The organism is Nitrospirota bacterium, from assembly GCA_040757595.1.
Taxonomy (GTDB): domain Bacteria; phylum Nitrospirota; class Nitrospiria; order Nitrospirales; family Nitrospiraceae; genus JBFLWP01.
Genome location: JBFLWP010000017.1, coordinates 1 through 55677, shown reverse-complemented (window position 1 = coordinate 55677; position 55677 = coordinate 1). Strand labels below are relative to the sequence as shown.

The following is a 55677-nucleotide window of genomic DNA, read 5'->3' as shown; positions in this document are numbered from 1 at the left end:
GGAACCTGCTGGGCTGGGCCTATGCGGAAGCCATGCGGTTCGAAGAGGCCGAGCGGGAGGCCAGAGGGACGATCCGGCTGGCGGAGCAGCGGGGGTTGGATACGGCCCTCCTCTACGCCCAGCTCTCGATCATCCAGTCCAAGGCGGGGAGCTACCAGGAGGGGCTGGCGTCGGCCGAGCAGGCGCTCTCGCTCACCGCCGAGCGGTGGAAGGGGCGGGCCGGCACGTCAGACCGGGACGCGATCCTCGACTATGCGGTCGCGCACCACGGCTGGCCGCCGGACGTGGACATGCTCAAGACCGTCACGATGGCCGAGTCCTCCTCGGCGGTGCTGCAGTTTTTGCTGGGGAACGACCGGCAGGCCGTGCAGGTGGGCGAGCGGGCGCTGAAGCACTTCGAGGCCATGTCGCTCCTGATCAACCTGGCGTCGTCGGGGGAGCGGCGGGAGTTCTTCCGAGGGCGGGGCGTCGCCGCGGGCGCCGTGAGCCGGGCCTATCGCAACCTGGGCAATCAGGAGCAGGAGCAGGAATGGCTCATGGTGGCCAAGGATTCGTTCCGTAAAATCGGGATAGAGGTACAGGGAGACGAGATTTTGGCGGCCTACGCCGCCTCCGGCAAGTATGCAACCGCCGCCCGTATGACGGCCGGCGGCTTCAAACCGGACCCCCGCTACTCGGAAGCGTTCAACGAGGCGGACCGGCTGTATTTCGACGGGGACTATGGAAAGGCCGTTCCGGCGTTCCGGTCGGTGATCGAGCGGGCCAAGGGGGAGGGCAAGCCGGATGAGGCCAGCCGGGCCCTGAGCCAACTGGGCTGGCTGCTGGCCGAGCTGGGCCGCTACGCGGAGGCGATCCGCCTGCTCCGGGAGTCGGTCGCCCTGTCGCCGCAGGAGGACTTCACCTCGGTCACCTACGCCCGGCTCAGCGCGGTGGAGGCCAGGCTGGGTAGCTACGACCAGGGGCTCGAGGATGCGGAGCGGGCCTTGACCGCCCTGTACGAGCGCCGCAAGCACCTCTTCCAGGGCAAGGACCGGGAGGCGGCTATTGACGTGGCGATGAAGAATCCCGGCCTCCCGCCGGACGTAATCCTGATCAAAGGGATCACCTCGGCTGAGGGCGGCAGGACGACCATCCACTACTTCCGCGGGGACTATCGGAACGTGATCGGCCAGGGCGAGAAGGCGAGGCGGCACTATGCCGACGTCGCGCAGGCGGTGCTGCTCGCACCCGAGCGGGAGCAGATCAGCTACTTCGAAGGCTACGCCTGGGTCACGCTGATGGTCGGGGACGCTTACATCAATGTGGGCGAGATCCAGAAGGGCCGGGCCCTCGTCGAGGAATCCCGCGACTATTTCAAGCGCGCCAGGCTGAGCTTCGGCGACGTGGTCGCGGAGGGGCTCACTGCCTACTCCCACGTGCTGGAGGGGAACCACCGAAAGGGGGCGGAGCTGCTGAAAACGACGCTGGCGCGGGTCGAGGCGGACGGGCTGGAGGAGCTGAAGTGGCACCTCCGTTCGAAGTTTGCGGAGCAGCTCATCACGGAGGCGAGGCTCCTCGAATCGCGGCTCCCCTCCCTCGCCGCGATCACGGATCCGGCGGAGGGGGAACGGGTCAAGCGTGAGCTGTTTTCGCTCTATGCGGCCAAGACCGACTCCCTGTTTGTGCTGCTGGATCAGCCCACCGCCGCGCGATTCACCGGGATTCTGAAAGGACTGGAAGAGGCCAAGGACGCGCCGGCCGCGGCGACGCAGGTCAAGGCCCTCGCGCACCTGCTGAAGGAGGAAGCCTACCGCAATGACCTCGGCGCCGCGGACAACCTCGACTCGATCCGCTCCGCCCTGGAGACCGATCTGAACAAGCGCCTGTTCCAGGCGAACAAGCAGCGCATCTACGGAGAGTTGATCGTGCTCGCGACCGAGCTCTACGGGGCCGGGAAGGGATTCGAGGCGCTGGAGCGGGCCAAGGCCAGGGGGCTCGTGGATCTGCTGGCGACGAAGGAGGTCCGGTTCCGCAACGGCGCGCTCTTGCAGGAAGAGCGGGACGTCCGGGCGGCCGCTGGGGACTTGTTGCTGAAGGAGAGCCGGCAGGCGCGCGGCCTGCCGGTTGCCGCAGGAGCCGAGGCGGGGACGGACGGCGCCCCGGCCTCGGGCGCCGTCGCGCAGCTCGTGGACCGCTACCGAGGGATCGTCCTGAAGATCAAACGGGCGGAGCCGGAGTTGGCGTCGCTCGTCAGCCCGGCTCCGTTGACCTACGAGAGCTTCCGTCCCTCCCTGTCCCCGGACGTGACCCTGCTCGAATACTTTCCGGGCGAGGACCGGCTTTACGTCTGGGTCGTGGAGGCGCAGGCCTTGAGCGTGCGGACCGTGCCGATCGGCAGGCGCGAACTGACGGACAAGATCAGGCAATTCCGGCAGGCGATCGCGAACCGGGACCGGGCGGAGCAGGAGGGTCTGGCCCGCGGCCTCTATGACCTGCTCATCCGGCCGGTGAAGCCGTTGATCCACGGGAAACGGCTGGGCATCGTGCCCTACGACAGCCTCCACTATCTGCCCTTCCAGGCGCTCCACTCGAGCGAGCGGTATCTGATCCAGGACTCTCCACTCTTCTTCGCGCCGAGCGCCGCGGTGCTCCAGCACGCGCTCGCCAAAGATCGTCCCAGGGGCTCCCGGTTGCTGGCGTTCGGCAATCCCGACCTGGGCAATCCCGAGCTGGACCTGCCTTATGCCCAGGCGGAGGTCGAGGCGCTGGCGGCCCTGTACCCCTCGGCGGCCGTCCGCGTGAGGGGCGAGGCCTCGGAGGCGGCGGCCAAGGAAGAGAGCGGGCGCTACGACGTGCTCCACTTCGCCAGCCACGCGGAGTTCAGCGAGTTAGACCCGCTCTACACGGGGCTCCGGCTGGCAATGGACCGGGAGCGTCGCGAGGACGGCCGGCTGGCCGCCAGCGAGGTCTTCGCGCTGGATCTCAAGCCGTACCTCGTGACGTTGAGCGCCTGCCAGACCGGGCTCGGCGTGGCCACGTCCGGCGACGAAGTGATCGGCATGAACCGGGCGTTCATCTACGCCGGCGCGCCGTCCATCGTGGCCAGCCTGTGGAGCGTGAGCGATCTCTCGACCGCGAAGCTGATGGAGGCCTTTTACCGGAACCTCCGGACGATGCCGAAGGACGAGGCCTTGCAAAAGGCCCAGGTGGCGCTGCTCGGAACCGAGCGGTTCGGCGATCCCTTCTACTGGGCGCCGTTCTACTTGACGGGAGATTGGAAATAACAACGGTTGGGAGTGTTCATTGCATGTGTCGTCGGGAAAGGACAAGGCGGTGTGAAAGGGAAGCCAATGGATGGCAAATTGTCAAAGTGCGCCGGATACCTGGCTCAAAGGGTGAGTCGGATCAGTCTGTGGCATTTCGTTTGGATCTCCATCGGGCTCACGGAGTTTTTGGCGGCTGGCATGAGCCTCTTCTTCCACGGACGGGTGACGACCGATTATTTGGTGACAGGCGGGATCGTCTCGCTCCTGGTCGCCGGCACGATCCTCGCGCTGATCCGGCAGGCCCATGTCTCCCTGCAAGACGGCGAGGCGCGCTTCAGAGCCTTCATGGACCATGGCCCCGCGGTCGCCTTTCTCAAGGACGAGGCCGGCCGCTACGTGTATGTCAATCAGCCGTTGGTGCGCCGATTCAATTGTACGCCTGCTGAGTGGCAGGGCAAGACAGATGTGGAACTTCTCCCGGCGGAGGTCGCGCAGCGGCTTCGTGACCATGACGCGGAAGTGCTGGCCTCCAACCGTTGCTCGGAGTTTATCGAGACCGTGCCCACTCCCGGCGAAGGGCCGCGGGAGTGGCTGGTGTTCAAGTTTCCGGTCAACACCTCCGGAGGCAGAAAGTTCGTGGGAGGCATGGCCATCGATATCACCGACCGGAAGCGGGAAGAAGAGAAACTGGCCCTCTACAGAGAGATCATCGCGCATTCCAACGACGCGATCGCGATCATCGGCACGCAAGGAAATTACCTGGAACAGAACGCAGCCCATCGCTCGCTCGTCGGGTACTCCGACGGCGAGTTGCTGGGTCAGACGCCGGCGATCCATCTGGGCAAGGAGACGTTCTCGCTCATCGCCGGAGATCTGGCGAGGAACGGCGCCTATCGCGGCGAAGTGACTTCCAGAGCGAAGGACGGGCGCACGGTCGACATCGAGCTGTCGGCGTTCGCCGTGCGGGATGCGCAGAATGCGCCCGTCTGCTACGTTGGAATCAAGCGCGACATCACCGAGCGCAAGCGGGCGGACGAGACCAGGGAAAAGCTCATTCGCGAGCTCCAAGAGGCGTTAGGCCAGATCCGGATCCTGGAAGGGATCCTGCCCATCTGCATGCACTGCAAGAAGATCCGGAACGAACGTGACCAGTGGCAGGCGATGGAGGTGTATGTGGCCACGCATTCGAAAGCCGAGTTCAGTCATGGCATCTGTCCGGAATGCTTGAAGACGCATTATCCAAGACCCAGCTAAGCGCGGGGGCGTGACTCATCTGTTCGTTGAATCGTTCAAGAATGCAACGGGGGGAAGCGTATGAGAATCTTACTGGCCGTTGACGGTTCCGATCAGTCGTACGAGGCGGCGCGGGCGCTCGCGCACCTGGCGCGGGCCGAGCAAGTCGTCGTGCTGCACGCGCTGGACGTGCCCAAGCCGGCCTATCCGATGATGGTGCCGGAAGTCGCCCAGGAGCTCTACACGACGGTCGAGCGCGGGATGAAGGAGGACGGCGAGCGGCTGCTCGACCGCGTCGTCTCGATCCTGCCGGGCGACACCGGCCCGGCCGTCAAGCGCCTGGAGGTCGGCGCGCCGGCTGACGCGATCCTGGCGGCTGCGGAGCAGGAGCGGGCGGGCCTGATCGTCGTGGGTGCGCGAGGGCTCGGCCCGGTGCAGGAGATCCTCCTGGGCAGCGTGTCCCACCGCGTCGTCACGGGCGCGCCCTGCCCGACGCTCGTGGTCAACAAGCCCATGCGGGCGCTCAAGCGGGTCCTGCTGGCGGTGGAGGGCGAGCAGGACGCCGGGGCGGCCCACAAGTTTCTGGCCACGAAGCCCTTCAAGGACCCGGCGGAGGTGACGGTCCTGACCATCCTGCCCTTCGCTGCGCCGCTCTGGCCCGTGGGAATTTCGGAATCCGAGGCGCTGAAGGAGAAGGCGATCGCGAGCGCGCGGGACTTCGTGGACGATGTGGCGAAGAGGCTTTCCGCGCTCGGCCACCGGGCGTCCGGCTCGGTCACGCTGGGGGACCCGGGCCACGCCATCCTCGGCTGGGCGGGGGAGACCAAGCCCGATCTGATCCTCATGGGGTCCCGTGGCCGTCGCGGAGCGACGCGGTTGCTGCTGGGCAGCGCCTCGCACACCGTGTTGCACCGGGCGCCTTGTCCGGTGCTGGTAGTGAGATAGAAGAGGCGCGGACATGCCGGATCGAATGGCCACGGTGGCCTCCCTGCAGCCCTTCTTCAAGCCCAAGTCGGTCGCGGTCGTCGGCGCGTCGCGCGATCCGGCGAGCATCGGCCACAGGATTCTCCAGGCCCTGCTGACCGGGCAATTCCGGGGCTCCGTCTATCCCGTCAATCCCAGGGCCGGGGAGATCGCCGGCTGCCGCGCCTACCCCTCCGTGCGGGACCTGCCGGAGCCGGCGGATCTCGCCGTGATCGTCGTTCCGCGCGACCGCGTGCCGGAGGTCGTGGACGACTGCGCGGCGCGCGGCGTGCGGGCCCTCGTCGTCATCACCGCCGGATTCGCCGAAGTCGGCGAGGAGGGCCGGGCCCTGCAAAACCGGGTCCTGGAAAGGGTCCGGCAGGCCGGCATGCGGATGGTGGGCCCCAACTGCTTCGGGCTGCTGAACACCGACCCGGCGGTGCGGCTCAACGCGACGTTCTCGCCGGTGGAGCCGCCGGCCGGGCGGGTGGCGATGTCCTCCCAGAGCGGCGCCCTGGGGTTGGCGATCCTCGCCGCGGCTCGGCGCCTGCACCTGGGCATCTCCACCTTCGTCAGCGTCGGCAACAAGGCGGACGTCTCCGGCAACGACCTCCTCCAATACTGGGAGGAGGATGCGGCGACCGACGTGATCCTGCTCTATTTGGAATCCTTCGGCAATCCGCGCCGCTTCTCCCGCATCGCCCGGCGGGTGAGCCGCCGGAAGCCGATCGTGGCGGTCAAGGCCGGGCGGACGCAGGCCGGGCGCCGGGCGGCCGGCTCGCACACGGCGGCCCTGGCGTCGAGCGAGGTGGCCGTGGAGGCGCTGTTCCGTCAGACCGGCGTGATCCGCGCCGAGACCCTGGAGGAGATGTTCGCGCTGGCGGAGGCGCTGACGAACCAGCCGCTGCCCGCCGGCCGCCGCGTGGGGATCGTGACCAACGCCGGCGGTCCGGCCATCCTCTGCGCGGACGCCTGCGAAGCGGGCGGGCTCACGGTGCCGGAGCTGTCCGCCGGAACCCAGGCCGGGCTCACGGCCTTCCTGCCGGCCGCCGCCAGCCTGAAGAACCCCGTGGACCTCATCGCCACGGCCACGCCGGAGCACTATCGCCTCGTCGTGGAGACGATGCTGGAATCGGACGAGGTGGACGCGCTGATTGCGCTGTACGTGTCCGTGGGCCTGGCGGACGCGGCGGTCGCGGACGGCATCCTGGCCGGCGTCACGGCCGCGCGCGCCAAGCGCGGAGCCGCCAAACCGGTGCTGGTCTGCTGGATGGCGGAACAGGAGACGAACGGGCCGCAGAGGTTGCAGCGGGCGAAGATCCCCTTCTATCCGTTCCCGGAGACCGCCGCCGTGGTGTTGAGCAAGACCGCGGCCTACGCCGACTGGCGGGCCAGGCCCCCGGATGCGATTCCGGAGTTCCCGGACAGCGATGTCCGACGGGCTCGCGAGATCTGCCGGCGGGCGGTCGAAGCGCGGGGGGCCGGCTGGCTCGCTGCCGAGGAGACGAAAGCGGTCCTGACCGCCGTGGGCCTGCCGCTCCCTCCGGGCGGTCTCGCGAGGACGGCGGAGGAAGCAGCCGAGCTGGCCCGGCGGATCGGTTTCCCCGTCGCCGTGAAGCTCGCCTCGCACCGGATCGTCCACAAGACCGAGATCGGGGGGGTCTGCTTGGGTTTGACCAGCGAGGCCGCCGTCCGTCAGGCCTTCGCGGGCATCCGGGACCGGGTGGCCCGGGATCACGATCTGGAGGCGATGGACGGGGTGCTGGTCCAGCCGATGCTCGCGGGCGGCGTCGAGGTGATGGTGGGCGTCACGCAGGACTCGCTCTTCGGGCCCTTGATCGCGTTCGGGCTCGGCGGCGTTCACGTCGAGATCCTGGGCGACGTCCGGTTCCGCATCACGCCGCTCGCCGGCCGCGACGCGGCGGAGATGGTCCGGGAAATCAAGGGGTACCGGCTGCTCGAAGGGTACCGGGGCCACGCGCCCGCGGACGTCAAAGCCGTCGAAGACGTGCTGCTCCGCGTCTCGCACCTGGTCGAGGCGGTGCCGGAGATCACCGAAATGGATCTCAACCCGATCTTTGCGTTCCCGCCCGGCCGGGGCTGCCGCATCGCCGACGCGCGGATTTGGGTGCGTTCCGCCTGACCATTGATCACGTCGTTCTCATGAGCCCTGAGTCGGACATTCTCTCCGCCGTTGTGCTGGTAAGACTTCTTGCTTATCTCGGCCGACTTCGGATAGACTGTGTCCCCCGTTTTGCCGTTCCTATCTTTCGGAGGCAGCCCGGTGAACTCTGCGCCCCGCATCCTTCTCATTGACGATTCCCCCCAGCTGCGGGAGCTCGCAATCGAGCTGCTCGAGAAGGAGTTTCCCGACTTCCAGATCGACGCGATCGCGGGGCCCGACGAATTGGCCCAGGCCCTTGAGGCCGGCGGCTTCTGTCTGGTGGTCACCGATTACTACCTGGGCTGGACCGACGGCCTGGCGGTGTTGCGCGACGTCAAGGCCGGCCATCCCGACTGTCCGGTGATCATGTTCACGGGGACGGGCAGCGAAGAGATCGCCGTAGAGGCGATGAAGGCGGGACTGGACGACTACGTGCTGAAGTCCCCCAAGCACGTGGGCCGGCTTGCGGCCTCGGTGCGCCACGCGCTGGAGCAGGTGGAGCAGCGGCGGCAGCTCCGGGAAGTGGAGGCCCGGAACCGGTCGCTGGTCCAGGATGTCCTCGATACCTCCCCGATCGGCATCATCATTCTGGACGCCCAGTTGACCGTCGTCTGGCTCAACGCGGCTCTGGAGCGGTTTTTCGGGCTGCGCCGCGACGAGGCGATCGGAACGGACAAGCGGCAGCTCATCCGGCAACGGATCAAGCAGGTGATGGAGCATCCGGATCAGTTTGCTCAGACCGTCCTCGAAACCTACGAACGCGGCAACCATGTTGCGAGTTTTGAATGCCACGTCCTTGCGGGGGAGGGCCGGGACGAGCGGTGGCTGGAGCACCGGAGCTTGCCGATCCGCACGGGACCCTATGCCGGCGGCCGGATCGAGCACTACTACGACATCACCGAACGCAAGCAGATGGAGGTGCAAGCGAGCCGGTTCGAACGGATGGCCGCCCTCGGCCAGCTCCTCGGCGGGATCGCGCACGAATTGAAGAACCCGCTCTTCGTCCTGACGGGGTACGTCCAACTGGTCCAGGAGAAGCTGGCGAACCGGGAGTATGAAGCGGTTTCGTCCGATCTGCTGAAAGTGGCGGAGGCCGCCGGGCGCTTGGGCCGGATCACGGACCGTTTTCAGGAGCTGGCGAGGCCTTACCAGCCCAAGCAGGAGTGGTGCAACATGGGCCTCCTGCTCGACCGGGCGCTGGAGCATCTGGCCAACGAGCTGATGAAAAACAACGTCCGTGTGATGCGCCAGCCCCTGCCGGACTTGCCGGCGGTCTGGGGTGATCCGCGGTTGTTGCAGGAGGTGTTTCTGAACCTGATGCTGAACGCGATGCAGGCCATGAACGCGGCGCACGGGAAGGGGACGCTGACGGTGTCGGCGACGCTCGTCGCCGACGCGGAGACGCGGAGACGCGGGGACGCGGCGCCACCCCCACCCTCCCCTCCCCCCTCGGAGGGGGAGGGCAAGGAAGGGGGGGACTGGATCGAAGTGAGAATCCAGGACGACGGGCCGGGCATTCCGCCCGAGCACCGCGCCAAGCTCTTCGAGCCTTTCTTCTCCACCAAGCCGGTCGAGCAGGGGACCGGATTGGGCCTGTGGACCGTCCGGTCCATCGTCATGGCCATGAAAGGCACCGTCACCTTCGAGACCGAGATCGGTCGCGGCACGACCTTCATCGTCCGGCTGCCCGTTGCCGGAGAACCGACGCGGGGACACGGCGACACGGCGATGCGGTGAGGTTCTTCTTCGCTTCTTCGCCCCTTCGCCGCATCGCTTTTCATCGCCCCGTCCCCTTTTCATCCACTCTCCGCGTCCCCGCGTTACCTCCTCTCCCCATCCACGGATCGTCCCTGAGACAGAGGGGAGTGAAGGGACAGTCACCCTCCCCAGGCTGTAGCCAAAGGCAACAGGGGCGGCGAGGTCTCTCCGCTCGACGCAGCGTCGTCGGCCGCTAATCTCACGCATCTCGTCGAAAATCCTGGCGTTTTTGCCATGCTCTCGGTCGTGCCTCTAAGGGCACTTCTCTTGCTCCGCCCTTTGTGTGCTCAGCGGGAAGGGACGGATCAGGGCTCCGCCCAGTCGGGCTGCTCGTGTTTTGGAGGTGAGGAGGAAAGCCGTGGCCGGGTGGCTCATCTTGTTGGTCGGGCTTGTGATCGTGGGCATAATCGCTCGCGCGATCTGGAACCGCGTGCATCCGCCGATCGGGCCCATGGCGGCCCCCAGCGCCGAACCGTTTCGCCTGCGCTACGCCCGGCAGGCCGCCAGGGAGCAACGGCTTGTGTGGATCAGATACCGGCTGCCGGGCGGGCCTGCTGCCGAAGGACTCATCGAGATCTACCACACCACCTGGACCGGGCAGATCATCGGCTGGTGCCGTCTCCGGCGTCGCCGGTGCGCCATCTCGAAGAATCAGATTCTCGCCTGGAAGCTCCTGGACGAGCGATTCGAGCCGGTTCACAACATGGAGGCGTGGGCGGTGCGGGAAAGATGGTCGGTGCAACTGCGGCACCTGTGGGAGGCGCTCCAACGACGATGACAGTGACCTTCCCTTTGCGACGTCAGGGAGGAGTCCATGACGGATAGGATCCACGCCCTGCTCCACGTCCTGGAGGAGCATCTGGACAGGAGCTATTGCGGTCCGTGTCTCGCCAAGGCGGCCGGCGTCGTGACCATCACCGGGTTCGAAGAGGTGGAGCAGTTCATGCAGGAGGCGCGGGCCGGCCTGTGGGGCGGGCTCAAGGTCGAAAAGGCCGGGCGCTGCTCGGTGTGCCGACAGGCCCAGCCGACCATCGCCAAGCCGCGCGCCAGCGTCGCGAGCGCCCAATGAACGACCGGCCAGATCCGACCGCCGCAAGCCCCGACGTGATGCCCACGCTCGCCAATCTGAAGCCGGGCGCGCACCTCTGCTCGCTCTATGAGACGGAGGAGGAGCACCGAACCCTGCTCACCCCGTTCCTCCGCCAGGGGCTCGAACGGGGCGAGAAGGTCCTCTACATCGTGGACGCCCGAACCGCCGATGCGATCCTGGCCTATCTGCGGAACGACGGGCTGGAGGTGGAGCCGTTCCTTTCACGGGGCCAACTGCAGATTCTGACAGTGCAGGAGGCCTACCTGCGCGAGGGCGCCTTTGACCCGGACCGGATGATCGCGCTGTTGCGCGCAGCGACCGAGCAAGCGGTCATCAAGGAGGGCTACCCGGCGCTCCGCGTGACCGGCGAGATGACCTGGGCCCTGCGGGGCCTCCCCGGCTCCGAACGCCTGATCGAGTACGAGGCCAAGCTGAACCGGTTCTTTCCCGGCAGCCGCTGCCTCGCCCTCTGCCAGTACGACCGCCGGCGATTCACCCCCGAGGTCCAGCTCGACATCCTGGCGACCCATCCGATCGTGGCGGTGGGCACCGAGTTGCACGACAACCCCTACTACCTGCCGCCCGACGTCTTTCTCGCCAAGGACCGGTCCGCGGCCAGACTGGACCAGTGGCTGAACACCCTGACCGAGCGGAAGCGGGCCGAGGAGCAGATTCGACTCGTGACCCGCGCGCTGGAATCGGCCGCCAACGGGGTCGTGATCACGGATGCGGACGGGACGATCCTCTGGGTCAATCCGGCCTTTTCGAAGACGACCGGCTACGCGGCCGCCGAGGCGATCGGCCGGAACCCGCGCCTGCTCAAGTCGGGCAAGCAGGATCAGCACTTTTATCAACGGCTCTGGGCGACGATCAAGGCGGGGTCTATCTGGCGCGGGGAGTTGGTCAATCGGAGGAAAGACGGGTCGTTTTACACGGAGGACATGACGATCACGCCCGTGCGCAGCCACAACAGCGAAATCACCAACTTCATCGCGATCAAGCAGGACATCACCGAACGCAAGCAGATGGAGCGGCACGCCCAGCGGATCGAGCAACTGGCCGCGATGGGCCAACTGCTGGGCGGAGTCGTGCACGAGCTCAAGAACCCGCTGTTCGTCGTGACCGGCCGCGTCCAGCTCCTGAAGGAGAAGGTAGCCAACCGGGAATATGACCAGCTCGAGCCCGATCTGCACAAGATCGTGGAGGCGGCCCAGCGCATGGGCGGCATCGCCCAGCGGTTTCTGACCATGGCCCGGCCGATTCAACCGTCGCTGCAGGTGTGCTCGATCGTGATGGTCCTGAACGGGGTGCTGGACTTCCTGTCCAACGAATTGATGAAGCATCGCATCGTCGTGAAGACGGAGTTCGCGGCGGACCTGCCCGCGTGCGTCTCCGATCCGGCCCAACTCCACCAGGCCTTTCTGAACCTGGTCTTGAACGCCATGCAGGCCATGAGCGCGGCGCACGGGCGGGGAAGGCTGACGGTGGCGGCGACGTTGGTCGCCGACGCAGTGAGCACCGCGTCTCCCCGTCCCCGCGTCGCCGCGTCGGATCAAGAAGGACACGGCGAAGGGGGGACACGGGGAAGGGGTGACGGGGCGAATTGGATCGAAGTGAGAATCCAAGACGACGGGCCGGGGATCGCGCCCGAGCATCGGGACCTGCTGTTCGAGCCGTTCTTCACGACGAAGCCGCCCGGGGAGGGGACCGGGCTGGGACTCTGGACGGTGCAGATGATCGTCCAGTCGCTGAAGGGGATGGTCAGCTACGAGACGGAAGTCGGGGAGGGCACGACGTTCATCGTCCGGCTGCCGCTGACCGCTGAAGCGGGACGCGGTGATGCGGCGAAGGGGTGACGGGGCGAGAGGACGACGCGGAGACCCGGAGACGGGGAGACACGGTGAGGGGGAAGCGCAGAGAAAAACGAGTTGGGCGGGAAAAGGAAGAACCCATGAGCCTCCATGATAACCCTGGAAGAGTGACCAAGCCGGGGCGGTCGTGGCAGGTGCAGCCCTATGGCGACATCACCGCGCTCAACTCTTCGCGTCTGGTGCTCGATGCGGTCGGCAGGGAACTGCTGACCGAGCTCGTGGCCGAGTACCTCACCCTGCTCGAAACGTCGGCCGCCGTGTATGAACGGAACGGCAACTACGCGCTGGGCATCTTCTCCTCCGGCTGGTGCCGTATGCTCGATGCCGGATCCCGCGAGCGGTGCGGCACGCCGGACAACCGTGAAGCGCTGTCGTGTGGCAAGTGGCACTGTCACGAATCCTGTTGGGCCGTCTCCAAGGCGTCCATAGAGCGGAATGAGCCGGCGGATTTTCCCTGCCTGGGAGGCATTCGCATCTACGCGGTCCCGATCAGGGCCGGGGGCGAGGTCGTCGGGTCCATCAATTTCGGCTACGGGACTCCGCCGCAGGACCCTGACAAACTGCGCGAGGTCGCGGCGCGCTACGACCTGCCGGTGGAGACGCTCCGGCGGCAAGCGGAGGAATACGAGCCGCGGCCGGAGTCCCTCATCGCCCTCGCCAAGAGCCGGCTGGCCACGGCCGCCAAGCTGATCGGCGCCCTGATCGAGCGCAAGCAGGCGGAGGAGGAAGTCCGTCAGCTCACAGCCGGGCTGGAGCAGCGCGTCGTCGAGCGCACGGCGCAGCTTCAGGCAGCCGTCCAAAGCCTTGAAAGGGAGGTCGCCGAGCGCAAACGGGCGGAGAATGAACTCCGCCAAGCCAAAGAACGGTTCCAAGCCTTGGTCGAGACGACCAGCGACTGGATTTGGGAAGTTGATCGAAACGGCGTTTACACCTATGCGAGTCCTCGGGTCAAGGACCTCTTGGGATACGAGCCGAAGGACTTGATCGGCAAGACGCCCTTTACGTTGATGCCTTCGGGTGAAGCCGAACGAATGGCCGCACAATTCCGTGCGATCGTGGAGGCTCAGACATCCTTTGCCGGTCTGGAGAACACGAACCTCCACAAGGACGGCCATCGCGTCGTGCTCGAAACCAGCGGCGTGCCGGTCTTCGACGACAAAGGACAACTGCTAGGTTATCGTGGAGTGGATCGCGACATCACCGAGCGCAAGCGGACGGAGGAGGCGCTCAAAGCAAGCGAGGAGCGTTTCAAAGCCTTCATGGGCTACAGCCCGGCGGTGGCGTTCCTGAAGGATGCACAGGGACGTCACGTTTACGTCAACAGGGCGATGGAGCGGATCTTTTCGTTACAGGAGGCCGATTGGAAGGGAAAGACGAACGATGACTTGTGGCCGGCCGACGTCGCCCGGCAGTTGAACGAGCACGATCGGGCCGTCCTTGCTGAGGGTAAAGTCATTGAGGCGATCGAAACGGTGCCCGCGTCCGATGGCCGTTCTCTCGACTGGCTCGTCCTCAAGTTCCCGGTCAGCGACGCGGCGGGCCAGCGGTTTGTCGGAGGCATGGGCGTTGACATCACGGAGCGGACACGCACGGAAGCCGAATTGCAGCAATCCCGTGAGATGCTCCGCCTCATCATAGACAACATTCCCGAACATGTCTTCTGGAAGGATCGCGATTTGCGCTACCTCGGTTGCAACAAGTTGTTTGCCCGGGCGGCGGGCGTCGGCGAGCCGGAGGCCATCGTCGGGAAAGACGATTTCGAGCTGGCCTGGAAGGAGACGGCGGAGTTGTATCGGGCGGACGACCGGTCCGTCATGGAGACCGGGACCTCCAAGCTGAACTATGAAGAACCCCAGACGAGACCGGACGGGAGCATCCTCTGGTTGAGAACCAGCAAGGTCCCCCTGATTGATCGAGCCGGGCAGGTCTTCGGGGTGCTCGGGATCTATGCAGACATTACCGAGCGCAAGGCGATGGAACAGCAGGCCCGCCGGCTGGAACATCTGGCGGCAATGGGGCAACTTCTGGGCGGGATCGCGCACGAGCTGAGAAATCCCCTCTTCATCCTGACCGGCCACCTGCAATTGTGCCGGGAAAAGCTGCTCCGGCAGGAATATGCCACGCTGCCCGCCGACCTTGGGACGATCGAGTCGGCTGCCGCTCGTCTGGCCCGCATCACGGACCGGTTCCTGTCGCTGGCCAGGCCCTATCAGCCTCGGTCCGAACGTTGTTTCGTGCAAACGGTCCTGAATGACACCTTGGAGTTTCTCGCCAACGAGCTGATGCTGAACCAAATCGTCGTGCAGACCGCTCTCCCATCCGATCTCCCGGCGATCTGGGCGGACCCGAGGCAGCTCCACGAGGTGTTCCTGAACCTCATGATGAACGCGATGCAAGCCATGAGCGAGGCGCACGGGAAGGGGACGCTGACGGTGGCGGCGACGCTCGTTGCTGACGCGGAGACGCGGGGACACGGAGACGCGGCGATCGCCCCTTCCCCCCTTCACCCCGTCTCCCCTTCGGCCGCCGAAGGCGGCTGGATCGAGGTCCGAATCCAGGACGACGGGCCGGGCATTCCGCCCGAGTATCGCGCCAAGCTCTTCGAGCCGTTCTTCTCCACCAAGCCGGTCGAGCAAGGAACCGGCTTGGGCCTGTGGACCGTGCGCATGGTCGTGATGCAATTGCGGGGGACCGTCACCTGCGAGAGCGAGGTCGGGAAGGGCGCCACGTTCATCGTGCGGCTGCCGGTGGCGGTTGAAGAGGGACGCGGTGACGCGGCGAAGGAGTGACGCGGCGAAACGGTCGAGTTACCAGAGCGTGCGCACTGGATATTGCGTGATGAGCGGGTCCGGGGTGAGCAGGACGCAATCGTGCTCGATGGCCTGGCAAATCAACATGCGATCAAAGGGGTCGCGGTGAAGTGAAGGGAGTTTGTGGAGATGGAGGACCGCCCGCTCTTCAAGTGGCAGCGCGGCTATACCGTGCTGCTCGCGTTGAACCGGAAGAAACCGCTCTGGGACGTCGGGGAGGGGCAGCCTGCCGAGCGAGTGCTTGACCGACAGTTCCCAGACCGATACGAACTCAGAAAGACCTCATTGGCCGGGTCCACGAAAACGGATGCGGCCCGGTCCGACAGATCGTCCGCGCCAATGACGACCCAGAGAAACGTGCAGGTGTCGAGCAGGAGCCTCACGGCGCCTGTCCTTCAAAGGCGCGCGTCAGACCCTCCGGCAAGGGCTCCCAAAAGGACTGGGGAACGGTCAGACGGCCTTTAGCCAACCCGAGGGGACGCTTGCGCGCAACCGGGGCCGGCAAGGCGATGATCTCGGCAATGGGTTGATTGCGACGGCAGAGCACGATCCGCTCTCCTTTCTTGAGCTTGGCCAAGTAGCGGGAGAGATGCGTCTTCGCCTCATGTATATTGAGCTTAATCATGGTTCATTTCTAAACTAAGTTTTCAGTTCAGTCAAGGACTCGCCAGCGGCCTCTCGTTTTTTGACGGAGATCAGCCTTTCGCAAGCCGTCAGGAGCGCAATAAAGCGGTTGCAAGAACAAGCCAAAAAGCCTACAGTTATCCCGTTCATCTACTTACCTTCTGGCTGTAAGCTGTTAGCTCATAGCTGTTGGCTTCTTTGGGGAGCGTGCATGGCGACCATCCTGATTGCGAATGCGGACTACAAGTTCAGCGAGATCCTGAAAGGCGTCCTGGCGTCCTACCGGCACGAGGTCTTTTCGGCGCGGACCGGAGAAGAGGCGCTCCAGCTCTTCGACGCACGACAGCCGGCTGTGGTGTTGCTGGATCTGGGTCTGTTGGGGATGTCCGGCCTCGAGGTCCTGGCGAAGATCCGGGCTCGGGCCCCTCGTCTGCCCGTCGTCGTCGTGACCGGCGACGTGCCGGTCCACGTGGAGGACCGGGCGCGGGAGATGGGCGTGACCGATGTCCTCCGGAAGCGCCTCAAGATGGACGTCATCATGCAGGCGGTGAACCGCGCCCTGCAGGAAGCCAGCCGGACGAACCATGCGGCTCCGGCCCCTCCCGCACCCGCGCCGGGCAAGCAGAAGGAAAAGGCGGCGACGATCCTCATCGTGGACGACGAGGTCGAGATCGGTGAGCTGGTCGGGGAATTCCTGAAGCGGCGCGGCTACCTGGTCAAGACCGCGACGAGCGGGGAGCAGGCCCTGACGATGATCAAGCAGGAGCCTCCCGATCTGGTCTTGCTGGACATTTACATGCCGGGGATCAACGGCGTGGAGGTTCTCCGGCGGCTGCAGGCTATGAACTCACCGGCCGGCGTCATCATGCTGACGGCCAGCCAGGAGGAGCCCCTGCTGAAAACCGCCATGGACCTGGGCGCCTTCGACGTGCTCTCCAAGCCGGTGGACCTGAGTCAAGTCGAGCTGGCGGTCATGGTCAAGCTCGCGATGCAGGAGTGAGCTCGGAGCGACCAGACGCGGAGGATGAGAGGGACGAACGGGCGACGCGGAGAAGGGGGGACGCGGTGATCGGAGTTTCGCCCCGTCGCCCCTTCACCGTGTCGTTTCACACCAGCTGACGGCTACGCTGCAGGGATCAAGCCCCGCTCCCGCAGGACGGAGAGGATCAGGTCGGCTGCCTTCTCGGGCGTCGTCTGTAAGCTGTCAATGCGGACTTCCGGCGCCAGCGGCGGCTCGTAGGCCTCCTGCAGCCCCGGGACCGTGCGCGAGTCGCCCGCCTGTCCCTTCCGGTAGGTCCCCTTCCGGTCCCGCGCCATGCAGACCTCCAGCGGACATTCGACCGCCACTTCGAGAAACCCGGGGATCAAGCTCCGGGCGAAGTCCCGGTAGGCTCGGCGGTTGGCCGTGGCGTCGAAGATGACCGTCACCCTGTTTGCGACCAGCCGGCTGCCCATGACGGCCAGCGCCCGGTAGAAGAGATCGCGCTCTTCACGCGAGTACGTTGCCGAGGGCGTCAGCACCCGGCGCAGCTCGTCGGACTCCAGGACCTCCACGTGTCGGCCCAGCGCCTCCAACCGCGGCTTCAGCGCCGCCGCGATCGCGCTCTTCCCGGAAGCGGGCAGCCCGGTCAACCAGATCGCGAAAGCCGAAGGGTGACGGGTGATGGGTGATGCGTGATCAGTGTTCAGAGCCTCCATTGTCCGTTTCCCCATCACTCATCACCGATCACCCATCACTCGCAATACCGGTTCACTTCTTCCGGCTCGAACCGCTCCGCGTCCAGCACGTTCCGGACGAAGTTGAAGATGGCCCGGCGGACGGCGAGCGACAGGTCCGGATACCAGAGCGGGCTCGCGATGACGAGCCCGCGGAACGCGAAGAACGGCGCTGCCGTCTCCAACACCCCACGGTCGCCGCTCTCGTCCATGTAGCGGTCCCAGAACGTCCGGAACAGCGTTTCGAAGGGGCCCTGCAGCCTGCCCCAGCGGCGCAGGGAGAAGAACAGGTAATTGATGGACATCGAGGTCACGTCGTCGGCCGGCTCGCCCCATTCGCCGCGGGACCGGTCCAGCACGCGGAAGTCCGTTCCGCAACGATCGCGGAACAGGACGTTCCACGGGTGGAAGTCGCCGTGAACCTGAGACAGCCGCTCCGTCCTGGCGCGCAGGCGCCACCGCCAGCGGTTGCAGGCCTCCTCGATCTCGCGCAGGAGATCCGGCGTGATGAAGCCGAAGCGCGGGGGATAGCTGTCGGTCAGGCCCATGATACATTCCCCGTGGCCGATCAGCTCGCGCAGCCGCCGCCGGTACAGGTCCGGGTGCCGCTTCTTCACCCGGTGAATCTGGACGAGGTAACGGGCGAGGGCGGCGGTCCGCGCCCGGTCCAGCTGCGTGAGGCGGCCGGTTCCAGCCATCCGCTCCAGGTCCTTGTGGTAGCCGGCGCCGTCGGCCCACTCGGTCAGGACGAAGAACTCGCGGGCCGGGGCGACCGAGAAGAGCGAGCCGTCGCGCGCAAACGCCCCCACGTCCAGCGCGGGCACGTGGCGCGGCAGGCGCCCGTACGAGTCGTAGTCCCACAGGATCGCCTGGGCCCGGTCGGCCGGATGCTCGTGGCCGAACGGCCCGGGGCTCATCGTCTCCAGCACGGCCCGATGGACCTTCCGCCCGAGTCGGAACGTCAGGCGAATCGGGGCTCCGTAGCCGAAGCCTTTCAGCGCCGTCCCGGAGGTCTCCTTTCCGATCGGGCCGAAGGTCAGCAGCTCCGCCTTCTGGCCGAACTGGCTCCGCAGATACGCTTCGACCTTCTGTCGCTTCAGGGTCAGCATCGTCGAGCTCCAAGCGCTCAGCCAGCAGTTTTCAGTGCTCAATTGGGACGAGCAAGAGCTGTTCCAGCAATAATCACCGGATTGCTTGAAAAACTGCTGCCTATGGCCGCATTCGCCCAGGTGGGGGTGAGGAATAATGCGACAGCCCGGGGAATGGCCCCAAGCGACGCTTGACCGGCATTGGCCGTTCAATTATGCAGGAATGACTTACTCTCCCAATCGTCCATCAGGCAATAGGTTTGTGGCATATCCCTTGCGTAGCTCCAGAGTATCGGCTAGATGTCCCGACAGCGCTTTTTCTCAATGGCACAACGCCGATGAATGATACTTTTAGGAGGAACCATGGAGCTGCGTGTTGACAGTCGCAATGTGGCGATGGCGCCCCGGTGGAAAACCGAGATCGAGCGGCGCATGGCCGATCTGCAGGAGGGCCACGACGACTTGATCCACGGGCGGGTGACGCTGACCAAGAACCGCCATCACAAGAAGGCCCAGCTCGTCGCCGAGGCGGTGGTCGTGGTGACGCTGCCGGGCCGGCACACGATCACGGCCCGGAAGGAGGACAAGACCTTCGAGGAAGCCATTCGGGCCGCCTTCGCCTCCGTGGAAATCGAGCTGCGGAAATACCGGGAGAAGCGGGCCTCCAAGGAGGTGCGGGTGCCGCCGGTTCCGCTGCGCGGCGTCGTGTGCAAGCTGTTTCCCCGCGAAGGCTACGGCTTCATCCTTCAGGAGGGCGGGGGCGAGGTCTACTTTCACCGGAACGCGGTTCACGGCCTGGTCTTCGAGGAGCTCGAGGATGGGACGGAAGTGGCGTTCAACGTGGAAGCGGGCGAGAAGGGCCCGCAGGCCACGACCGTCAATCCGCCGCCGGTGATCGGGTGAGCTCGATGGACGAAAAGCTCAAGCTGCCCGCCGCCGCCCTGGCCCCGACCGTCCAGGCCGAGCGGCTGGGATTCAAGGACACGGGCGAGCTGCCCCCGCTGGAAGAACCGATCGGCCAGGAGCGGGCCGTCCAGGCGCTGGAGTTCGGGCTGCGCATGCCGAGCCCCGGCTTCAACCTGTACGTCTCCGGCCCGGTGGGGTCGGGCAAGTGGACCCTCGCCAAGGACATGGTCAAGCGCGTCGCCCGCACGGGAGCCGCGCCACGGGATTGGTGTTACGTCAACAATTTCCAGGATCCGTCCCGCCCGCGCAGCCTGTCCTTCCCCGCCGCGCAGGGGTGCGCCTTCAAAAAGGCGCTCGCGGCGCTGATCGAGGGGCTCCGCCACGACATCCCCAAGCTCTTCGAGAGCACGACCTACCTGGAGGCCAAGGCCAAGATCATCGAAGACACCGATTCCCGCAAGAAGGCCCTGTTCAAGGAGCTGTCCGACCTGGGGCGGGCCAGGGGGTTCGGGTTTGAAGAGACCCCGATGGGCTTCGGGCTCGTGCCCCTGCGCGCGGGGCGCCCCGTCACGGACGAAGAGGCGACGACCCTTTCGGAGGCGGAACGGCGCGAGATCGAGCAGCGCCGCAAGGCGATGGAGAGCGAGATCCGGGAATTCCGCGTGCGCATCCACACCCTGGACCATGAGGCGGAGGAGCGGCTGCGCGAGATGGATCGCCAGGTGGTCAGGAACGCCCTGATCGGCCCGTTCGAGACGTTGCGCCGCGCCTACGAAGGGCTGCCCGCGGTCCTGGAGCATCTCGATCGGATGCATGACGACATCGTGCAAAACTACAAGGATTTCCTCCCGCAGGAGGGGCCGATCCTGCCGATTCCCGGCCTGTCCCATGCCGGCCGCCAGCAGGATCTCGTGCGGTACCAGGTGAACCTGATCGTCGAGCACGAGCCGGGCGAAGGGGCGCCGGTCGTGGACGAATCGCACCCCACCTACGCGAACCTGATCGGGAAGATCGAGCGCAAGTCCCATTTGGGCGTGGTCTATACGGACTTCACCGAGATCAAGGCCGGAGCGATCCTGCAGGCCAACGGCGGCTACCTGATTTTGAGCGCCCTGGACCTCCTGCGGCAGCCCTTCGCCTGGGAGGCGCTCAAGCGGGTGATCAAGACGCGGGAGGTCAAGATCGAGGACCCAGGCGAGTTCTTCGGCTTCTCGACGATCGGCCTCCGGCCCGAGCCGGTGCCGGTGGACCTGAAGGTCATCATGGTCGGCCCGCCGATCCTCTACCACCTGCTCCAGGCCTACGAGGAGGACTTCCAGAAGATTTTCAAGGTGAAGGCGGACTTCGATCTGGACGTCGTGCGGGACGAGGAGCAGGACCGCCTCTACGGCCGGTTCGTCGCCAAGCTCTGCCGCGAGGAAGGGCTGCCCCACTTCGAGGCCGGGGCCGTCGCCGAGTTGATCCGTCAGGGGCTGCGGCTGGCCGAGCGGCACGACCGTCTGTCTCTGCGCCTGAGCCTGCTGGCCGACGTGATCCGCGAGGCGGCCTTCTGGGCGCGCCAGGCAGGCCGGTCGCTCGTGTCGCGGGCCGACGTGGAAACCGCCGCGGCCAAGCGGCGGCACCGGGCGAACCTGCCGGAGCAGTGGGTCCAGGAGGAGATCAAGGAGGGCACGTTGCTCGTGGACGTGGCCGGGGCGGTCGTCGGACAGGTGAACGGGCTCTCGGTGCACCTGCTCGGGGACTACGCCTTCGGCCGCCCTACCCGCATCACCGCCCGGACCTTCGTCGGCACCAAAGGCGTGATCGACATCCAGCGCGAGGCGAAGCTGGCCGGTCACGTGCACAGCAAGGGGGTCATGACCCTGGCCGGGTACCTGGCCGGCAAGTTCGCCGGCGCGCACCCCTTCGCGCTCAACGCGACGCTGACCTTCGAGCAGACCTATTCCGAGGTGGAGGGGGACAGCGCGGCCGTGGCGGAACTGGCCGCGGTTCTGTCCAGCCTGGCCGGGGTGCCCGTCCGGCAGAACCTGGCCATCACCGGCTCGGTCAACCAGCTCGGAGAGGTGCAGCCGATCGGCGGAGTGAACGAGAAGATCGAAGGCTTCTTCGAGTCCTGCCTGAGGCGGGGGCTGACGGGCGAGCAGGGGGTGATCATCCCCGCGCGCAACACCAAGCACCTGGCCCTGCGGCGGGAAGTCGTGGAGGCCGTGGAGGCCGGCCGCTTCAGCGTGTACGCCGTCTCCTCGGTCGAGGAGGCGCTGGAACTGCTGACCGGCCTGCCGGCCGGCGAGCGCGGGTCCGACGGCCGGTATCCGGACGGCACGCTCTACGGCAAGGTCGCCGGGCGTCTCGCCGAGATGGCCGAGATTGTCACGGCCTCGGGGGAAGGAAGGCACGAGGATCGTGAGACGTGAGGCGTGAGACGTGAGACGAAACCTCTCACGTCTCACCTCCTACGTTTCACGGCTTTCGAGGTGAAGCGATGCCGATGTACGACTACAAGTGCCTGGACTGCGGGAAGGAGTCCCTCCTGGCTCTGTCGCTCAAAGAGCACGAGAGCGGGGCCGCGACCTGTCCCGCCTGCGGCAGCAAGCGGATGGAGCAACTGATCACCAGCTTCATTGCCAGGACGTCGAAAAAGAGCTAAAAGCTAAGGGCGGACAGCCCTCAGCCATCGGAGGTGCCTGTGGCGCTCACCCTCATCTCCGTCCCGGTCCGGAAACCCGATTCCGTCAGCATCATCCTCGGTCAGGCCCACTTCATCAAAACGGTGGAGGACCTCCACGAAGCCCTGGCCGGCTCCGTGCCGGGGATCACCTTCGGCCTGGCCTTCTGTGAATCCTCGGGCCCCTGTCTCGTGCGGTGGAGCGGGACCGATCACGAGTTGATCGAGCTGGCGCGGAGCAATCTCCAGGCGGTCGGCGCCGGCCATAGCTTCCTGGTCTGCCTGCGAAACTGTTTTCCGATCAACGTCCTGCCGGCGATCCGGCAGGTCCCCGAAGTCTGCACGATCTATTGCGCCACGGCCAACCAAGTCGAGGTGATCGTCGCGGAGACGGGGCAGGGACGGGGCATCCTGGGCGTGGTGGACGGGAGCCCGCCCAAGGGCGTCGAGCAGGAGGCGGACATCCGGGATCGCAAAGCGCAGGTGCGGATGTTCGGATACAAACTCTAAAGGATAAACGCTGAACGCGGAGCGCTGGACGCGGAGCGGCAGATTCCTCAGATCAACGTTCAGCATTCAGCGTTCATCGTTGAACGAAAGGGGGACGCCATGGCTGGCACCGTTCACGCCGCGCAATATTTCAAGATGAAGGTTCCCGACAAGCCCGGCGTCTGCGCGCGCACGCTCCAGGCGCTGCGCGACGAGGGGGTCAATCTCCTGGCCTTTTCCGGCTTCCCCAAGGGCCGTGGGGCCCAGCTCGACTTCGTCGTGACCGATGCGGCCTCCTTCAAGGCCGCGGCCAAGCGCGCCAAGGTCAAGGTGAAGGGCCCCAAGACCTGCTTCGTCGCCCAGGGCGACGACCGGCCCGGGGCCGTCGCCGACGTGATCGGGCGGCTGGCCGACGCCAAGATCAACATCACCGCGCTGGACGCCGTGTGCGGCGGGGAGGGCCGCTTCGGGGCCCTGTTCTGGGTCAGGCCCGGCGACGTGAAGAAGGCCTCCAAGATACTGGGCGCCGTCTGAGTTGATAGTTGTGAGTCATGAGTTTTGAATTGGCGGACTCAAAGCTCACGCTCTCAACTCAAAACTGAAAACTCACAACTCACGATCTGTGTCCTCTCCCGGCGTGTTATTGACGGATCTCTACCAGCTCACCATGCTCCAGGCCTACGTGGAGCAGGGAATGGAGGAGACCGCCGTCTTCGAGTTCTTCTCGCGCCGGCTGCCCGCCGCGCGCGGGTTCCTCCTGGCGGCCGGGCTCGAGCAGCTCGTGGACTATCTGGAAAACCTGCGGTTCACGCCGGCGGAATTGGACTGGGTCCGCGTCAGCGGCCGGTTCAGCCGCTCCTTTGTTGACTATCTGGAGCGGCTGCGCTTCACCGGCGACCTGCACGCGATGCCGGAGGGCACGGTCTGCTTTCCCCACGAGCCGCTCGTCCGGGTGACGGCGCCGCTCCCGCAGGCGCAACTGGTGGAGACCCGGCTGATCAACCTGCTCCACCTCCAGACCGTGATCGCCTCCAAGGCGGCCCGCTCGGTCCTGGCCGCCGGCGGCAAGCCGCTGGTGGACTTCGGGCTGCGACGGGCCCACGGGGCCGAGGCCGGCGTCTTCGCGGCCCGCGCGAGCTACCTGGCCGGCTTCGCCGGCACCGCCACCGTGGAGGCCGGGGTCCGCTTCGGGATCCCCCTGTACGGCACCATGGCCCACTCCTTCGTGCAGGCCCACAGGGACGAGACGGAGGCCTTCGAGCACTTCGCCCAGGCGCAGCCGGACAACCTCGTGCTCCTGCTGGACACCTACGACACGGAGGCGGCGGCCCGGAAGGTGGTGGCGCTGGCGCCGTCTCTGGCCCGGCAGGGCATCACGATCAAGGGCGTGCGGCTGGACAGCGGAGACCTGGCCGACCATGCCCGGAAAGTCCGGCGCATCCTGGACGAAGGCGGGCTGCCCCAGGTGCAGATCATCGCGAGCGGCAACCTGGAGGAGTCCGCCCTGCAGCGGTTCCTGACCGCCGGCGCCCCGATCGACAGCTTCGCGGTCGGCACGATCATGACCACCTCGGCCGACGCCCCTTATCTGGACTGCGCCTACAAGCTGATGGAGTACGCCGGACGGCCGTGCCGCAAACGGTCCGAGGGCAAGGCGACCTGGCCAGGCCGGAAGCAGGTCTACCGGCGGTACGGCGCCGACGGGCGCATCGCCGCCGATCTGGTGACGCTGGCGGACGATCCCCAGGAGGGGGAGCCGCTGCTGCGGCCTGTCATGTCCGGAGGAAAGCGGCTCGCCCGGACCAGCCCGCTCTCCGAGCTGCGCGCGCGGGCAGCGGCGCAGTTGACGCGCCTGCCGGAGCCGGTGCGGCGGCTGGAGGAGGGGGAAACGGTGCCGGTCCGGATTTCGTCGGCGCTCCAGGACCTGGTCAAGGCGGTGGACGATCGGACATAGGCACGAGGCTTGTGGCGCGAGGCTAGGGGAATCTGCCCCCTAGCCCCGAGCCTCTCGCCAGTTCATGGGAGGAGAACCATGGCGCTTCCGAAACATTTGGAGGAGGCCGTTGCCCGGCTGAAGGAGGCTTCGGCGCGCATTGATCGGGCGCGCGAGGAGCCGGTCACGCTCGACAGCTTGAAAGAGTGGCTCGCCGCGCTGACCGACTTCTCGGCGGCCTTGGCCGACGTCCAGGAATACAACAACGAGTCCGTTCACGAAAAGCTGCACGAGATCGCCGCGCGGCTCGGTCTCCGCCGGTTCCCTTCCGGCGGCGCCACGTGAATGAGGGATGAAGGACGCGGCCTGCGTCGCCTTTCTGCAGTGGGCGCTGCCGCGGCTGCATCTGCGCTGGCCCGGCTTTCGCAAGGTGCGCCGGCAGGTCTGCAAGCGCGTCGCCCGCCGTCTCGACGACCTCGGGCTCCCCGACGTGTCCGCCTATCCGTCCTATCTGGAGACCCATCCGGACGAATGGCCGGTTTTGGACGAACTGTGCTGGATCTCCATTTCCCGGTTTTATCGGGACAGGGGAGTCCATACATTTCTGGAGCGGGCGGTGCTCCCGGAGCTCGCGCAGCTCGCCGGCGCCAGCGGTGAACGGGCGCTGCGATGCTGGTCGGCCGGCTGCGCGTCCGGGGAAGAGCCCTATACGCTGGCCATCCTCTGGCGCCTAGCTCTGGCCCCGCGGTTCCCCGACGTGACCGTGCAGGTGCTGGCGACCGACGTTGATCAACGGGCCCTGGATCGGGCGGAGCGGGGCTGGTATCCGGCGAGCAGCCTCAAGGAGCTTCCGGCGTCATGGCTGGATCAGGCCTTCGTCCGCGTTGCCGGAGGATTCTCTCTGCGAGATGAGCTCCGCAAGGCGGTGACGTTCGTGCGGCAGGATCTCCGCAAGGAGGCGCCGGAAGGCCCGTTTCACCTGATCCTGTGCCGGAACCTTGCCTTCACCTATTTCGACCTGGAGGTACAGCGCGCGGTCCTGGACAGGATCCTGAGCCGGTTGGCTCCGGGCGGAGCCTTGGTGATCGGGAGCCTTGAATCCCTGCCGGAAGTCGGCGAAGCCCTGGAGCCGTGGTCCGCGCGCTGCGGCGTGTTCCGCAAATCCCGATGACCCGGTCCCGCGTGAGCGTGAGCCCTTCCCAGAATACCTGGCTCAGTCGCCGTGATTTTCTGAAGGCCGGCTCGGTCTTTCTCCTCGCGCTCGGCGCGAACCGGAGGGGCGCGGTTTCGCTTGGCCAAATTGCCCCGCCGGCGGGGAACGTGAGGACCGTCGGAGGGGACATCCCGCCCGCCGATCTTGGCGTGACCCTTCCGCACGAGCATCTTCTGATCCGGCGTCCGGAGTGGCCGCGGGACGCGATCCTCGACGATCCGAATCTGGCGGCGGAAGAGCTGGCGGTCTTCGGCCGCTCCGAGCTGCACGGCCCGGCTCAGCGGACCCTGGTGGAGCTGACCCCCCACGGGTTGCGTGCGCCGGCCCATGCCGACCGGCTCCGCGCCATCGCCCAGCGGACGGGTGTCCACATCGTGATGGGGACGGGCTTTCATAAGAAGCCGTGGCACCCTCCCGAACTGGCCGGATGGTCCCAACGGACGATCGAGGATCGGCTCGTCGGTGACGTGCTGGACGGGGTGGGTCCGGAGCGGATCGGAGCCGGCGTGATCGGCGAGATCGGGATCAGCGACTCGCCCCCGGCGATCTCCGCCATGGATCGGGACGAGCGGAAGGTGCTCAAAGCCGGCGCGGGGGCGCAGCGGCGAACCGGGGCCCCCCTCTCCCTGCACTTCGACAACGACTGGCGCAGGCCCTGTTGGAACGGGCCGTTGCGGATCGCCGTGCTGGAGTACCTCCGGAGCGAAGAGGGGATCGACCTCTCCCGCGTGGTCGTCTGCCACTGCTCGCCGATCCCGGCCGATCTCAAGCTGCACCGGCGGATGATCGAGATGGGCGCGTACGTGGCCTTTGACGCCTGGGGTTCGGACGTCGGGTGCCCCGGCATTCCGGAGGACGACTACCGGCTGTACGCCTCGGCCGTCAAAACGCTCGTGCGGGACGAAGCGTATCTGGTGAAGGTGCTGCTCTCCCAGGATGTCTGCGTGCCTCGCCAGCTCATGGCCTATGGCGGGTGCGGCTACGCCCACCTCATCCGAGACGTGCTGCCGCGATTCCTGGCGTCCGGCGTGACGGAGCGGCAGATCCAACAGATGACGGTGGGCAATCCGATGGCGATGCTTCCGCTCCGCGGCGCCGCATGACGTCGCGCCGATCCTGAGGGCTGCAGGCGGGCTCATTGGAAACGCGACGATGGGCGATGATCCGGGAATTCCGGTCCGGGTGGAATGCGCGGCCGGCCCCAGCGGCGAGGAACGGCCGCGGGCGTTCCTTCTGGGGGACAGGAGGGTCACCGTCGTGGAGCCCCTGGATTGGTGGCCGGGGTCGGACCATCGGTATTTCAAGGTGCAGGGGGACGACGGCGGGCTCTACATCCTCCGGCACGACCTGCCGCGCGACCAGTGGGAAGTCACGTTGTTCGAGCAACGGCCGGGGCGGGAGTCGTCGTGAAACGTGAGACGCGAGAGAACCCCCTTACCCGCGCGATCGCTGGGAGAGCCGGAAATAGAGCGGCACGCCCGCCAGAACCGTGACGAGCCCGAGCCCTGACTCGACGGGCCGTTCGACCGCGGTGTAGGCCGCGACGGCCCCGGCGCAGCCGACGTAGAGAACCGGAACGAGGGGATAGAGCGGCACACGGTAGGGCCGCGCCATGTCCGGCCTGCGCCAACGGAGGACCAGGACCGCGCCCACCGCCAGGGCGTTGAAGGCCGTCAGCACGAACCCGCTGTAGACCACGAGCGCTTCAAACGTACCGGACAGGATCAGCAGGGAGGCCCAGACGCCTTGGAGCAGCACCGCGTTGAGCGGGATTCCGCTCCGGGGGGACAGGCGCGCGAAGAGACCCGGCAGCAGGCCGTCCACGGCCATCGTGTGGTACAGGCGGGAGCCGGCCCAGATCATGGCGCTCACCGATCCGGCGATCGAGAGACAGACGATGCCGCCGATCACCGTCGCGCCTCCCGGTCCGAAGAGCGCCATCGCCGCCTTCTCCGCGACCGGCAGGACCGGCGCCTGCCCCAGGGCGGCGACCGGCAGGGCATAGAAGTAGACCAGGTTCAGCCCCAGATACAGGACCGCGACCGCCAGGGTTCCGCCGATGAGAGCCCGGGGAATCGTGCGTCCCGGCTCGACGAGTTCCCCGGACAGATAGGCGGCGGCATTCCACCCGGAGTAGGCGTAGCCGACGAAGATGAGCGAGACCGCGATCGTGCCGCCCGGCGGCGTCTCCGGGCCGCGCGCCAGGAGGTGCTCCCAACTGCCCCGCTCCGAGGTCAGGGCCAGCAGGACCAGCGCGGCGATCAGGCCGACGTTCAGGGACGTGAGGAGCCGCTGGAAGGCTCCGCTCGCCCCGTGCCCGCTCAGGTGAAATCCCGTGACGAGCCAGGTCAGGGAGAGGGCCGTCGAGAGCGTCTCCGGTGCCTCCGCGAGCGGCACGATCGCGCGAAGGTAGGCGGCGAAGCTCACCGCCCCCGCCGCGATGGCGGCGCCGAATCCGATGGCGAGGGAGGTCCAGCCGCTGAGAAACCCCGCCAGCGGCCCGTAGGCCTGTCGGAGGAACACGTACTCGCCACCCGAATGGGGCAAAGCCGTGCCCAACTCGCTGTACGCGAGCGCCCCGCCCAGCGCGAGCAGGGCGCCCATGAGCCAGAGCCCCAAGATCCAGAACGGGTTCCCCAGATCACGGGCCATGATGCCGGTCGTCGTAAAGATGCCGACGCCGACGACGTTGCTGACCAGCACGCAGCCGGCGGTGAAGGCGCCGATGCGACGTGGCAAGGCCGACGGCTCCGTCTTCACGGCGCTCCGCCGCCTTCCGCCCCGGGCCGCGGCTCCTGGCGGATCAGAGGCACGAAGCGGACGTAATCCAGCTCCGTACGCTCGTATCCCTCCTGGGTCCGCCGGTACAGCACCAGGCGCTGGAAGAACCGGCCGAGCGGAAGGATGAGCCGGCCGCCGGGGGCCAGTTGCCGCAGCAACGGCTCGGGAACATGGTCGGCCGCGGCGGTGACGAGAATCGCGTCGAAGGGGGCCGCCTCCGGCCAGCCGAGATAGCCGTCGCCCGCGCGCACCTGCACGTTGGCGTAACCGAGCTCCGCGAGCCTCTTGGCGGCCCGGTCCGCCAGGGGCGCGAGAATCTCGATCGTGTAGACCTGCGCCGCGATCTCCGCGAGCACGGCCGCCTGATAGCCGGAACCGGTGCCCACCTCCAGGACTCTCTCCTTGCCCCGCAGGGCGAGGGCTTCGGTCATGCGGGCGACGAGATAGGGTTGCGAGATGCTCTGGTCGTGGCCGATCGGCAGGGCCCCGTCACCGTAGGCGAACGGGGCGTACATGTCGGGCACGAAACGATGGCGCGGGACGCGCCGCATGGCGGCCAGCACGGCCCGATCTCTCACTCCGCGCGCAACGAGCTGCTCCTCGACCATGTCGTTCCGTTCCCGCTGGCGTGAGGGATCGGCGGTGAAGGATTCCCGCTGGGAAGCCTCCCCGCACCCGATCATCGCACCGATGGCGCAGGCGGTCCAGACGATCGTGATGGAGCACCGATGCGGCATGGGGGCAGCGTCGTCGACCGGGAGGCGTGGCGGAGCAGAGGCCGTACACTGAAGCCGGGCGCTAACAGGCTGTTGAAAAACCATTTTGCCGTCCCGACAGCATGGGCCAGGACAAGCCCGCAGATGCCATCAACAAACCCCACAGGATGTTCAAAAAGGCCGTCCAGCGAGGCCGCAGCGAGCGAGGAGGCGACGCGTACTCTTTGCTGTACGTGGAGCCTCGGAGCGATGCGATCACCCGCCAAGCGGGTACCCGGCTGGCGGACTTTTTCAACATCCTGCTAGTCGTCCAGAACCGTCGTCGCGGGCGGGTGATACTTGGCCCGGAACTCGTACCCACACTGCTCGCAGTGAAACGGATAGAGACCGAACAGCCAACTGAGGATCCGATCCCAGATCGTCCGGTGTCGGCGCGTGAGCTGGTCCCCGGAACATTGTGGGCACCGAATCCGCATCATGACGCGTCATGCCTCCGATGGTGGTGTGGTTCTGTCGCTGTGCTGCTTCCGTAAGTAGGTGGAGCATATCCGGTGCCCGCTTTCCAGTGGGGCACGGGCCCGTCGTGGGCCAGGTCATGGAAGTTCCATAAAATTGACGGGTTATGAAAAGCGACCAGGGAAGGTCCCTCTATAGCGGTTGCAGCCATTTGCCCCAGGCCGCGGATCGCCCAATGGAGCGTTTATCCTCAGTCCCGGATCGGGCTATGCCCCCTCTGCTGTCGCGTTGCCCAGGAGCTTACGGTCCGAGTCGTAGGTAAGGCGGGCCAAGGCGTCGCTCACGGGCAGCCACGCCACCTCGTCCACCTCCTGATCCGGCCGGCCGACCTGCTCGACGGGCGCCATGCGGAACCAGCGCACGGTCTTCTTCACCCGCTGACCCTCCCGCTGGAACCAGTATTGGGACTTGGGCAACTCCGCCTCGATCCGGCAGCGCCAGCCGGTCTCCTCCTCCACTTCCCGCAACGCGGCCTCGGGGCTCTTTTCCCGCTCGTTCAGCTTGCCCTTGGGAAAGGTCCAGATGGAACGGCCCTTGAGGTCGCGCGCGCGGATGAGCAGGACCAGGCCGTCGCGCAGGACCACGCCGCCGGCCGAGAATTCGAACAGCGGCCTTTGCCCGTGTTTCCGCTCCATGAGGCCGCCCGTTACGACGGCTTGACGACCAGGACCGGACACGGCGCCTGTTGCGCGACCGCCAGCGAGACGCTGCCCAGGGCCGTCGCCTCCCTGCCGGTCAGGCCGCGGGATCCGATGACCAGCAGATCGCAGCGGCTCCGTCTGGCCGCGCGCGGGATCACCTCGGCGGGATGGCCGGTGACGAGAGAGGTCTTGATCGTCGCTCCGGACAAGGAGGCGATCTTGACCGTCCGCTCGACGGCCCGCTGCGCGGCCTCCAGCCGGCTCTTCATCAACTCGGCAGCCAGTTCCCTCGCCTTCCGCTTGTCTCCGCCTGCCCCCCGCGCGATGTCCAGAGGGCTGATCGGGCGCGCGGCGCTGAGCACGGTGATCCGATCGAGGTCGGGCAACGCCGTGAGGAAACGGGCCGCCTCTTCGGCGCCGGGCGATCCGTCCGTGGCGAGCATTACCTTCATCCGCCGCGCCGCCTTCGTCTTGGCCGGGATCAGCATGGCCGAGCAGGGGGCGTAGGTGAGGAGCCGCTGCGACACGCTGCCCAGAACCAGCCCCTTGGCAGCCTCCAGGCCGCGGGTGCCGCTGACGACCACGTCCGGACGCTTTGCGTGGATCAGGCGCAGCAACTCGTAGATGGGAAGCCCTTCCAGAACGATCGTCTCGACGCCGGAGTAGGCGTTCCAGAGCCGATGGGCGGCCCGGGCCAGCAACGACTGCGCACCCGCATCCCGGCGGCGCTGGAGCGCCGTCCGATCCGCTTGGGCAACCGTCTTCGGAACGTCCCACGGCTCGAGCACGTGGACGAGGGTCAGCCGGCTGCCGACGGGATGGGGAAACCGCGCCATCCACGCGACGATGGCGTCCGCGTACCGAGATTCGTCGAGGGCGAGCAGGAAGTGCATCGTCATCTCCTTTCATCGTGAGACGAGGGCGCGGGCTCCCGCTGCAATTTTTCGACGCGGATCCCGAGCAGGCGGATTCTTTTGTGGCCCGGATTCTCGCGCCGGTCCAGGAACGGCATCAAGAGCTTCATCGCCTCGACTTTGAGCGGGTTGAGCGAGGCGGCGGGAGCGCGCAGGGTATGGGCCCGCGAAATCGTTTCGAAGTCGGCGAACCGGACGGTCAGGACGACGGTCCGGAACGAAGCGAACCCCTCCTCGCGCAACCGGGCCATGACCTCTTCGCACATGACCGTCAGCCGCTCGGTGAGAAACAGAGGATCACGGGTGTCCTGATCGAAGGTCTCCTGCTCACCGACGGATTTCACCTCATAGGCTTCCTGGACCGGTTCCTCGTCTCTGCCGCGCGCCTTCTCGTAGAAGTCGAGGCCCCGTTTCCCGAACTGGGCCTGCAGCTCGGCCTGGGAACAGCGCATGAGATCCCGGACGAGCCCGATGCCCCGCTTCGCGAGCGCCGCCTCGGTCTTGGGCCCGATGCCGGGAATGGTCCGGACGGGGAGCGGTGCGAGCACCGCTTCGACCTCCTGGTCGGGCACGACCGTCAGGCCGTCCGGCTTGTGCAGGCCCGAGGCGATCTTGGCCACCAGCTTGTTGGGGCCGATGCCCACCGAGGCCGTGAGCTGCTCTTCGTCCTTGATCGCCCGTTTGATCGCGCGGCACAGGCTTTCGGCCCCGACATAGGAGCCGGTGGAGCTCAGGTCGAGGTAGGCTTCGTCAATGCTGGCCTGCTCCACCACCGGCGCGAACCGGCGCAGGATTTCCATGACGCGGTTCGAAACGCGCGCGTACTTTTCCATGTCCACCGGGAGGAACGCGGCGGGGGGCTTTCCCCGGCGCGCGGCCGCCTGGGAGAGGCGCCAGGCCTGCGAGATCGGCAGGGCGGAATGGATGCCGTACTCCCGCGCCCGGTAGTTGGCGGTGGAGACCACGCCCCGGCCCTTGCCGCCGCGGGGATCGGCCCCCACGACGAGCGGGAGCCCGCGCAGCGAAGGCGTGTCCCGTTCCTCGATCGCCGCGAAGAAGGCGTCCATGTCCAGGTGCCCCACGATTCTCATGGCGGCGCGTGAGAGAGAAGGCGGAGCGTGGCCATCCTGTCAGGCCGAGGGGATCTCCATCTGGAAAATTTCCCCCTTCATCTGCGGGTGGAGGTCGCAACGGAAGGAGAAGCTCCCGGGGCGCTCGGTCGTAAACCGGATGACCAGGGTCTTGCCCGGGTCCACGTAGAACCCTTCGAGCCCCTTGCCGTAGGAGGCGATCCCTTCGCCCTCCCCGTGGACCAGCAGCCCGCCCAGCGCGGCCGACGTGAAGCCGTGCCGGACGATGTCCTGGTTGCGCAGGATGATGACGGCGGGCAAGCCCCGCCTGATGGGAGTCGGCTGGGTCAACTGGAACTCATAGTTCCTGATGATGACCTCGATCCGTTGCTCCTCCGCGATTTGGGCCGGGGAGATCGCGTCGGCCGCGCCGGTTGCTAAGAGGGCTGTGACGAGGACTAATCCGAGGACGGTCGATCTGGGCACGTTAACGTGATTCGTCATGGGTCTCCTCGCTTTGTGACGGACCTGGGGCAGGTTCCTGGCCGTCGGTCGAAAGGTCCTGGAGAATGCGCTCCCACAGATGTTCTGCAATTTCCTCGAAGGGGATTCGGAACTCGCGGATGTCCTCGCCAGCCAGGGTCATCTCCCCGGAGGCTTCCCACACGATCTCCCCCGAGCGGGTGTCCCAGAGCTCCAGGGACAGGCGCAGCATGGAGATGCGGGTCTGGAAGATGCGTAGCCCTAAGAAGGAGAGCCGACCGGACATGTGCTGGCTGAACGCCGCCATGCTGGGCTGGAAGACATAGCCGGCTTGGAGCGCCCGGCCTACCTTTTCCAGCACGGCCCGGTCCATGATCCCGCTCCGGATGTACTCCGATACCACCGTCGCGTAGTCCTTGGCCAGCCCGGCCTGGTTGATCAGGCTCAGCGCCTCCTGGGGCGAGATTGCCGCTGCCGAGAATTGGCTTTTGGCCAGCGCGCTGAACAGAGAACGTGAAACCTGATGACTGTACCCTTCCAGTCCGAACCCCACGACGGCGCTCAACACCGCAACCCGCTCCCGCTCCAAGGCGACCGGCTTGAACGACGGTTTCTTCGAAACGAGCGAGGTTTCTGCCCCCCATTGCTTGAGCGGGCCGGCGCAGGACGTCAGCAGCAGCGCTCCCATGACCAACAAGAAAGCCGCCGGCCGTCCATCCCGCATCATCTCTCCCGTTCGGCCTTCGGGGAGCCGCTGTCCTCCGACTTCTTCCGGAGCTTCTCGACCAGCGCCGCATAGGAGGACTCGCGGAGGACCTTGTCGAACTGGCCCCGGTAGTTCTTCACCAGGCTGACGCCGTCGGCCACGACGTCGTACACGCGCCAGTCCCCCTCCTTGCTCATGAGACGGTAATCCATCGGCAGGACGAGCTTGTCCGAGACGATTCGGGTCCGGACCTCGGCGTAATTCCCCTCGCGCCGCTCTTGGAGGTACTCGACCTGCTCGCCGGAATACCCTTCGATCTTGCCTCCGTAGGTGGCCGACAAAAAGGCGCGGAACGACTCGACGAATTCCCGCCTCTCCGCCTCGGTGAGCTTGCTCCAGTGCGCCGCCAGGGTCCGCCTCGACATCTCCTCGTAATCGAACCGGTTCCCGATCACCGTTTCGAGCCGCTTGCGGCGCTCCTTGAGCCGTTCGGGCTTCTTCATGTCTTCGTCGGAGAGGATGCGGATCACCTCGTTGATCGTGGTCCTGACGGTTTCGGTCGGCGACACCGCCGCGATCGCCGGCGCGGTGAGCAGGACGGTCGCGCAAGCGACGAGGACGAGACCTCGCCCCGATCGGCGGCCGTGCCGGACGCCGGACGAGCGCGCGGTCATCGGCGTGGAAACATCCACCCACAGACTGTCCGAGGCCCGGCGACGGGCCTGCCCCGCACTCAGCCCTTCAGCCGCCTGGCCAGTCCTTCGTACCGGTCCCATTGGGTCGCCACCCACGTTTCCGTGGTGGCATGGCCGAACGAGCGGACGAGCAGCGCGACCTTGGTGGCCGTATCGGAGTCGGGCGCCTCGAAGATGTCCAGATAGTCGCAGGGTCCCAGCACGGCGTAGTTGGCCAGCCATTTCACCCCGGGGCATTCCTTCTTGATGCGGCTCTCGACCTTCTTGTTCAACCCTGACACCGCGCCCGGGCGGGTCAGCGCGTCCGGCGCCAGCTTGGTCAGCATGACATAGGTGCCCATCGTCCCCTCCAACCCTCGCCTGGCATGTGCCGCCCGCCTCTCGAACTACGGCGGGCGGATCATGCCGCAACGCGGGCGCTCACCCGAAACCGCGGACCGCGGGAACGGGGTTCAGCCGCCATCCGTCAGTCGATCTTGACCGCGACCGATTGCTTCTTGGCTTCCTCGGTCTTCGGCAGACGAACCTCCAGGACGCCGTCTTTGAACGTCGCCTTGACCTGATCGGCCTTGACCTCGCAGGGCAGCTCGAGGCTCCGGGCGAACGAGCCGTAGGACCGCTCGCGGTACCGATAGTCCTCTTCCTTGATCTCCTCCTCCTTTTTCTTCTCGCCCTTGATGGTCAGCACGTCGCCCGCCAGGTTGACCTCGATCTCTTCCTTGGCCATGCCGGGCAGCTCCGCCTTCACGACGACCTCGTCCTTCTCTTCGTACACGTCCAAGGCTGGCGACGGGACGGAGACCGCTCGGGCGGGCCACCACCGTTCGGGATGGAAGAGACCGGGGAACGGCCGGTGCCAGAACTCCTCGACCATCCGGTCGAACCAGCGGTCGAATTCCTCACGGCGCGGGATCAGCTCGGGAGCTTTTCTGGGGGTCAGCGCTCTGGATTCCTTCTTCTCCTTTCCTTTCCCTGCCATAACTCATACCTCCTTTCTTATGAAATGACGAGCGCGGCGAAGGGTCGTCAGAGAAAACCTCTTGCCTCGCGTCGTCGCCCTCTCGTTCAGCACCCATCACGGTTCAACGCGTTGCTCGCGCCGCGCCTCCGCCTTGGCCCGAGGCCGGCTGTAGCCGCGCGCCCCCTTCTTGGTGCTGTGCGGCCGGGTCGGCTTGGCCGTGAGCCGGATGGGGAGCTTGAGACGGCGCTTTTTCATAGGTTCGGCGACATGCCGTAGTTCAAATAGCCGCGCAGGATGTCGCGCCGCGCCACGATCCCGACCAGCTTGCCGGCCGCATCCACGACCGGCACCCGGATGAGCTGGCTGGCCCGGAGGACGTGGACCAGGGTGCCCAGGTCCGTCTCCGGCCGGACCGAGTAGGGGTTCGGCGACATGAGATCCTGGGCCGAAACGTCGCCCCACCGACGGCCCTGCTCGAGGGCGCCCAGGAGGTCGAACTCGCTGACGATCCCCACGAGGTGCTGCTGCTCGTCTACGATCGGCACGGCGCCGAATCCCTCGATCATCTGCGAGGCCAGCACGTCGGCCTTCGTGTGCCGGTGGCCGACCTGCACGTCCCTCTCCATGAACCGCGCCACGGTCAGCCGGCTGAAGTCAGCCAGTTGCCGGTCGCTCATCGCCGCCTTCTGTTTCGCCATCTCTCTTCCCTCCTGCCGATCGGTTAAGCGTCCGCCTTCGCGCGCCGGCTTGTGCACGATCCTATCTCTCCCGCAAGCGATGTGCCAAGGGATCAATCGCACGAGGAACCCCGCGCCTATGGCCACTTGGCCGTGGGTCAAGCGGGAAGGGAGGGGGGCTTTGCGGAGTATGTCTACAGTCATAAGTTCGGGTTCTGATGCGAAAGGCTACAGGGACGGGCCATCGGCGGGGAAATCCGCAGGGCTGTAGGATGAAGATCGGGCACATCTCGTGCAGCAAAGCTGTACAATGAATGAGTCACAGGCGTCCTTCCCGAGGGGCCCATGAAGCAGGTCCTGTCCATGCTCGCCGGTGCCGCCGATGGGGCTATGCTCGTTGACGAGCAGGGGAGGGTGGTGTTTTGGAATCGGGCCGCGGAGCGGATGCTGGGTTTTCGGGCCGAGGCGGTTCTTGGCCGTCCGTGTCACGACGTGTTCCGCGGGCAGACGTTGGGCGGCCATCCCCTGTGCTCGGCGTCTTGTGTCATCGGGACCAGGGTCGCCGCCGGCCGCTCGGTGCGCAACTTCGACATGCAGACCCGCACCAAGGCCGGTCGGATGGTCTGGCTGAACATCAGCTCCCTTCCCGTCCCCACCGGGAGGAAAGGCCGGTTTTGGGCCGCGCACCTGTTCCGCGACATCACCAAGCAGGCCAAAGTCCGCCAGTTGGTCGAGGAGCTCCGTTCGGCGGTGTGCAGCCTCCGATCGGCAAGTGGCGCTCCGTACCAGGAGGAGCCGCCGCCGATCCCCTCCAGCCTTCCCCTCACCGAGCGCGAGGCTGAAGTGCTCCGGCTGCTCGCCTCGGGCAAGGGCACGAAGGCCATCGCCGAGGCCCTCTTTGTCAGCCAGGCCACCGTCCGCAATCATATCCAGCACGTTCTGGAGAAACTCGGAGCCCACACCAGGCTTGAAGCCCTGGCGATCGCGTTCCCACCCCGTTCTCCCGCCTCGTAGGCGAGCTTTCGGCAGTCAGCTCCTCTTCCCTCGCCGCGTCACCGTGTCCCCGCGTCCCTCTTGCCGCCTCCCTGCGTCGCGCGCAGAGGGAAGGCCGATAGCCGTGGTGCCGCTGCGTTACCGCCAAAATGATGCAACCGGCTCATTGTCGCTGACGGTCTGTCGGTTTAACCTGCTTCCGTGAAGAAAGATGCTTGCCGGTCGTCGGTTCCTGGAAAGGGAGTTGGCCGGGGGAGCCAGGGAAGCTGCCATGAGGAGGGTTGCGCGAGTAAGCCGATGGGCGGCGGTGCTGCTGGGGGCCGGGGTGGTCGCGTTTTTGGTCCTGATGCCTCGAGAGAGCGGGATGGAACGCGACGAAGCCTGGCTCGATCAGCTCACGGGCTTCGTGCTGCTTCAGAAGAGCTTGGCCCAGTGGGGAACGTCGCCTCCCTATGAACCGTGGGGCAATTTCGACCTTTATCTGGGGCAGCTTGCCTTGGTCCGACACCTGTATCGGGCCGGCGATCACCGCGGGACCTATGTGGCCATGAATCGCCTGATGGACATGCTGGAAGCGCGGGAAGGCGGCATCAGTGACGAGACCGCGGAAGCGATCTGGGACTATTGCTACCGGGTCACGCCGGCGGCCTACCACGACGTCAGCCGGCACTGGAAGCCACGGGGTCGTGTCGCCGGGGCGAGGGTGGCCAAGGTCCAGGGATAGGAGGGAGAAAGTTCTTGCTTCGTCCTGTTCACCATGCGCGGAAGGAAGAAGGAGAGGAAGGGAGGTGAGGAGCGATGACGTGGAACTTGAACCATAGGATGTGGTTGGCCGCCCTGGCCGGCTGGGTGATGGTGGCGCTGACGCCGCTCGTCGTCGAAGCCGCGCAAGGATTGTGGCTCGATGAGATCACCGCCTTGATGCGGGACCATCAGGATTTGGCCAGGGCCGAAGGGCGAGAGGCAGCGTACAAACCGGCATGGGCTCAGCTCGGCGTCGTGCGGATCGCGTTTGAGGCCAACGATCTGAAGGCGACCTACGATGCGATGAACGGGCTGATGGATATCCTGGAAGCAGATGCGAGGGGCGGCGGGATTCCCCGCTGGTCCGCGAAGGAGCTATTCGACTTCTGCGGAAAGGTCACGCCGGGCAAGTACCACAATGTGATGCGCCACAACCCGGAGCTGTCGAAGGGCGGCTTTGACTACTGGGACGACGAAGTGTGGGACCATGGACCCGGCGGCTAGGGCGCTCAGCGACGGAAGTGAAATGTGCGAGGGGTGAGACGCTCTGACCGACAGGTGAACCGGACGAAGCCCGTTCCTGTCTTGAGCGGCTAGGCGGACGAAACGAACGGAAGAGGAGAAGTTGTGGTGAGGACAGCAAGGAGGTGCGGCGATGAGATGTCTGGATCACATAGACATGGCCGCGATGGCCGGGGCGGTCACGGTGACAGCCAGCGCCGTCTTCTTCTTCGCGTACCTGGGGATTGACCGCGGCCCCCTGGCGCCGACCGAGCCGGAGACTCCTATAGCGTTTCTCCAGGAAGAGTTGGTGAAGGCGATCACGGTGGCGGGCGCGGCCGCGGACCGGGCGGCGTCGGCTCGCGAAGTCACGCAGGTCGCGATGGGGAAGGCGGTCAGGAGGCTGACGCAGGTGAAGCCCAGGGAGACGGGCTTTGTCGCCGACGTGGCTGAGAACGCCGCGGCGCTCGCGGCGACGCGAAGGGAGTTCCTTGAAGCGCGGTTCAAGCTCCCCTCGGATTGGGGAAGGGCCGAGTTCCAGGCCATGGAGCGCGAGGCCGAGCGCGCAGTCCAGCCGGAGCTTGGGCAGATGATCGTGTCGGGTACGCAGGCGCTGGGCCGGGAGATGGAGGCGGCGGAGACCGGCTACGGGCGGACCCTGTTGGCCGCCACCCAGGCGCTTGAGCGGGCGGCGATCGAGCCGGATGCCTCTCTGACGACCGTGACGGCGGCGACGACCGTGCTGGCGGGGCTCGGGGATCGGGCGACGCCGGCGCCGATCGTCCATCGGGAGCCGGCCTGGGGCTTCGGATCCATCGGCGACGGGGCGTTCCTGGCGATCATCGTGCTGGGCGCGGGCGCGATGCTGGTGGTTGCCGCGGGCATGGGGCTGATGGAAGGCCGGTTGTCCACCCGCAAATTGGAGACCCGCTGCGACACGCACGGCAAGGACGTCGCGGTCGAGATGCTGCTCAGCGACGACACGCCTTACGAGGTCGTCCGGTGCTCCGCCTTCAACGGCGGGCCAGTGACGTGCGACAAGCACTGTCTGGCATGGCCGGTGGCCCGGGCGGCCTGACCGATCCCGAGCGGGCGCTCCATCGCACTTTCGTGGACGAAGCGCCCGCTCGCGGATCCCAACAACACACCGGGGAACGGTCACGGCCAGTAGTCGGAGCGCGCCTTCACATAGCCGAAGACGATGTCGCGTCTGGCGACGATTCCCACCAGCTTCCTTCCGTTGACCACCGGCACACGGATCAAATAGCGGTCCTGGAACAAGGTGGCGAGGTCCACCAGCGTCGTGTCCTCGCTCGCGGTGACCACCTGCTTGGTCATCAGGTCCGACGCCTTGATCGTCCGCAGGTCCTTGCCGGCGATCACCGCATCGAGCAGGTCGGACTCGCTGACCAGCCCCATCAGCGTCTTGTCCTCGTCCACGATCGGGACGCTGCCGAAGTTCCACTCGCTCAGGATACGGGCGATGTCGAACCCGCTAGCCTGGGGACTGCAGGTGACGACCGCGTCTTCCATGAGCTGCCTCACCGTCAGGGTTGCCGGATCGCATCCCTTGACCATGTACTCCGTGCGTCTCATGCCTCCTCCTTCCCAGGGGTGCCGTCAGAGCCCCGGCCAAGATCCGACTCCCCCTGACCTGAAATGACCATCCGTCTCTTCGCTGCACGTCCGTTCGTTGCTCGACCGAGGAAGAGCGGAGGGGTCGGGAGAGTCTCGCCGGTTACGGTGGGGATCTTGGAGAGGGGCACGGCTTCCCAGCCGGAGCCAGTCTCGGCGGGGCCTGCCCATCGCCTCAGCGCGCAATCCCCTGTTTGGTGGTGTTCCTCTGGCCCGCCCCTCCGCTCGGTTTATCCTTACCGCCGTTCGTCCTCCGGTGCCATGGGTGAAGTGCATCATTTCGCTCGTAACGCAGGTGCTCTAGGCCCGGTGCGGGAGATCAAGCTACCGCACCTCGAGCTTGTTCACGACCTGGTCCACGCCGAAGACGTACCAGGCGTCGAACTCCGCCATCTCTTTTTGCGCCTCGCTGGGGACGGTCCCCTCCAGCGTGACGACCGAGCGGGCCACGGCCACGCGGATCTCGTCAGACCGGATCAGGCGATCCTCCTTGAGGGCCAGCCGCACCGCCTTGGCCATCTCTTCGTCGGAATCCGGCTGCTCGGACACGACCTCCATGCCGTTGATCACGTCGCGGCTCCCGGGCACCCACCAGGCCAGCACGCCCGCGATGCGCTTCTGGACATGGTTCGCCACGTGGTTGTCCAGCAGCACGACCCCGTCGGCCACCGAGACGTCGATGACCCCGTGGGGCTCCGTCTGAACCTCCCGCACGGTCTCCCGTTGGCCCTTGCGCAGGACCCGGATCGTGCAGCTCTGCAGGGCCGGCTCCTGCAGCAGGGCGTCCCGCACCGCGTCGAGGATCGCTCCGTCCCCCATGCGCGTCGCCGGCGCGACGCGGAGCCGGTCCACGATGCCGGTCACGCCCGGCACGGCGATGGCGAGCTCCATGGCCAGCTTCTTGGCGGCCACGTGCTCGACCTCGCCTTCCAGGGTCAGGACCCCGTCCCGGTAGTCGATCGTGACCGGAAAACGGTGCAGGTTGATGCGACGCTCCCGTTCGAAGGCCGCGCACACTTCCTTCTTGACGCGATCTTTCTCGGACATCGTCACCTCGTCAGCTCCGCATTCATCGTTCCCCATTCATCGTTTCTTGCTCGTTTCCAGCCGGGCGAACTCGTCGAGCAGCTCCCGCTGCCGCTGGGTGAGGTCGGTGGGCGTGCGGACCTCCAGGATCACGTACAGGTTGCCCTTGCCCTTGCCGCCGAGCCGCGGCATGCCCTTGCCGGCCAGGCGGAGGGAGGTGCCGCTCTGAGTGCCGGGGGGGATCTTCACCTGCATCGTTCCTCCTCCCAGGGACGGAACCATGAGGCTGGTGCCGAGCGCGGCCTCGGCAATCCCGATCGATGCGGCCGTGTAGAGGTCGTCGTTCTGACGCTGGAAGACCGGGTGGGGGCGGAGGTGCGTCCGGATCAGAAGATCGCCCGGCTGGCTCCCGTCCGCGGCGGCTTCGCCCTGGCCGGCCAGCCGGATGACCGTTCCGTCGTCCACGCCGGCCGGGATCTGCACCTTGAGGCTGTGGGGCACGAAACGCAGCCCGTTGCCCTGGCAGGACGGGCAGGGGGACTCGATCCACTGGCCCCGCCCGCGGCACCGATTGCAGGTCGTCAGCGTGACGACCTTCATGCCCTTCCCGGTCCGGACCTGCTGCGTCTGCCCGGTCCCTCCGCAGGCCGGGCAGGTGACGGGCTTGGTCCCGGGCTTGGCACCGCTCCCGCCGCAGGTCGGGCACTTCTCGGAGCGCGTGACGTGGATCACGCGGTCTCCTCCCCTGGCCGCCTCTTCGAGCGTCAGGTCCAGGTCGTAGCGGAGGTCCAGGCCCCGCGACGGTTCGCGGCCGGGCCTGGCTCCCCGGCCGAGGGCGTCCCCGAAGATTCCGAACAGGTCGCCGAACCGCCCGCCGAAGAAGTCGCCGAACTGGAAGTCCCGCATGAGGTCTTCGTCCGTCCAGCGCTCGCGGACCCCCGCATGGCCCGTCGCGTCGTATTCCTTCCGCTTGTTCTCGTCCGAGAGGACCGCATAGGCCTCCGCGATCTCCCGGAACTTGGCCGTGGCGTTCGGATCCTTGCTCCGGTCCGGATGGTATTGCAGCGCGAGCTTGCGATAGGCTTGTTTGATCTGGTCGCGCGTGGCGGACCGGTCCACTCCGAGGACTTCGTAATAGTCGCGCTTCTGCTCGGTGGTCACCATAGCTCGTGAGACGTGAGACGTGAGACGTAAGACGCCGGAAGGCGAATAATGAATGGGTTCGTCTCACCTCTCACGATGATTATTTCCAGACCCCCGGGATCCGTCTTCCGCAGGCCGGGCAGGCCCCGTCCGCCAGCCGGTTCTCCACCGTGAAGAGCCAGGCCCGCCGGATCAGCCGCGTCCCGCAGCCGGGGCACTGAGTGTCCATCCCTTCGTGGTCGAACAGGTTGCCGAGATAGACGTACTTGAGCCCAGCCGCTCGCCCGATCCGCTCGGCGCGGCGGAGGCTCTCGATCGGCGTGACGGGCACCTGCTCCATCCTGTAGGCCGGGAAAAAGCGGCTGATGTGCCAGGGCACCTCGTCGCCCAGGTCGGCCACGATGAACCCGGCCAGTTCCCGCAGCTCTTCCTCCCCGTCGTTCCGGCCCGGGACGAGCAGGGTGGTCAGCTCGATCCAGACGCCGAGCTGCTTGTACAACCGGATCGCGTCCAGAACCGGCTGGAGCGGGGCCCCGCAGACCCGTTTGTAATAGGCGTCGCGGAAGCCCTTCAAGTCGATGTTGGCCGCGTCCAGGTAGGGCGCGATCATCCGCAGCGGCTCCGGCGTGATGAAGCCGTTCGTGACGAAGAGGTTCTTCAGGCCGGCGGCGCGGGCGGCCTTCGCGGTCTCCAAGGCCAGCTCGAAAAAGATCGTCGGTTCCGTGTAGGTGTAGGCGATGCTCTCGCAGCCGCTGGCGCGGGCGTCGGCGACCACCGACTCGGGCGTCACGGGGAGCCCCATCGTCCGGTCCGGCGCCGCATCGGCCAGGGGCTCGCAGCGGAAGTCCGACGGCTCGGCCTGGCGCCCCTTGGGCCCCTGGGAGATCTGCCAGTTCTGGCAGAACTGACAGCGCAGGTTGCACCCGACGGTCGCAATCGAGTAGGCCGAGGAGCCGGGGAGAACATGAAAGAGCGGTTTCTTCTCGATCGGGTCGATCTCCTGGGAGACCACCCGATCGGCGACCAGCGTGTAGAGCTTCCCCTCCCGGTTGAGCCGCACCCCGCAGGCCCCGCGGCGCCCAGGCGCGACCGTGCACAAGTGCGGGCACAGGGTGCAGCGGACCCGCCGGTCCGCCTCGACCTCGTAGAACAACGCCTCCCGCATCAATACACCTGATACTTGCCCCGGGACAGGTCGTCGCAGAACGGGCCGATCTCCGCCAGCCCGCGCCGGATGATCGCCTGAATCTGGGGCTGCACGCGCCTGAGCGGAATCCCGGGAGCCAGGCTCACCTGCGCCGCGGCGAGGCTCGGGCGGTCGATGCGCTGGCCGATCGCGCTGCACAGCCAGACCGTCGCCTCCCGCACGCCCGGCACCTGCCGGTGGATCCGCATCGCCAGTTGGTGCGCCAGGACGTTGTAGATCTTCCCCACGTGGCTCACCGCGTTCTTCCCGGCCGCGGCCTCGCCGCTCATCGGGCGGTTCAGCGCGATCACGCCGCACACCCGGTTGCCGCGGCCGACCTGCCCCGAGTCGCCCTGCTCGGCGGAGGTCCCCAGCAGCGAGAGGTAGACGCCGTCGAGCCCCCTGCCGGGACGGTCCAGCGCGTTCAACTGGACCAGCACCCGCCGGCACCCGTGCGGCTGTCCCTGGACGAACCCCTGGATGGCCCGGTGCGCGCGGGCCTTGAGCCGGAAGTAGGCGGCCTCGGAGCCGACGTGAGCCGCCAGCAGGGGCATGGCGACGGTCAGCGAAAGGTCCCGGCCCAGGCGGGCCGCCAGGACTTTGACGTCCTGGCCGGTCTCCGGGAATTCGCTCTTGAAGAGCGGCCCGTTGAGGAACCGCTCGACGCTCAGGACCAGTCGCTCCGTCGGCGTCAACGGCGCGTAGCCGACCCCGGCCGAGGTGTCGTTGGCGACCATCGGACCCCGGCGCGGGGCGAAGATGGCGCCAAGCTCGGCGGAGCAGGGCTTCAATTCGACCTGGTAGCGGAAGTGCCGGTCCGGATCGAGCGAGGGGAGGTTCTGCTTGAACCAGTCCCGGGCCGCCTCCTTGGCGATCCGGCCCACCGGCAGGACCTTGTCTTCGATGCGGTCCGTGGCCCGGTCCCCGATGATCAGGCGCATCGGCTCCACGACCCGCCCGCCTCCGAACCGCACATCCACCTGGCCCGCCACGAGCAGCCCCTTGTCAATGTTGTGGTGAAGGATGCGCCCGAAGGATCTGACGTAGGCGCGGGACAGTTCCACGGCGACCCGTTCCGCCACCGCGTCGCAGATCGTGTCCGGATGGCCGATGCCCTTCCGTTCGACGATCTCGATCCGCTGGTCTTCCACCGGAGCGGCGGGAGATTCCTGGATCACGATGCTCGAAGTCATGAACGAATCCTCCGGGCGGGGAGAGCCCACCGTTCCTCGGAGAAGCAAAGACGCGGCCATGTGCGGCCAGGAGGGGAGCAGTCGGGACTCTGCAAAGAAATCGCACCGGTTGCAGGCTTCTGCTGCAAGACCCCTCATGGCCTTGAGGAAATTTGCTACAGGGCTGGCAGGGAGAAAGCGCCAAGACGCTACACACAGACGAGGAAGGGACCGGGGCACGCCAGTCCATCTCCTTGAAAGGGTGAAGGTATCCTCCCGCTGGCCGCTTCGGTCGCTTTTCCAGACCGGTGGCACATCCCTTGTAGAAATAGCTGGCAGTGAATAGCGAATAGCTATGAGCCGCTGGCTGCCCGCTATTAGCTATTTTCTCCAGAGGAGCCATGGTCAGGATCAGGTTTCACGGACGGGGCGGACAGGGAGCCAAGACCGCGGCGCGCCTCGTCGCCACCGCCGCCTTTCTGGAGGGGTGGATGGCGCAGGACTCGCCGCTGTACGGGGCGGAACGGCGAGGCGCACCGATGACGGCCTTTGCCCGGCTGGATCGGGCGCCGATCCGGGAGCGGGGGATGATCGCCAGGCCCGACCTGGTGGTCGTCGCGGACGACTCGCTGCTCGCCGATCCGGCGGCGCACGTGGGGGACGGCGTGGAAGCGGACACCGTCGTTTTCGTGAACAGCGAGCAGGCGGTCACGCAGCTCCTGGAACGGGCCCCGTGCCCCGGTCGGCTCCTGACCGGGGACCTGACCGGCCTCGTCCTGGCCCAGCTCGGCAAGGCCGGGGCTCTGAGCGGCCCGCTGGGAGCCGTCGCGGCCCGCCTGGTCGGGCTGAGCGAAACGAATCTCCGCACGGCCCTCGTCATGGAGCTCGGTGAGCTGGGCCTGCCCGTTCCGGTCATCGAGCAGAATCTCTCGATGGCGCACGCCTGCTTCGAGCTGGTCCAACCGGTCCCGCTCCGACAGAACGGGGATCGGCCGGGCCAGCCGGCCTCGCTCCGGACGCCGACCTATGAGCCGCCGACGAGCGGAACGGCGCGGATCTCGGCCTTGGCCAACGTCACGGTCCGGAAAACCGGAGGCTGGCGGACCTTCCGGCCGGTGCTCGATCCGGAGAAGTGCATCGGTTGCTGGATGTGCTACCTGCACTGTCCCGACGGAGCCGTGCGGATGACCGGCGCCACCCACCCGCTCATCGACTATGACCATTGCAAGGGCTGCCTGCTCTGCGTGGAGGAATGTCCGACGCTCGCCCTGATCTCCGAACGTGAAGCGGGCCTCGTGAGGCGCAGTTCGTGAGGACGAGCGACGAGATACGAACGACGAGGTACGGTTCATGACGATGAGCGGCGAGCTGCTGACCGGCAACCTGGCGGCGGCCTGGGGCGCGCGCCTGGCCGAGGTGGATTACGTCCCGGCCTTCCCGATCACGCCCCAGACGGAGATCGTGGAGACGCTGGCCGGCTGGTGCGAGCGCGGCGACCTGGCCGCGCGCTTCGTCACGATGGACTCCGAGCACTCGATGATGACGGCCGCCGGGGCCGCCGCCGCCGCCGGGGCGCGGGTCTTCACCGCCACCTCCAGCCAGGGGCTCCTGTACGCGTTCGAGGTTCTCTACACGGTGGCCGGCTGGCGCGTGCCGCTGGTGCTCGTGAACGTCTCCCGCGCCCTGGCCGCGCCGATCACCCTCGAGTCGGACCACAACGACGTGCTGGCCGCGCGCGATTCCGGCTTCCTCCAGATCCATGCTGAGACCTGCCAGGAGGTGCTGGACTCGATCCTGATCGCCTATCGCATCGCGGAGGACCAACGGGTCTGCCTTCCGGCCATCGTGAACATGGACGGCTTCTACCTCTCGTTCACGAGGGAGCCGGTCTCACGCCCGGAGCCGGACCGGGTCCGGGCCTTCCTCCCGCCCTACCGTCCGTCGCACCTGGGCTTCAAGGCCTCGCGGCCCCAGGCCCTGGGGGTCGCCGTGCTCAACTCGGTCGGCTACTCCCATTTCCGCTATCAGATGCACCTGGCGGCCATGAACGCCTTGGCGGTTCACCAGGAAGCAGCGGACGACTTCGCGCGGCTCTTCGGCCGGCGCTATGACCTGGTGGACGGGTACCGGTTGGAGGATGCGGAGGACGTCCTCGTGATGAGCAACGCCTTCGCGACGAAGGGCAAGGCTGCGGTGGCCGCGGCGCGGGCGAGGGGCCGGCGCGTGGGCCTGCTCCGCCTTCGGGTCATCCGACCCTGGCCCTCCGCGGCGATCACGCAGGCGTTGAAAGGTCGCCGGACCGTGGCGGTGCTGGATCAGAATCTGGCGCCAGGGCTCGGCGGCATCCTGTATCAGGAGGTGGCCGCCACGCTCGGCGGCGAGCCGGATCGGCCTAGGGCCCTCTGCTCGTTCGTCGGAGGACTGGGAGGCCGCAACATTGCGGAGGGCGAGTTCGAGGCGATTTTTGCCCGGATGGCCGAAGCGGGCGAGCGGGGGCGCGGCGTCGGGCCCATCCTGCTCTATACCGAGGAAGACCGGCGCCAGATGGACCAGTGGGTGACGATTGCGGGAAACAGGTGAGCCGTCAGTCGTTCTCGTGCGAGCGACGCGGCGACACGGAAACAGGGCGACGGGGCGAAACGAAAAGATCCCCGCGTCCCCCCTTCGCCCCATCTCCGCGTCGAGTCACGAAGGGCTGATGGCGGAGAGTTGATAGCTTCGGAGCAGACCATGACCTGGCCGCACGAGACGTACAGCAAGATCAAGCAACTGCCCCTCGAAGAGCAGGTCCTGCCCGGCACGTCGCTCTGCGCCGGCTGCGGCGGACTGGAGACCCTGCGTCTGGCGGCCAAGGTGCTCGGGGAGAAAGTCGTGTTCGTCAATGCGGCCGGCTGCTTCACGCTGCTCGCGGTCTACCCGTTCACCCCGTTTCACGGGTCCTGGCTCTACACGACGATGGGCTCGGCGCCGGCCGGGGCCCAGGGAATCCGCGACGCCCTGGACGTCCTAATCGCCAAGCGGCGGCTGCCGAAGGAGGAAGACCTGAAGGTCGTCGTCCTGGCCGGCGACGGCACTACCTACGAGATGGCGCTCTCGGCCACGTCGGCGGCGATCGGCCGCAATCTGGACTTCTACTACTTCTGCTACGACAACGAGGCCTACGCCAACACCGGCGTGCAGCTCTCCTCGGCCACTCCCTACGGGGCCCGCACCACCACGTCGCCCTGCAGCCTCCAGCATCCGGCGGGAACCGTCCGGGAGAAGAAGGACATCTTCGAGATCTGGCGCGCCCATCGGCCGCCCTACATCGCAACCCTGTCGGCCCGCTACCCGCTCGACCTGGCGGAAAAGCTGGCGCGGGCTTCGCGCATCGCCGGGCCCAAGCTGCTCCTGGCCCTCTCCCCCTGCCCGACCGGCTGGGGGTTCGATCCGTTCCAGACGCCCGAGGTGGCCAGGTTGGCGGTCGAGACCGGGCTTTGGCCGCTCAAGGAGGCGGTGCAGGGCGAGGTCACGCACACCTACGTTCCCAAACGCCGTCCGGTTGAAGACTATCTCAGGCTGCAGGAGCGTTTCCGGCATCTCTTCGAGCCGACTAGGCAGGAGGCGGCGATCAGGCACATCCAGGATCGAGTGGACGCCTATTGGAGTCGGGTGAGAGCAGAACCCCCGCGGTGAGGGGGGCGCAGTGAACTCTTTAGCCAAGAAGGTGCGTCATGGGTGAGAAGAGCTTGGGCCAGATATTCGTCGAGGGATTCGTGCGGGCGATTCCGTGGACGGTCATGTTCACGCTGGCGTCGCTGTTCGTCGTCAACTCGGCCATGAACATGCTCCGGCAGGAGGTGAAGGAAGCGATGGAGTACGGGGCTCATGCCACGTTCCATTTCGCCATTCAGGAAGCCCTCCACGACCGGGCGTTTAACGAGCAACTCCTGCCCAAGATCAAACAGAACGCAAAGGAGGCCATCGAGTTCGCAGCCGGCGCGCTCAACCGGCAGCCGGGAGCGGGGACCGGCGTGAAAGCGGGGGCGAAGAGGTAGCGAGGCATCCGTGCGTTCCTGGGGAAGCGCAAGCCGGCCTTGAAGGGGGAATAACAGCCCGGCCGGTTGGACATCTCCCGCCGAACGTGCTACCTCTGTGGCCGGTCAGGGGGCCTCAGGAGAACACTTAGCCGGGGAGGTGGATCATGGGCGAGAAGAGCTTGGGGCGGATCTTCCTCGAAGGGTTCGTGCGGGCGATTCCTTGGGCGATCGTGTTTTCGGCCGCGCTGGTGCTGAGCGCCGGCATCATCGCAAACATACTCCGCGTGGAGCTCAAGAAAGCGATGGAGTTCGGCTCCGATACCCTCGTGAACTCGGCGGTGGACGTCATCCTGACGGATCCGCGCATTCAGGAGAACCTCTGGCCGAAGGCCAAGCAGAACGTCAAGGAGGCGATCGAATACACGGCCGTGACGCTCGCCCAGCAGCAGGCGAAGGTCTCAGAGAGGCGGGCGGCCGCGAAGAAATAGGTCCGCTTCTCCTTGCCGTTTCGCCGGAAGCCCGGCGCGGTCCGCTCGGCTTGACCCGACCGTGAAGCCGTGGTGCTCTCGTCCGGCTGGTTCACGATGGACCTCTCCGGTTTGTCTCCCGAGGAAGCGCTGAAGGCCCTCCAGACTGGCCCGACCGGGCTCTCCCAGGAGGAGGCGGCCCGGCGTCTGGCCCAAGTCGGGCCGAACAGCCTTCAGGAAATCAAAGGCCCGTCGCTCCCCCGCCGGTTTCTTCGGCAGTTCACGCATTTTCTCGCCATCCTCCTCTGGCTCGCCGCCGGGCTGTCCTTCCTGGCCGAAGGCTTTCAGCCGGGTCAGGGCATGGCCACGCTGGGCTGGGCGATCCTCGGCGTGATCCTGATCAACGCCCTCTTCACCTTCGTCCAGGAGTACAAGGCCGAACGGGCCGTGCAGGCCCTCCACCGGCTGCTTCCCGCGACCGCCTGGGTGCTCCGGTCCGGACAGCCGGAGCAGATTGCGCGCCATGCCCTCGTCCCCGGGGATCTGCTGCTGCTCGAGGAGGGGGAGCAGGTGCCGGCCGACGCGCGTTTGGTGGAGGTCGTCGCCATGCGGGTGGACAACTCCTCGCTGACCGGGGAGGCCAAGCCCAAGCGGCGGACCGCCGAGCCGGCGGGGGCGGGCAACCCGCTCGACGCGCCGAACCTGGTCTTTGCAGGGACCACGATCCTCTCCGGACGCGGCCGCGCGGTCGTGTTCGCCACGGGCGCGAACAGCGAGTTCGGCAAGATCGCCCGCCTCGCGACGACGGTGTCGGCCGGCCTGAGCCCGCTGCAGAAGGAGATCGTGCGGGTCACGCACGTCGTCGCCCTGCTGGCGACCGGCATGGGGGCGCTGTTCTTCGCCATCGGGCTCTGGATGGGCATGGGGCTGTGGGTCAGCTCCGTCTTCGGGATCGGCATCATCGTCGCCAACGTGCCGGAGGGGCTGCTGCCGACGGTCACGCTCGCGCTGGCGATGGGGAGCCAGCGGATGGCCCGCCGGAAGGCGCTCATCAAGCAGTTGACGTCCGTCGAGACGCTCGGCTGCGCCACGGTGATCTGCACCGACAAGACCGGGACCCTGACCGAGAACCGCATGCGGGTCGAGCGGCTCTACGTGGATGGAAACGAGATCGCGGTCCGGGACGGCCGGTTGGTCAGGCAGGCGGAGGGAGAGCCGGGCCCGGCGCCCGATTTCCGCCACTGGGGTTCCCTGTTCCGAGCCGTCGCCCTCTGCAACAACGTGAAGCGCGGTCGGCGCGGCGGCGTGCGGGTGTCCGTGACGGGGGACCCGACCGAAGTGGCGCTGGTCGAGTTCGCGCAGCACTACGGGCCGTTGCACGGCCTCGGCGAGAGTTGTTTCACGGACCGCTTTCGACGGATGGGCGAGTTGCCCTTCGATGCGGACCGCAAACGGATGACCACGATCCATTGGGTCGAAGGGCGGTTGGTCGCCTTCGTGAAGGGGGCCCCGGAGGTTCTGCTGCCGCTCTGCAGCCGGACCCAGGTGCACGGGAAGACGCCGCCCATGGCCGTGGAAGAGCGCGAGACGATTCTGGCGCGGAGTCGCTCGTTTGCCCACCAGGCCTACCGGGTGCTGGCTGTGGCCACGCGGGACATCGAAGCCGGGATCGCCGAGCACCTGAGCTCGGAGACCGTGGAACGGGACCTCACGTTCCTGGGACTGGTCGCCTTGATGGACCCGCCGCACCGGGAGGTGCCGGACGCGGTGGCGCGCTGTCAACGGGCCGGCATCCGCGTCATCATGATCACGGGCGACCATCCGCTGACCGCGCTGGCGGTCGCGCGCCTGATCGGCCTCGTCCGTTCCGGGGCCGAGGGCAGGGTGATCGAGGGCGTCGAGTTGGACCGGCTCGGCGATGCGGCCCTCGACCGGCTGCTGGCGGACTCCAAGGCGGCGGGGCACGAGCCGGTGTTCGCCCGTATGGCGCCGCGGCACAAAATGCGGATCGTGACGGCGCTGAAGGAAATGGGCGAGGTGGTGGCGGCGACCGGGGACGGGGTGAACGACGCCCCTGCGCTGAAGAAGGCGGACATCGGGATCGCGATGGGGGTGGCGGGAACCGACGTCGCGAAGGAATCCGCCGACATGGTCCTGCTCAACGACAACTTCGCCTCGATCGTGGACGCGATCGAAGAGGGCCGGGCGGTCTACGCGAACATCCGGAAGTTCGTCACCTACGTGCTGGCCAGCAACGTGCCGGAGATCGTGCCGTACCTGGGGTACGGAATCTTCGCGATCCCCTTGCCGCTGACCGTCCCGCAGATCCTCGCGGTGGACCTGGGCACCGACATGGTCCCGGCCCTCGCACTCGGCGCCGAAAAGCCCCACGCCGGCATCATGGAAGCCCCGCCGCGGCCCAGGACGGAGCGGCTCCTGAGTCTCCCGCTCCTCCTCCGCGCCTACGCGTTCCTCGGACTCATCGAGGCCGTGATCGCGATGGCCGCCTTCTTCTGGTTCCTGCTGGCGCAGGGGTGGACCTGGGGCGCGCCGCTGGCCTGGACCGATCCGCTCTACCGGCAGGCCACGACCGTGACCCTGGCGGCGATCGTGATCGCGCAGGTGGCCAACGTCTTCGCCTGCCGGTCCGAACGGGGTTCAGTCTTCGGCCTGGGGCTGTTGAGCAATCCGTTCATCCTGTGGGGCATCGCAGTCGAACTGGCCTTGCTCGCCCTCATCGTGTACACCCCGATCGGGAACGCGATCTTCGGCACCGGGCCGCTGCCGGCCTGGGTCTGGCCTCCGCTGATGCTGGGATCGGCCTGTCTGTTGCTTGCCGAGGAAATTCGCAAGGTCCTCGTGCGAAAATGGACCGCGAACGCCCTGCGGCGTTGACGACCTGCCATGACGCGATCGGCCTCGTCCATGATGAATGCCATGCTGCTGGAGCGAAGCGCTGATGTGGCGACGAGCCCGCTGGCGCTCAAGGAGCTGCCTCGGCCGGAGCCGGGTCCCGGCGAGGTGCTGGTGCGGGTGACGGTCTGCGGGGTCTGCCGGACCGACCTCCACGTCGTGGAGGGGGAGCTGCCCGAAGCCAAACGGCCGGTCGTGCCGGGCCACGAGGTCGTGGGCCTCGCGGAGCGGGTGGGGCGGGAGGTCCGGGGGATCAAGGAGGGGGACCGGGTCGGCATCGCCTGGCTGCGGCAGACGTGCGGCGTTTGCGATTTCTGCCGGACCGGCCGGGAGAACCTCTGCGAGCGGGCGCGCTTCACCGGCTATCACGAGGACGGAGGCTATGCAGAGTATGCGATCGTGCCTGCTGCCTTCGCCTATCCGATCCCGGCCGCCTTCGCGGACGAGGAGGCCGCGCCGCTCCTCTGCGCCGGCATCATCGGCTACCGGGCGCTCCGGCTCAGCGGTGTCCGGCCGGGACAGCGGCTGGGGCTCTATGGATTCGGGGCCTCGGCGCACATCACGATCCAGGTGGCCCGGCACTGGGGCTGCCCGGTCTACGTGTGTTCGCTGCGCGAGGAGCACCGGGCGCTGGCCCGGGAGCTGGGCGCGGTCTGGGTGGGCGGCGCAGCGGAGCCTCCGCCGGAGAAACTGCACGGAGCCATCATCTTCGCCCCGGCCGGCGAGCTGGTTCCGCCGGCCTTGCGGGCTCTGGAGAAGGGCGGCACGGTCGCCTGCGCCGGTATCCACATGACCAAAATCCCGGCGATCGACTACGACCGGGAGCTGTTCGGCGAGCGGGTGGTCAGAAGCGTGACCGCCAACACGAGGCAGGACGGGCTGGACCTCCTGCGGGAGGCGGCGGCCATCCCGATCCGTCCCCACACGCAACGGTTCCGGCTGGAGGAGGCCAACAAGGCGCTCCAGCAGCTCAAGGCCGGGACGGTGAAGGGGGCCGGGGTGCTCGCCATCTCGTGAGGAAGGAGGGTCGAGCCCGTCGCCGGCCGCACCTCGATGAGGAATTTTGCGACGGTCTTGATCGCTCGGCTGGGGTAATATCGGACCGCTACGCCGGGCTTGAGGCGCCCGCTGAATTTGGCGCTTCTCCTAACCGCTCGAATCGGCTCGTGAAGGCCCGCCGGTCCTCTGAGGACCGCCTGGTATTCCCCTTGCGTACGAAAAGAGCGGGGATTGAACAAGGAGGAAGCCTCATGACGATGAAGCGTGCGAAACATGGAGCGGGCCGGAAGCAACCGCGATTGCCTTCGAGCCCTCGACGGATCAACCCGAGGCAGGCGGACCCGTACACGGTCCGGAGCCCGAAGACCGGCTTCACTGCCTGTCAGGGATGCCACGCCATCTTCGAGAAGAAGCGGTGGCACTTCGACGAAGCCCGCTTCGCGGAGCTGTCTCGCCGGAAGGAGGTCAAGCTCACCACCTGCCCGGCCTGTCAGAAGATTCGGGACCGTTATCCCGAGGGGATTCTGACCCTGCGCTGGGCCGGGCTCGCCGCGCATCGGGACGACGTCATCGGCCTGCTGCGCAAGGAAGAAACCCGGGCGAAGGGCGTCAACCCGCTCGAGCGGATCATGGGGATCGAGCAGGACCGGGGCGAGTGGCAGGTCACCACGACCAACGTCAAACTGGCGCAACGGTTGGGACGTGAATTGGAGCGGGCCTATCGCGGGAAAGCCCGCTACCATTGGGCTCATGGGGACAAGCTGGTGCGGGTGGTCTGGGAGCGGGGGGAATAGGGCGGTCGTCACACGGCGTGAATGGGGACTGATGCCCGTCCGAGAGCCTTTCTGGCCGATGCCATGCTCGGCCGGCTTGCCCGCTGGCTCCGCATGTTGGGATACGACACGGCCTATGAGCGGGCCTTGCCGGATCATACGCTGATTGAGCGCGTCCTTCTGGAGGACCGCTGGCTCCTAACGCGCGATGGCTACCTGGTCAAGCGGAAGGTCCTGCGCGGCCGGCATACCCTCCTGGCCAGCGACGACCTGGGGGACCAGTTGCGGCAGCTCCAACGGGAGCTGCAGATCAGGCTGGCCCTGGACGACCGGACCGATCCCCGCTGCGTCGTCTGCAACCGGCTGCTGGAGCCGCTCGCGCATGAGGAAGCGACCCTCCGCGTTCCCCCCTTTGTCGCCGCCCAGCACCGAACCTTCGTCCGGTGTCCCGGCTGCAGGCGCATCTACTGGCCCGGCACGCACTGGACCCACGTGCAGGGACGGCTTGCGCGCCTGTCGCGGCACGAGGGCTGATCGTAGCCGGAATTCGGCCGGACGATGAAGGTCCATCCGTTCCACTCCTGGGAGGTCACCCCCCGTGAAGCCGTCAAGATCCAGGAGCGGCTGCGCATCCGGGTCATCCCAAAGGGGGCGGTGAAGACCCCGAAGCTGGTGGCCGGCGCGGACTGCGCCTTCGACAAGGCCGCCGATCGGATCTACGTCGCCCTCGTCGTCCTCTCGTTCCCCGGCCTGGAGCCGGTGGAGACCGTCACCCTGTCGGACCGCCTGCGGTTTCCCTACGTGCCGGGCCTCCTGTCCTTCCGCGAAGCCCCCGCCTTGCTCAAGGCCTTTGTCAAGCTCGAGCACGAGCCGGACGTGATCTTCGTGGACGGCCAGGGCCTCGCCCACCCGCGGGCCGCGGGGATCGCCTGCCACCTCGGCGTCCTCCTGGACCGGCCCACCATCGGCTGCGCCAAGTCGCTCCTGTTCGGCACCTATGACGAGCCGGGAGCCTCCCGCGGGTCGTCCTCCTCCCTCTATGATGGTCAAGGGCGCGTCATCGGGTCCGTGCTGCGCACGAGAGACCGGGTGCGGCCCGTCTTCGTCTCGATCGGCCACAGGATCAACCTGGCCCGGGCCGTCGAGATCGCCCTCGCCTGCGGCAAGGGCTACCGGATTCCCGAGCCGACCCGCCTCGCGGACATCCTGGCGGAACGGGCGAAACGGGAGCAGTGGTGAATATCGGTGCCTCCTCTGGACGCGCGAAGTGCCCGCAGGATGCCGCCCGCCTTAGCGAGGATCTTTCGAGCCTGGGGTTTGAGGCGGGTAAGCTCCCTTGAGCCGGTGGCCGGCGCCCAGGGCGTCTACCTGTTGGTCCTGAAAGTCCCGGGAGAGACGATCCGGGTCGGAGCGTTGGGGCGCCTGTCCTTTGCGCCTGGTCTCTACGGCTATGTCGGGTCGGCCCGCGGCCGCTCCGCAACCTTGGGGCATCGGCTCGCTCGGCATCTGCGCCTCGACAAAGCTCGGCGCTGGCACCTCGACCATCTGACCAGCCATCCGCGCGTGCAGCCAGTGGCGGCCTTCCTCTCCGAAGGAGACAAGCTCACGGAGCGCCGGCTCGCCCGGCTCTGCACGGCACGGTTTCCCGCCATCCCCCGCTTCGGCAACAGCGACCAGCGCGGCAAAACGCCGGGCCATCTGTTTCTGCTTCGGCCGGATCGCTGACTAGCTTGCGCCTTGTCACCGTGGGGCAAAGCGAGTATTCTGCCTGCCTAATAGTGTGCATATTTGAAGTGAATCTGTCATGAACTGGGCAGCGAGTACCGCATAGAGCAGGAAGCAGAAAGGGAAGAGGAGTGAATCGGGCGGATATCGCTGAACTGCACTACATCACGCCCATCGAAAATGTGTCATCGATTCTAGAGCATGGCATTTTGTCTAACCGTCAGGCTGCTTGCGTGTCGCATACATCTGTGGCCATGGAGGAGGTTCAGGACAAGCGGCGGAACAAACAGATTCCCGGCGCTCGACCACTGCAAGACTATGCCAATCTTTACGAAACCTGCCAAGAATGCCCCGCTCGGAAGAGCGGGGATGAATGGCAGCCCGTAGCGTAGCGGAGGAGAGAGAGTCCTCCTGGTTTAAAAAGCCCTGCCCGGAAGGGCAGGGTTCTTTACT

At 66.8% G+C, this 55677-nt stretch carries 58 protein-coding genes (1 of these 58 only partly in view); 36 read left to right on the top strand and 22 right to left on the bottom strand.

Annotation, left to right across the window (positions count from 1 at the left end):
• From AB1411_14230 to AB1411_14190, 9 genes are all read left to right on the top strand, one after another.
• Window positions 1-3263, top strand: the 3' portion of a protein-coding gene (locus tag AB1411_14230) for a CHAT domain-containing tetratricopeptide repeat protein (protein MEW6544752.1). The gene continues 193 nt to the left of window position 1, outside the view; 3263 of the gene's 3456 nt are visible here — the last part of the coding sequence; its start codon lies beyond the left edge, outside the window; its stop codon occupies window positions 3261-3263.
• 111 nt (window positions 3264-3374) lie between these two features.
• Complete coding sequence (locus AB1411_14225; GenBank protein ID MEW6544751.1) at window positions 3375-4499, top strand: PAS domain-containing protein; 1125 nt, start codon at window positions 3375-3377, stop codon at window positions 4497-4499.
• Between the two features lie 60 nt (window positions 4500-4559).
• On the top strand, window positions 4560-5423 hold the full coding sequence (locus AB1411_14220) for a universal stress protein (protein MEW6544750.1): 864 nt from the start codon (window positions 4560-4562) through the stop codon (window positions 5421-5423).
• A gap of 13 nt (window positions 5424-5436) precedes the next feature.
• The gene (locus AB1411_14215) at window positions 5437-7584 is read left to right on the top strand and encodes an acetate--CoA ligase family protein (GenBank protein MEW6544749.1); all 2148 of its coding nucleotides are present in this window, start codon (window positions 5437-5439) and stop codon (window positions 7582-7584) included.
• Window positions 7585-7725: 141 nt separating this feature from the next.
• Window positions 7726-9342, top strand: a complete 1617-nt coding sequence (locus tag AB1411_14210; protein ID MEW6544748.1) for an ATP-binding protein — start codon at window positions 7726-7728, stop codon at window positions 9340-9342.
• 379 nt (window positions 9343-9721) lie between these two features.
• Complete coding sequence (locus AB1411_14205; GenBank protein MEW6544747.1) at window positions 9722-10141, top strand: hypothetical protein; 420 nt, start codon at window positions 9722-9724, stop codon at window positions 10139-10141.
• A 36-nt stretch (window positions 10142-10177) separates the two neighbouring features.
• Entirely contained in the window at window positions 10178-10432 is a 255-nt protein-coding gene (locus AB1411_14200) for a hypothetical protein (protein MEW6544746.1), read from the top strand.
• A complete protein-coding gene (locus AB1411_14195) occupies window positions 10429-12309 on the top strand; it encodes an MEDS domain-containing protein (GenBank protein MEW6544745.1) in 1881 nt (626 codons plus the stop codon). Before AB1411_14200 ends, AB1411_14195 begins: the two co-directional genes overlap by 4 nt.
• 95 nt (window positions 12310-12404) lie before the next feature.
• Window positions 12405-15113 (top strand): PAS domain S-box protein, encoded by a 2709-nt coding sequence (locus AB1411_14190; GenBank protein ID MEW6544744.1) that lies wholly within the window; start codon window positions 12405-12407, stop codon window positions 15111-15113.
• 18 nt (window positions 15114-15131) lie between these two features.
• Here the strand turns inward: AB1411_14190 and AB1411_14185 are convergent, their stop codons facing one another.
• On the bottom strand, window positions 15132-15293 hold the full coding sequence (locus AB1411_14185; GenBank protein MEW6544743.1) for a hypothetical protein: 162 nt from the start codon (window positions 15291-15293) through the stop codon (window positions 15132-15134).
• Between the two features lie 220 nt (window positions 15294-15513).
• Complete coding sequence (locus tag AB1411_14180; protein MEW6544742.1) at window positions 15514-15759, bottom strand: type II toxin-antitoxin system Phd/YefM family antitoxin; 246 nt, start codon at window positions 15757-15759, stop codon at window positions 15514-15516.
• Between the two features lie 210 nt (window positions 15760-15969).
• On the opposite strand from AB1411_14180, the gene AB1411_14175 reads away from it, so the two are divergent.
• Complete coding sequence (locus tag AB1411_14175) at window positions 15970-16758, top strand: response regulator (protein ID MEW6544741.1); 789 nt, start codon at window positions 15970-15972, stop codon at window positions 16756-16758.
• Window positions 16759-16880: 122 nt separating this feature from the next.
• Here the strand turns inward: AB1411_14175 and AB1411_14170 are convergent, their stop codons facing one another.
• The gene (locus tag AB1411_14170) at window positions 16881-17456 is read right to left on the bottom strand and encodes an adenylyl-sulfate kinase (protein ID MEW6544740.1); all 576 of its coding nucleotides are present in this window, start codon (window positions 17454-17456) and stop codon (window positions 16881-16883) included.
• Window positions 17457-17491: 35 nt separating this feature from the next.
• Complete coding sequence (locus tag AB1411_14165) at window positions 17492-18583, bottom strand: phosphotransferase (protein MEW6544739.1); 1092 nt, start codon at window positions 18581-18583, stop codon at window positions 17492-17494.
• Window positions 18584-18925: 342 nt separating this feature from the next.
• Between AB1411_14165 and AB1411_14160 the strand changes: the two genes are divergently transcribed.
• From AB1411_14160 to AB1411_14115, 10 genes are all read left to right on the top strand, one after another.
• Window positions 18926-19465 (top strand): HPF/RaiA family ribosome-associated protein, encoded by a 540-nt coding sequence (locus AB1411_14160; GenBank protein ID MEW6544738.1) that lies wholly within the window; start codon window positions 18926-18928, stop codon window positions 19463-19465.
• A gap of 5 nt (window positions 19466-19470) precedes the next feature.
• Window positions 19471-21882 (top strand): ATP-binding protein, encoded by a 2412-nt coding sequence (locus AB1411_14155; GenBank protein ID MEW6544737.1) that lies wholly within the window; start codon window positions 19471-19473, stop codon window positions 21880-21882.
• A gap of 68 nt (window positions 21883-21950) precedes the next feature.
• Window positions 21951-22115 carry an FmdB family zinc ribbon protein gene (locus AB1411_14150; protein ID MEW6544736.1) on the top strand — a complete coding sequence of 55 codons (165 nt, stop codon included), beginning with the start codon at window positions 21951-21953 and terminating at the stop codon, window positions 22113-22115.
• A 39-nt stretch (window positions 22116-22154) separates the two neighbouring features.
• A complete protein-coding gene (locus tag AB1411_14145; GenBank protein ID MEW6544735.1) occupies window positions 22155-22643 on the top strand; it encodes an adenosine-specific kinase in 489 nt (162 codons plus the stop codon).
• Window positions 22644-22742: 99 nt separating this feature from the next.
• Window positions 22743-23156, top strand: a complete 414-nt coding sequence (locus AB1411_14140) for an ACT domain-containing protein (protein ID MEW6544734.1) — start codon at window positions 22743-22745, stop codon at window positions 23154-23156.
• A 103-nt stretch (window positions 23157-23259) separates the two neighbouring features.
• Window positions 23260-24576 carry a nicotinate phosphoribosyltransferase gene (locus tag AB1411_14135; protein MEW6544733.1) on the top strand — a complete coding sequence of 439 codons (1317 nt, stop codon included), beginning with the start codon at window positions 23260-23262 and terminating at the stop codon, window positions 24574-24576.
• A gap of 78 nt (window positions 24577-24654) precedes the next feature.
• Window positions 24655-24900 (top strand): hypothetical protein, encoded by a 246-nt coding sequence (locus AB1411_14130; GenBank protein MEW6544732.1) that lies wholly within the window; start codon window positions 24655-24657, stop codon window positions 24898-24900.
• Window positions 24901-24907: 7 nt separating this feature from the next.
• A complete protein-coding gene (locus AB1411_14125) occupies window positions 24908-25726 on the top strand; it encodes a protein-glutamate O-methyltransferase CheR (protein ID MEW6544731.1) in 819 nt (272 codons plus the stop codon).
• Between the two features lie 149 nt (window positions 25727-25875).
• The gene (locus AB1411_14120) at window positions 25876-26871 is read left to right on the top strand and encodes a hypothetical protein (GenBank protein ID MEW6544730.1); all 996 of its coding nucleotides are present in this window, start codon (window positions 25876-25878) and stop codon (window positions 26869-26871) included.
• Window positions 26872-26920: 49 nt separating this feature from the next.
• Entirely contained in the window at window positions 26921-27178 is a 258-nt protein-coding gene (locus AB1411_14115; GenBank protein ID MEW6544729.1) for a hypothetical protein, read from the top strand.
• A 24-nt stretch (window positions 27179-27202) separates the two neighbouring features.
• Here the strand turns inward: AB1411_14115 and AB1411_14110 are convergent, their stop codons facing one another.
• The 13 genes from AB1411_14110 to AB1411_14050 form a co-directional block, all read right to left on the bottom strand.
• Window positions 27203-28507 carry an amino acid permease gene (locus AB1411_14110; protein ID MEW6544728.1) on the bottom strand — a complete coding sequence of 435 codons (1305 nt, stop codon included), beginning with the start codon at window positions 28505-28507 and terminating at the stop codon, window positions 27203-27205.
• 17 nt (window positions 28508-28524) lie between these two features.
• Window positions 28525-29286 (bottom strand): protein-L-isoaspartate(D-aspartate) O-methyltransferase, encoded by a 762-nt coding sequence (locus AB1411_14105; GenBank protein ID MEW6544727.1) that lies wholly within the window; start codon window positions 29284-29286, stop codon window positions 28525-28527.
• A 281-nt stretch (window positions 29287-29567) separates the two neighbouring features.
• On the bottom strand, window positions 29568-29741 hold the full coding sequence (locus AB1411_14100; protein MEW6544726.1) for a hypothetical protein: 174 nt from the start codon (window positions 29739-29741) through the stop codon (window positions 29568-29570).
• 246 nt (window positions 29742-29987) lie between these two features.
• Window positions 29988-30416, bottom strand: a complete 429-nt coding sequence (locus tag AB1411_14095) for an NUDIX hydrolase (GenBank protein MEW6544725.1) — start codon at window positions 30414-30416, stop codon at window positions 29988-29990.
• Window positions 30417-30427: 11 nt separating this feature from the next.
• Entirely contained in the window at window positions 30428-31315 is an 888-nt protein-coding gene (locus tag AB1411_14090) for a universal stress protein (protein ID MEW6544724.1), read from the bottom strand.
• A gap of 2 nt (window positions 31316-31317) precedes the next feature.
• The gene (gene dinB / locus AB1411_14085; GenBank protein ID MEW6544723.1) at window positions 31318-32427 is read right to left on the bottom strand and encodes a DNA polymerase IV; all 1110 of its coding nucleotides are present in this window, start codon (window positions 32425-32427) and stop codon (window positions 31318-31320) included.
• Window positions 32428-32466: 39 nt separating this feature from the next.
• Window positions 32467-32892, bottom strand: coding sequence for a hypothetical protein (locus tag AB1411_14080; protein ID MEW6544722.1), 426 nt, complete (start codon window positions 32890-32892; stop codon window positions 32467-32469).
• 1 nt (window position 32893) lies between these two features.
• The gene (locus AB1411_14075; protein ID MEW6544721.1) at window positions 32894-33613 is read right to left on the bottom strand and encodes a hypothetical protein; all 720 of its coding nucleotides are present in this window, start codon (window positions 33611-33613) and stop codon (window positions 32894-32896) included.
• On the bottom strand, window positions 33613-34269 hold the full coding sequence (locus tag AB1411_14070; GenBank protein MEW6544720.1) for an ABC transporter substrate-binding protein: 657 nt from the start codon (window positions 34267-34269) through the stop codon (window positions 33613-33615). The genes AB1411_14075 and AB1411_14070 overlap by 1 nt, the downstream gene beginning before the upstream one ends.
• A gap of 59 nt (window positions 34270-34328) precedes the next feature.
• Entirely contained in the window at window positions 34329-34631 is a 303-nt protein-coding gene (locus AB1411_14065; GenBank protein MEW6544719.1) for a GYD domain-containing protein, read from the bottom strand.
• A gap of 125 nt (window positions 34632-34756) precedes the next feature.
• Window positions 34757-35269, bottom strand: coding sequence for an Hsp20/alpha crystallin family protein (locus tag AB1411_14060; protein MEW6544718.1), 513 nt, complete (start codon window positions 35267-35269; stop codon window positions 34757-34759).
• Window positions 35270-35365: 96 nt separating this feature from the next.
• A complete protein-coding gene (locus AB1411_14055; protein ID MEW6544717.1) occupies window positions 35366-35506 on the bottom strand; it encodes a hypothetical protein in 141 nt (46 codons plus the stop codon).
• Window positions 35503-35949, bottom strand: a complete 447-nt coding sequence (locus AB1411_14050; GenBank protein ID MEW6544716.1) for a CBS domain-containing protein — start codon at window positions 35947-35949, stop codon at window positions 35503-35505. The genes AB1411_14055 and AB1411_14050 overlap by 4 nt, the downstream gene beginning before the upstream one ends.
• A 324-nt stretch (window positions 35950-36273) precedes the next feature.
• Here AB1411_14050 and AB1411_14045 point away from each other — a divergent pair, with 324 nt between their 5' ends.
• The 4 genes from AB1411_14045 (at window position 36274) to AB1411_14030 (ending at window position 39244) form a co-directional block, all read left to right on the top strand.
• Window positions 36274-36942 (top strand): PAS and helix-turn-helix domain-containing protein, encoded by a 669-nt coding sequence (locus AB1411_14045; protein MEW6544715.1) that lies wholly within the window; start codon window positions 36274-36276, stop codon window positions 36940-36942.
• 250 nt (window positions 36943-37192) lie between these two features.
• A complete protein-coding gene (locus AB1411_14040) occupies window positions 37193-37645 on the top strand; it encodes a hypothetical protein (protein ID MEW6544714.1) in 453 nt (150 codons plus the stop codon).
• 98 nt (window positions 37646-37743) lie between these two features.
• Window positions 37744-38169 (top strand): hypothetical protein, encoded by a 426-nt coding sequence (locus AB1411_14035; protein ID MEW6544713.1) that lies wholly within the window; start codon window positions 37744-37746, stop codon window positions 38167-38169.
• Between the two features lie 151 nt (window positions 38170-38320).
• The gene (locus AB1411_14030) at window positions 38321-39244 is read left to right on the top strand and encodes a hypothetical protein (protein MEW6544712.1); all 924 of its coding nucleotides are present in this window, start codon (window positions 38321-38323) and stop codon (window positions 39242-39244) included.
• Between the two features lie 80 nt (window positions 39245-39324).
• Here AB1411_14030 and AB1411_14025 read toward each other — a convergent pair whose 3' ends face one another.
• From AB1411_14025 to AB1411_14005, 5 genes are all read right to left on the bottom strand, one after another.
• The gene (locus tag AB1411_14025; GenBank protein MEW6544711.1) at window positions 39325-39762 is read right to left on the bottom strand and encodes a CBS domain-containing protein; all 438 of its coding nucleotides are present in this window, start codon (window positions 39760-39762) and stop codon (window positions 39325-39327) included.
• A 363-nt stretch (window positions 39763-40125) separates the two neighbouring features.
• Window positions 40126-40848: a BON domain-containing protein gene (locus AB1411_14020; protein ID MEW6544710.1), complete on the bottom strand. Its 723-nt coding sequence runs from the start codon at window positions 40846-40848 to the stop codon at window positions 40126-40128.
• Window positions 40849-40884: 36 nt separating this feature from the next.
• Window positions 40885-41991: a molecular chaperone DnaJ gene (dnaJ, locus tag AB1411_14015; protein ID MEW6544709.1), complete on the bottom strand. Its 1107-nt coding sequence runs from the start codon at window positions 41989-41991 to the stop codon at window positions 40885-40887.
• A 79-nt stretch (window positions 41992-42070) separates the two neighbouring features.
• On the bottom strand, window positions 42071-43135 hold the full coding sequence (gene amrS / locus AB1411_14010) for an AmmeMemoRadiSam system radical SAM enzyme (protein MEW6544708.1): 1065 nt from the start codon (window positions 43133-43135) through the stop codon (window positions 42071-42073).
• Window positions 43135-44349 carry a methionine adenosyltransferase gene (locus AB1411_14005; protein MEW6544707.1) on the bottom strand — a complete coding sequence of 405 codons (1215 nt, stop codon included), beginning with the start codon at window positions 44347-44349 and terminating at the stop codon, window positions 43135-43137. The genes amrS and AB1411_14005 overlap by 1 nt, the downstream gene beginning before the upstream one ends.
• A 380-nt stretch (window positions 44350-44729) precedes the next feature.
• On the opposite strand from AB1411_14005, the gene AB1411_14000 reads away from it, so the two are divergent.
• From AB1411_14000 to AB1411_13945, 12 genes are all read left to right on the top strand, one after another.
• The gene (locus tag AB1411_14000) at window positions 44730-45641 is read left to right on the top strand and encodes a 2-oxoacid:acceptor oxidoreductase family protein (protein MEW6544706.1); all 912 of its coding nucleotides are present in this window, start codon (window positions 44730-44732) and stop codon (window positions 45639-45641) included.
• 37 nt (window positions 45642-45678) lie between these two features.
• The gene (locus AB1411_13995) at window positions 45679-46908 is read left to right on the top strand and encodes a pyruvate synthase (GenBank protein ID MEW6544705.1); all 1230 of its coding nucleotides are present in this window, start codon (window positions 45679-45681) and stop codon (window positions 46906-46908) included.
• A gap of 150 nt (window positions 46909-47058) precedes the next feature.
• Window positions 47059-48003, top strand: coding sequence for a thiamine pyrophosphate-dependent enzyme (locus tag AB1411_13990; protein MEW6544704.1), 945 nt, complete (start codon window positions 47059-47061; stop codon window positions 48001-48003).
• Window positions 48004-48041: 38 nt separating this feature from the next.
• Complete coding sequence (locus AB1411_13985) at window positions 48042-48365, top strand: hypothetical protein (protein ID MEW6544703.1); 324 nt, start codon at window positions 48042-48044, stop codon at window positions 48363-48365.
• Between the two features lie 146 nt (window positions 48366-48511).
• On the top strand, window positions 48512-48835 hold the full coding sequence (locus tag AB1411_13980) for a hypothetical protein (protein ID MEW6544702.1): 324 nt from the start codon (window positions 48512-48514) through the stop codon (window positions 48833-48835).
• A gap of 69 nt (window positions 48836-48904) precedes the next feature.
• Window positions 48905-51709 carry a cation-transporting P-type ATPase gene (locus tag AB1411_13975; protein ID MEW6544701.1) on the top strand — a complete coding sequence of 935 codons (2805 nt, stop codon included), beginning with the start codon at window positions 48905-48907 and terminating at the stop codon, window positions 51707-51709.
• Window positions 51710-51742: 33 nt separating this feature from the next.
• Window positions 51743-52744 carry a zinc-dependent alcohol dehydrogenase family protein gene (locus AB1411_13970; protein ID MEW6544700.1) on the top strand — a complete coding sequence of 334 codons (1002 nt, stop codon included), beginning with the start codon at window positions 51743-51745 and terminating at the stop codon, window positions 52742-52744.
• A 233-nt stretch (window positions 52745-52977) separates the two neighbouring features.
• On the top strand, window positions 52978-53520 hold the full coding sequence (locus AB1411_13965; GenBank protein ID MEW6544699.1) for a BCAM0308 family protein: 543 nt from the start codon (window positions 52978-52980) through the stop codon (window positions 53518-53520).
• Window positions 53521-53541: 21 nt separating this feature from the next.
• Window positions 53542-54033: a Mut7-C RNAse domain-containing protein gene (locus tag AB1411_13960; GenBank protein ID MEW6544698.1), complete on the top strand. Its 492-nt coding sequence runs from the start codon at window positions 53542-53544 to the stop codon at window positions 54031-54033.
• 24 nt (window positions 54034-54057) lie between these two features.
• Complete coding sequence (nfi, locus tag AB1411_13955) at window positions 54058-54738, top strand: deoxyribonuclease V (protein ID MEW6544697.1); 681 nt, start codon at window positions 54058-54060, stop codon at window positions 54736-54738.
• 105 nt (window positions 54739-54843) lie between these two features.
• Window positions 54844-55224, top strand: coding sequence for a GIY-YIG nuclease family protein (locus AB1411_13950; GenBank protein ID MEW6544696.1), 381 nt, complete (start codon window positions 54844-54846; stop codon window positions 55222-55224).
• A 131-nt stretch (window positions 55225-55355) separates the two neighbouring features.
• On the top strand, window positions 55356-55616 hold the full coding sequence (locus AB1411_13945) for a DarT ssDNA thymidine ADP-ribosyltransferase family protein (GenBank protein ID MEW6544695.1): 261 nt from the start codon (window positions 55356-55358) through the stop codon (window positions 55614-55616).
• The last annotated feature ends 61 nt before the right edge of the window (window positions 55617-55677 follow it).

What these genes read in the sequence shown, in the direction of transcription:
- AB1411_14200 (MEW6544746.1), top strand. Translation starts at nt 10,178, where the DNA reads ATGACGGATAGGATCCACGCCCTGCTCCACGTCCTGGAGGAGCATCTG.
- AB1411_14215 (MEW6544749.1), top strand. Translation starts at nt 5,437, where the DNA reads ATGCCGGATCGAATGGCCACGGTGGCCTCCCTGCAGCCCTTCTTCAAG.
- AB1411_14130 (MEW6544732.1), top strand. Translation starts at nt 24,655, where the DNA reads ATGGCGCTTCCGAAACATTTGGAGGAGGCCGTTGCCCGGCTGAAGGAG.
- AB1411_14070 (MEW6544720.1), bottom strand. Translation starts at nt 34,269, where the DNA reads ATGACCGCGCGCTCGTCCGGCGTCCGGCACGGCCGCCGATCGGGGCGA.
- AB1411_14155 (MEW6544737.1), top strand. Translation starts at nt 19,471, where the DNA reads ATGGACGAAAAGCTCAAGCTGCCCGCCGCCGCCCTGGCCCCGACCGTC.
- AB1411_14075 (MEW6544721.1), bottom strand. Translation starts at nt 33,613, where the DNA reads ATGCGGGATGGACGGCCGGCGGCTTTCTTGTTGGTCATGGGAGCGCTG.
- AB1411_13965 (MEW6544699.1), top strand. Translation starts at nt 52,978, where the DNA reads ATGACGATGAAGCGTGCGAAACATGGAGCGGGCCGGAAGCAACCGCGA.
- AB1411_13985 (MEW6544703.1), top strand. Translation starts at nt 48,042, where the DNA reads ATGGGTGAGAAGAGCTTGGGCCAGATATTCGTCGAGGGATTCGTGCGG.
- AB1411_14195 (MEW6544745.1), top strand. Translation starts at nt 10,429, where the DNA reads ATGAACGACCGGCCAGATCCGACCGCCGCAAGCCCCGACGTGATGCCC.
- AB1411_14000 (MEW6544706.1), top strand. Translation starts at nt 44,730, where the DNA reads ATGGTCAGGATCAGGTTTCACGGACGGGGCGGACAGGGAGCCAAGACC.
- AB1411_14095 (MEW6544725.1), bottom strand. Translation starts at nt 30,416, where the DNA reads ATGGAGCGGAAACACGGGCAAAGGCCGCTGTTCGAATTCTCGGCCGGC.
- dinB (MEW6544723.1), bottom strand. Translation starts at nt 32,427, where the DNA reads ATGAGAATCGTGGGGCACCTGGACATGGACGCCTTCTTCGCGGCGATC.
- AB1411_14055 (MEW6544717.1), bottom strand. Translation starts at nt 35,506, where the DNA reads ATGAAAAAGCGCCGTCTCAAGCTCCCCATCCGGCTCACGGCCAAGCCG.
- AB1411_14090 (MEW6544724.1), bottom strand. Translation starts at nt 31,315, where the DNA reads ATGCACTTCCTGCTCGCCCTCGACGAATCTCGGTACGCGGACGCCATC.
- AB1411_14025 (MEW6544711.1), bottom strand. Translation starts at nt 39,762, where the DNA reads ATGAGACGCACGGAGTACATGGTCAAGGGATGCGATCCGGCAACCCTG.
- AB1411_14140 (MEW6544734.1), top strand. Translation starts at nt 22,743, where the DNA reads ATGGCTGGCACCGTTCACGCCGCGCAATATTTCAAGATGAAGGTTCCC.
- amrS (MEW6544708.1), bottom strand. Translation starts at nt 43,135, where the DNA reads ATGCGGGAGGCGTTGTTCTACGAGGTCGAGGCGGACCGGCGGGTCCGC.
- AB1411_14060 (MEW6544718.1), bottom strand. Translation starts at nt 35,269, where the DNA reads ATGGCAGGGAAAGGAAAGGAGAAGAAGGAATCCAGAGCGCTGACCCCC.
- AB1411_14065 (MEW6544719.1), bottom strand. Translation starts at nt 34,631, where the DNA reads ATGGGCACCTATGTCATGCTGACCAAGCTGGCGCCGGACGCGCTGACC.
- AB1411_14105 (MEW6544727.1), bottom strand. Translation starts at nt 29,286, where the DNA reads ATGCCGCATCGGTGCTCCATCACGATCGTCTGGACCGCCTGCGCCATC.
- AB1411_14020 (MEW6544710.1), bottom strand. Translation starts at nt 40,848, where the DNA reads ATGTCCGAGAAAGATCGCGTCAAGAAGGAAGTGTGCGCGGCCTTCGAA.
- AB1411_14180 (MEW6544742.1), bottom strand. Translation starts at nt 15,759, where the DNA reads ATGATTAAGCTCAATATACATGAGGCGAAGACGCATCTCTCCCGCTAC.
- AB1411_14040 (MEW6544714.1), top strand. Translation starts at nt 37,193, where the DNA reads ATGAGGAGGGTTGCGCGAGTAAGCCGATGGGCGGCGGTGCTGCTGGGG.
- AB1411_14115 (MEW6544729.1), top strand. Translation starts at nt 26,921, where the DNA reads ATGGGCGATGATCCGGGAATTCCGGTCCGGGTGGAATGCGCGGCCGGC.
- AB1411_13960 (MEW6544698.1), top strand. Translation starts at nt 53,542, where the DNA reads ATGGGGACTGATGCCCGTCCGAGAGCCTTTCTGGCCGATGCCATGCTC.
- AB1411_14175 (MEW6544741.1), top strand. Translation starts at nt 15,970, where the DNA reads ATGGCGACCATCCTGATTGCGAATGCGGACTACAAGTTCAGCGAGATC.
- AB1411_14220 (MEW6544750.1), top strand. Translation starts at nt 4,560, where the DNA reads ATGAGAATCTTACTGGCCGTTGACGGTTCCGATCAGTCGTACGAGGCG.
- AB1411_14005 (MEW6544707.1), bottom strand. Translation starts at nt 44,349, where the DNA reads ATGACTTCGAGCATCGTGATCCAGGAATCTCCCGCCGCTCCGGTGGAA.
- AB1411_14165 (MEW6544739.1), bottom strand. Translation starts at nt 18,583, where the DNA reads ATGCTGACCCTGAAGCGACAGAAGGTCGAAGCGTATCTGCGGAGCCAG.
- AB1411_14050 (MEW6544716.1), bottom strand. Translation starts at nt 35,949, where the DNA reads ATGGCGAAACAGAAGGCGGCGATGAGCGACCGGCAACTGGCTGACTTC.
- AB1411_14035 (MEW6544713.1), top strand. Translation starts at nt 37,744, where the DNA reads ATGTGGTTGGCCGCCCTGGCCGGCTGGGTGATGGTGGCGCTGACGCCG.
- AB1411_13995 (MEW6544705.1), top strand. Translation starts at nt 45,679, where the DNA reads ATGACGATGAGCGGCGAGCTGCTGACCGGCAACCTGGCGGCGGCCTGG.
- AB1411_14190 (MEW6544744.1), top strand. Translation starts at nt 12,405, where the DNA reads ATGAGCCTCCATGATAACCCTGGAAGAGTGACCAAGCCGGGGCGGTCG.
- AB1411_14125 (MEW6544731.1), top strand. Translation starts at nt 24,908, where the DNA reads ATGAAGGACGCGGCCTGCGTCGCCTTTCTGCAGTGGGCGCTGCCGCGG.
- nfi (MEW6544697.1), top strand. Translation starts at nt 54,058, where the DNA reads ATGAAGGTCCATCCGTTCCACTCCTGGGAGGTCACCCCCCGTGAAGCC.
- dnaJ (MEW6544709.1), bottom strand. Translation starts at nt 41,991, where the DNA reads ATGGTGACCACCGAGCAGAAGCGCGACTATTACGAAGTCCTCGGAGTG.
- AB1411_13970 (MEW6544700.1), top strand. Translation starts at nt 51,743, where the DNA reads ATGAATGCCATGCTGCTGGAGCGAAGCGCTGATGTGGCGACGAGCCCG.
- AB1411_14045 (MEW6544715.1), top strand. Translation starts at nt 36,274, where the DNA reads ATGAAGCAGGTCCTGTCCATGCTCGCCGGTGCCGCCGATGGGGCTATG.
- AB1411_13980 (MEW6544702.1), top strand. Translation starts at nt 48,512, where the DNA reads ATGGGCGAGAAGAGCTTGGGGCGGATCTTCCTCGAAGGGTTCGTGCGG.
- AB1411_14030 (MEW6544712.1), top strand. Translation starts at nt 38,321, where the DNA reads ATGAGATGTCTGGATCACATAGACATGGCCGCGATGGCCGGGGCGGTC.
- AB1411_13990 (MEW6544704.1), top strand. Translation starts at nt 47,059, where the DNA reads ATGACCTGGCCGCACGAGACGTACAGCAAGATCAAGCAACTGCCCCTC.
- AB1411_14160 (MEW6544738.1), top strand. Translation starts at nt 18,926, where the DNA reads ATGGAGCTGCGTGTTGACAGTCGCAATGTGGCGATGGCGCCCCGGTGG.
- AB1411_14100 (MEW6544726.1), bottom strand. Translation starts at nt 29,741, where the DNA reads ATGCGGATTCGGTGCCCACAATGTTCCGGGGACCAGCTCACGCGCCGA.
- AB1411_14150 (MEW6544736.1), top strand. Translation starts at nt 21,951, where the DNA reads ATGCCGATGTACGACTACAAGTGCCTGGACTGCGGGAAGGAGTCCCTC.
- AB1411_14170 (MEW6544740.1), bottom strand. Translation starts at nt 17,456, where the DNA reads ATGGAGGCTCTGAACACTGATCACGCATCACCCATCACCCGTCACCCT.